We start from the raw sequence: 43,246 nt of genomic DNA on the forward strand, positions 1-43,246 counted from the left end.
TCAAATCCCTGCCCGGAGTGATGCCGGTGAACCCGTCGACGTTGCGGATCTTCACCCACTGGGGCATCACCCGATAACCGCTGGTGAGCACCACGGCCTCCACCGAGCCGTCGCGGTCCTTGATGTCGATGGTGCGGTACTGCTGGGTCTGGCTGCACGACGGCGGGCGTGTCGTATGACTGGCACCGTCGATGGTCAGGCGCGCGGCCTTGCGGGGCGTGGTTTGGGCCTGCCCGCATCCGGCCACGCCGACGCACGCGAGCACCACGAAAACGACCGCGAGTAACCGGTTTCGCACCGGTTCACCTCCTTCACTGCCGCGCCGGCATCACTCCGGGCAGGGATTTGACGATGCTGCGTCGCACGAACTCCGGGCTCAAACCCTTGAACAGATCGATCATGCGAATGCCCTTGGGCACGTACCAATGCAGCCGCTTCGGGTTCTGATAAGCCTGCCAGGCGACCTCGGCGACGCTGCTCGCGGGCATTAGCCGAAACAACCCCTTCTTGGGGGCGCTGGCCCGAACGTCGTCGGCGGTCCTCGGCGCAAGCCCATCGTCGGAGTGGTTGGTCGTCGTGGTGAGGATGCCGGTGTCGATCAGGCCGGGAAGCACGTCGGCGACGCGGACCCCATGCCGGTGCCACTCCACGCTGAGCGCCTCGGTCAGGCCTTTGACGGCATGCTTGGTCGACGAGTAGACGGCCAGGCGCGGCATGCCGTAGGTCCCCGCCGACGAGGACGTCGAAAACATCAGGCTGCCGGGGGCCCTCTTCAGATACGGCAGCGAGGCGTAGGCGCCGGTCAGCACCGCCTTGTAGTTGATGTCGACGACGCGCATCGCGGCCTCATAGGGCACGTCCTCGAACCATCCGGTTTCCCCGATGCCGGCGTTGTTCCACATCATGTCGAGCCCACCGCCGGGGTTCTCGGCGCAGAAGTCGGCCAGGGCGCCCTCCAGCGCGGCTTTGTCGGTCACGTCGACCTGGCGGGTCCACAGCCGCTCCGCGCCCAGTTCCGACTGCAGCGTCGTCAGGCCATCGGCGTTGCGGTCCACGGCACCGACCCGCCAGCCCTTGGCGTGGAAGAGCTTTGCCCCCTCCCGGCCCATGCCGCTGCCGGCGCCGGTGATGAAGATCGATTTCACGGCGCGTCAGCCGGCCTCGACCACATCTTTGATGCGGTTCAGGGTTTTGGTCATGTCGCGGACGTTGCGTCGCTTGCGCAGAAATCCACCGAACAGCCAGTAGACGCCGAGCCACGGCGCCGGGCTGAGCCGGAAGGACTCGGTCACGTCCGTGCCGCCGTCGCTGGGCGCCAGGCGGTAGTGCCAGTTGTTGGCCGCCCGGTCGCCGAGCATCACCGCGAATCCGAACTCGCGACCCGGCTCGCACGCGGTGACCTCACACGTCGTCCAATACACCGGCCCGATCTCGTTGCGCCGCACATGGCCGCGGAATTTCGCGCCGAGGGCCGGGCCACTCGCGTCGCCCAGCCACTCGGCCTCAAACACTTCGGGGGAAAACCGTCCGATGTTGCCGACGTTTGCGATCAGGTCCCAGACCTTGTCCGCGGACGCCGCCATATGAACAGTCGCCGAACCTTCCATGGCCTGATCCAAACACAGCTTTCGGCTCGGTCATAGCCTTGATCGTCAGTGCGGCGCCGCCGCCTGGATCAACCCGTTGATGATCTCCTTGATGCCCTGGGCGGGGTGCGAGTACCACCCGATCGGCAGGCCCGATTGGGCGCCGCACTTCGGCCACGCCTCCACGCCCTGGTCGGCGAAAACCCGGTTGGCTACGGCGATTTGCTGCTCGCGGGACGCGGCGGCGGGGTTGCCGACGCCGCCGTATTGGGCCCAGGTGGCCGGTTTGAATTGGAGTCCACCGTATTCGCCGTTCCCGGTGTTGGCGTGCCAGTTGCCACCGGACTCGCACTGGGCGACCGCGTCCCAGTTGGGGGTGGGGGCGGCGCTCACCTCGCCGGCGGAGAAGGCTATCGACGCTGCAACGAACCCGCCGACCGCCAGGGACTTGACGAGAGGCTTGCAGAGATTTTTCATGCCCTGGATTTCGGCCGCTGTGGCCAAAGCGTTACCCATTCGAAAATGACGCGAGATATGCCTTTGATCTGCGCAAACGGCGTTTTCTGGCGGCGAGAATAAAGTGTTAGAAATTGTTGAGGAAAAAATAAATTATTGCTGGCAATATGACCGCGTTGCTAACGCCAGCGCCCGTTGATAGAGACCGTCGAGCCCCCGCGCGCCGACGACGCCGCGCGTGGCCAGGTCGAGCTGCGCGGGGCAGGCCGGTGAATGCAGCAGGTCCCAGTGGGCGACGAGCTGGCTCAGCATCGTCTGGTTGAGGCCGTCGATCGCCGACCGCGACACCGACAGGTCGGGCGACGCGCTCGGGGCGGCCGCGGGATCCAGCTTCCAGTCCGCGAACCGGCTGTATTCGATGCCCTCGGTGGCGCGGATCTGGTCGCCGAAAACCGAAGTGACGTAATCGGGGTCGACGCGTCGATCGGAGGCCTGGCCGGCCAATTTCGCGAGTTCCTGCTGGACCCGCTCCCGGTCTTCGATGGCCCCGTGGGTGTTCCACTTGAACGCGGCCACCGGTTCGGCGATCTGCAACCGCTGCGCGGCGGCGTCGACCAGCTCGGCCAGTGCGCTCGTGTCGTCGGCCGGCGCCGGCGGCGCGAACAGGATCGCCAGCCCGCCGAGCAGTCCGCCGCAGCGGGCCATCAGCGTGACGCGGCCGCCGGTCATGACCATGATTGTGCGGCAGCCGGGCCCTTCGGAGTTAGCCTGAAGTGCTGATGTCGCCGACCATGAACAGTCGCGGTGCGCGCCGCGGTGGCGAAACGCCGCAGAAGTCGTTGCGCTCGAAGAAGATTCGTGCGCTGATCGTCGTTGCGCTGGCCATTCCCTTGCTGCTGGGGGCGGGGTTCATTCTGCTGGAGCGCCTGCACTCGACGGCCGCCGACGCCCTGGACCATCCCGCCAATCCGGTCGGTGACGACCAGTCGAGGGCTCAGGTCGTCCAGTCGACCCAGAGCATCGTCGCCACGGCGGGCCTGCGGGCGTCGTCGGCCGGCTACTCGCTGATGTCCTGCAAAAACCGTGACGACCCGCCGTATCAGGGCGCGATCTACCTGACGTTCTGGCTGCCCGACGCCGCATCGACCGACAACTACTTCGCCGCAATCGCCGCGTCGCTGACCGGGCACGGCTGGGCCGAGGGTTTACCGCCCAACAATCATCCGCTCGCCAAGACGTTCACCAAGGACGCCGTCACCGCGATCGTCTACCGGCACGACGACGACTTGCACCTGGGCGTCGTACGCGTCTACGGCGAGTGCCGGAACATGAACGACCACCGCAGGGACGTGACGGCCTGGACCGACATCACCGAGCAGTTCGCCAAAACGGGTTGATCGCCACCCGGCCGATAACGCACTACTGCGCCCGACGGCGTCGTCGTCGGGCGCAGTAGCGACCTCGGGGCAGGTGAGGGTCTAGCCGCCGCCGCCGGGGGTAGCGCCCAGGCTGCTCTGCAGGTCGCCCTTCATGGCATTGAGCTGCGCTCCCCAGTACTCCCAGCTGTGGGTTCCATACGGCGGGAAGTTGAATACGGCGTTGTGGCCGCCGGCCGCGTTGTAGGCGTCTTGGAACTTCTTGTTGACGCCGATCATGAAGTTGCTCTCCAGGAACGTGGCCGGCAGGTTGGCGCCGCCCAGTTCGTTCGGAGTCCCGTTGCCGCAGTACACCCAGAGCCGGGTGTTGTGTTCGACGAGCAGGTTGACGTTGACCAAGGGGTCGTTGCGCTGCCACGCGGGGTCGTTGTCAGGCCCCCACATGTCTTCCTTCTTATAGCCACCGGCGTCACCCATCGCCAGACCTATCCAGCCCTGCCCGGTGGACGGGCTGAGGTAGCCGGACAGCGAGCCGGCGTAGATGAACTGACCGGGGTGGTAGTTCGCCAGGTTCATCGCGGAGGCGCCCGCCATCGAGATGCCGACCGCGGCGCTGCCGTTCGGCTTGACGCTCCGCTCGGACGACAGGTACCCGGGCAGTTCGCTGGTCAGGAACGTTTCCCACTTGTAGGTCGAGCAGCCGGCCTTCCCGCACGCGGGGCGGTACCAGTCGGTGTAGAAGCTGGACTGCCCGCCGACCGGCATGACGACCGAGAGACCCGACTTGTAGTACCACTCGAACGCGGGCGTGTTGATGTCCCAGCCGTTGTAGTCGTCCTGGGCGCGCAACCCGTCGAGGAGGTACACCGCCGGGGAGCCGCTTCCGCCGCTCTGGAACTGGACCTTGATGTTGCGGCCCATCGAGGCGGACGGGACCTGCAGGTATTCGACGGGCAGACCCGGCCGCGAAAACGCGCTCGCGGTCGGCGCACCGCCGGCAAGATTGATCAGGCCCGGCAGGGCCACTGCCGCTGCCGCACCGACTAATAGCCGGCGCCCCCAGGCCCGGACCTTCTCGCTCAGTTCTGTCATACCTGCCCCTTGTCGTGTGTGACCGTGGTCTCAGGCTGGAATTTACCGTGAAAAAGCCCCGAATGTCGATCGGGACGCGGGGACATCTCGATTTGGTATCGCTTTTTTCCACCAATTTCGCGGTCCGGGATAACGGCGCACCGGTGCGCGTCCGTCCCGCCGAGGGTCCTCGCGGCGCGGAAACGCCTGGCAGCGAGCGGTCACATCGGTGCGCGCCGGGCAGGACAAAGCCGTTTCTCGGCCCCCCAGGGACGACGGCCGGGACCGTGACGCACCAAACGCCGCCAAAAAGGCCGATTCGTCGGGCAAGGCATTTATCGCCCGACAACACGGCGGCCGTTTCCCACCTGCACGTCCGGCGGATCCGGCCCGGGCGGCCGTCCGGCGATGTCGAACCGGCGCAGCCGGACTTGCGCCGACCGCGTAGGCTCTCTCGGAGCAAGCCGATGAAAGACCACGTTATCTCGGGTCCGTTCCGGCTCTCACCAACCGCCTCACCAGGGTTTTCCGGTGCGTCGTGCGGGTGAGGGCGCCGGAGCCCCGGGACCGATTGGGGCATAAGTTTTGGACACGGTACTTGGGCTATCAGTGACGCCGGCCGCCGTTGGGTGGGTTCTCGCTGAGGGACACGGCGCAGACGGCACCATCCTGGACCACCAGGAGCTGGAGCTGCCCGCCGGCCGCGGCCCGCACGCCGCCAGTACCGCGGAACAGGTGACGGACGAGATATTGCGGGTGGAGGCGCAGGCCGCCGCCAGCGACCACCGGTTGCGGGTCATCGGGGTGACCTGGACTGACGAGGCGTCCGCGCAGGCCGCGCTGCTACTGGAAGCGCTCACCGACGCCGGATTCGACAACGTCGTCCCCGTCCGGTCACTCGACGCCATCGAGACCCTGGCCCAGGCCATCGCACCGGTCATCGGCTACGAACAGACCGCCGTCTGCCTGCTCGAACGGGATTCGACGACCGTGGTCATGGTCGACACCCACCACGGGGAGACCCAGACGGCGACCAAGCAGGTGCGCGGCGGCTTCGACGGCCTGACCCGCTGGCTGACCGGCATGTTCGACCGCAACGGCTGGCAACCCGGCGGGGTTGTCGTCGTCGGCGCGCACAGCGACATCGACGGTTTCTCGTGGCAGCTGGAAAAGACGCTGCCCGTGCCAGTTTTCGTGCAAACGATGGCGCAGGTGACCGTCGCGCGGGGTGCGGCGCTAACCGCCGTCCGAAGCACCGAGTTCACCGACGACCAACTGATCGTGCCCCCGAGCCAACCCGTCGCAACGCCGCAGGCGCAGCGCAAGCTGCCCTACGCCGGGGCGGTGACCACCCTGGCCGCCGGTGTGGTCACCTTCGTCTGCTCGATATCGCTCGCGGTTGGCATTCAGCTGGCGCCCGCGAGCCAACCGGCGCAACGGCACACGGAGCACGCGCCGGCCCCACAGACCGCGGAGGCGGTGGCCCCGCCCCCGGTCGTCGCGCCGCTGACCCCGCAGGCGAAGGTTCCCACCGCGGAACCGGTCATCGAGCCCCCCGCCCCGGAGGCGCCGCCGCCGGACCCCGGCAACCGGCAGCCCTACCTGACCAGAGTGCTCGAGCACATACCGGGCGACGCCGGTGACCCGACGGGCGACTCGGCGCCGCAGGCGCCCGCCCAGCCGCAGCCCTGACAGCCGGTCGGTCAACCGTCCTTCGCGTGAATTGCGGTGCAGCACACCGAAACCTCGTCGGCGACCTGGACCGACCCCATCAGCAGCGAGTACGGCTTGACGCCGTAATCGGTTTGCCGAACCGTGGATTCGACCGACATTCGCCACCGCGCACCGAGATCCTCGGTGCGCACATCGACGACGTGCTCGCGGGACTTGCCGCGAATGTGCAGCCTCCCGCTCAGGCGGTAGCCGTCGTCGGTCTTGCCGACGGTGTCAGCGGCGAACCGGATCTCGGGATAACGCTTGGCGTCCAACGACTTCAACGCGTTCGACTTCACCAGGACCTTCTCCGGCCCGGACAATCCCTTGACCCCGCCCTCGCCCTGCAACACCTCGAACGAATCGACGTCCACGGTCAGCTCCGCGGAGACCGGTTCGGCGCCGGCCCACACGACCGTGGCCTCCCAGCGCGTCATCGCGATGGTGAGCCGATGTCCCATTCGCGCCGCCCGGCCCGCGACGCCGGTGCGGATCAGCAGCTCACCGTCGGCTGCGGTCAGCGTCCACTGGTCGGTCACAGCCCGACTGTAGTCACATCGTCAAAACGGTGCGGTAGTGCGCTCGCCCCTGCTCCAGCGCCGCATAGCCCTCGGCCGCCCGCTGAAGCGGCAGCTCCTCGATCCACGCCCGAACACCGGACAGGACCGCGAAATGCATAGTGTCCTCGACGTCTTTGGCCGTGCCGGAGGGATGGCCGACGATGCTGACCCCCGGTGTGATCAGCTGGATGGGACTGATCGGCAACGGTTCGGGCGTGACGCCGATGGTGACGAGCTCGCCCTGCGGCGATATCCCGCCGACGGTCGCGGCCATCGCCGGCGAGTTGCCCGCGGTCGCCAACACGACCGCCGCGCCGCCCAGCGCCTTCAGCGCTTCGGCGGGATCGGTGGCGGTGGAGTCGATGTAGTGGTGGGCGCCCAACTTTCGGGCGTCCTCCTCTTTGCCGCCGCCGCGCGCGATCGCGATGGTCTCAAAGCCCATCGCCCGGGCGAACTGCACCCCGAGGTGCCCCAGCCCGCCGACACCGAGGATGGCGACCCGGTCGCCGGGCACCGCCTTCGTGTGCCGCAAGGCGTTGTAGGTGGTGACGCCGGCGCAGCCCATCGGCGCGGCCTCCGCGTCGGAAAGCCCCGACGGTATGCGGGCGAGCGCACTCGCCGGGACGGTCACCGATTCCGCGTATCCGCCCGGGTATTGATAACTCGGGACCTTTCCGTTCTCGCAATGAATGAAGCGGCCTTTGCGGCACTCGTCGCAGTGGTAGCAGCACCCGCCGAACCACCCGACCGCGACGCGATCGCCGACGGCGAAACCCTGGACACCATCGCCTAGTTCGGCGATGGTTCCGGCGATTTCGTGCCCGGGCGTCAGCGGCCAAGTCATGCCGGGGAAGCCGCCCGAGACGAAGTGCGCGTCCGTGCCGCAAATGCCGCAGGCGGTGACCGTCAGGCGCGCCTCATCGCGACCCGGCGACCGGGTTTCGACATCGACCAGTTCTAGCGGTGCCCCGGCCGACTTGACGTGAACAGCTCGATGGGTTGCCATGGAAGTTGATGCTACTGTGCGGCACCAGCTTTCGCGCCGTTGGTGTGGTAGTCGACCTGCCAGTGCTTGATCCCGTTGAGCCAGCCCGACCGCAGCCGTTCGGGTTTGCCGATCGATTCCAGGTTCGGGATGCCGTCGGCGATCGCGTTGAACATCAGGTCGATGGTCATGCGGGCAAGGTTGGCGCCGATGCAATAGTGCGCGCCGGTGCCGCCGAATCCCACGTGTGGGTTGGGGTCGCGCAGGATGTTGAAGGTGAACGGGTCGTCGAACACATCCTCGTCGAAATTGGCCGAGCGGTAGACCATTACCACCCGCTGACCCTTCTTGATCTGCACGCCGGACAGTTCGTAGTCCTGCAGCGCGGTGCGCTGGAACGACGTGACGGGGGTGGCCCACCGGACGATCTCGTCGGCCGCGGTGGCCGGGCGCTCCCTTTTGAACAGCTCCCACTGGTCCGGGAAGTCGGTGAAGGCCATCATGCCCTGAGTGATGGAGTTGCGGGTGGTCTCGTTGCCCGCCACCGCCAACAGGATCACGAAGAAACCGAACTCGTCGTCGGAGAGCTTGTGGCCGTCGATGTCGGCCTGCACCAGCTTGGTCACGAGGTCTTCGCCCGGGTTCTTCGCCCGGTCGGCGGCCATCTGCATGCCGTACATGATGAGTTCGACCGAGGCGGTGATGGCGTCGTTGTTGGCGAATTCGGGGTCCTGGTCGCCGACCATTTCGTTGGACCAATGAAAAAGCTTCTTGCGCTCTTCCTGTGGCACACCCATCAATCCGGCGATGGCCTGCAACGGCAGCTCGCATGACACCTGCTCGACGAAGTCGCCGCGACCCTGTTCGGCCGCTTCCTCCACGATGCGCCGGGCGCGCTCGGCGAGGTCGCCGCGCAGGCGCTCGATGGCGCGAGGAGTGAAGGCGCGCGAGATGATCTTGCGCAGCCGGGTGTGCTGCGGCGCGTCCATGTTGAGCAGGACGTACTTGCCGCGTTCGATCTGCTCGCCGACCGTGCCGTCCTTGTAGCGCGGAAGCGCGGTCTTCTGCAGGCTGGAGAAGACGTCGCTGCGCAGCGAAATCTCTTTGACGTCTTTGTGCTTGGACACCACCCAGAAGCCGCCGTCGTCGAATCCGCCCGCCCCGATCGGCTGCTCGTTCCACCAGATCGGCGCGGTCCGCCGCAGCTCGGCCAGTTCCTCCACCGGTAGCCGCTCGGCGTGGATGTCCGGATCGGTGAAGTCGAATCCGGGCGGGAGATTGGGGACCGGCTTGGCGGTTGGCTCGACGGTTGGCATTGCCCGCTCCTCGATGACGAAGTGGTCTAGTCGTCTTTGTGCAAATAAACCATTGCCGCACCACCGTTGGGAAGCATTGGCGCAAGATCGCCGGGCGCGAATTGGAACGTGTTCCTCGTCCGCCGGCGGCCGCGCCGATACGGTCTTGTGGCAGGCGGCCCGATGGATATGCTTTGGTGCAGGTCACCGGCGACGACAAGCGGGGTGGAAGATGATTCGGGAATTGCTCAGCGCCGCTTCATTGGCGGGCATCGCGATCGGCGTGGCGCCGTGCGCCTCGGCCGGCTACGACGGCGACGTGCCGAACATGAACTATCAGGCCTCGTTGGGGGCGCCGTGCGACAACTATGAGCGGTTCATCTTCGGCCGCGGGCCCAGCGGCCAGGCCGAGGCGTGCCACTTCCCGCCGCCCAACCAGTTCCCGGCGGCCACCACCGGCTACTGGGTCATTTCCTATCCGCTGTACGGGGTGCAGCAGATCGGCGCGAAGTGCCCTGGGCCGCAAGCCGCGGCGCAGTCGGAGGCCGGCCTGCCGATGCTGTGCCTGGGCGAGCGGGGCTGGCAAGAGGGCTGGTTCACCGGGGCGGGATTCTTCCCGCCGGCTGGATGATCGGCTGAGCCATGAACGACGGGCAGCCCGGCGCACCCCCGGTGCCGCGCTGGCTGCGCTTCGTGCTGGCGTCGGACCGTGCCGGCTCGGCGTGGTACATCGGGACCGGATTCTTTTTCGCGCCGGTGCTGGCAGTGCTGTCGCCGTGGCCCGCGGTCACGGCCGTCCTGTGGGGAATCATCGCGCTGACCGGGCTGTGGCTGGGGCTGCTCGGCATCGCGATGGCCGTCGGTCTGGCCCGGATACTGCGCTCCGGCGCCGAGATCCCCGAGTCCTACTGGCGCACCTTGGTGAACTACTAGCGCCGCGCGCCCGGACTAGAGTCATAGCGACTGTCCGGTGACTAGAGGAGACGCGAGATGGGCTTCACCCCGAAAGATGCGGTCGACGCGGCCAAGGACATCGCGACCAACGCGGTCGAGAAGGCCTCCGACATCGTCGAACACGCCAGCGACATCATCCGCGGTGACATCGCCGGCGGTGCCAGCGGCATCGTTCAAAACTCGATCGAAATCGGCACCTACGCCGTGGACCGGGCCAAAGAAGTGTTCACCGGCCACGACGAAGGCGACGACGTAGACGACGTCTAGCGATCGTCAGACGGAGGCGGCCTCGTTGAGCTCGTCGAGCCGGTTGGTCGCCTCGAGGTACTCCTGCACCCAGCGCTCGATGACGGTCGCGGTCTTTTCCACCTTCTGGAACTGACCGACGACCTGTCCGACCGGGTTGAACGCGACATCGACGGACTCGTTGGGGTACCTGTTCGTGGCCCGCACCGCCATGCCGGAAACCATGTACTGCAGCGGCATGCCGAGCGGCTTCGGGTTGTCCGGCTGCTCCCAGGCCTCGGTCCAGTCGTTGCGCAGCATCCGGGCCGGCTTGCCGGTGAACGAGCGGCTGCGGACGGTGTCGCGGCTGCCCGCCTTGATGTAGGCCGCCTGCTGAACCGGGGTGTTGGACGACTCCTCGACCATCAGCCACTGGGAGCCCGTCCACGCGCCCTGGCAGCCCAGCGCCAGGGCCGCGGCGATCTGCTGGCCGCTGCCGATGCCGCCCGCGCCGAGCACGGGGACGGGGGCGACCTCCTTGACCACCTGCGGCCAGAGCACGATCGAGCCCACCTCGCCGCAGTGGCCGCCGGCCTCGCCGCCCTGGGCGATGATGATGTCGACGCCCGCGTCGGCGTGCTTGCGCGCCTGCGAGGGGGAGCCGCACAGCGCGGCCACCTTGAGCCCGGCGTCGTGGATGTGCTTGATCATGTCGGCCGGGGGAGTGCCGAGCGCGTTGGCGATCATCTTCACCTTCGGGTGCTTGAGCGCCACCTCGACCTGCGGTGTCGCGGTCGCCTCGGTCCAGCCGAGCAGCTGCAGGCTGTCGCCGTCGCTGTCCTCGATCGGCACGCCGTGGTCGGCGAGGATCTTCTTGCCGAAGTCGAGATGCTCCTGGGGCACCATCTTGCGCAGCGTCTCGGCCAGCTCTTCGGCCGACAGGTGCGAGTCCATGCCCTCGTACTTGTTCGGGATCACGATGTCGACGCCGTAGGGGTGGTCGCCGATGTTCTCGTCGATCCAATTGAGCTCGATCTCGAGCTGCTCGGGCGTGAAGCCGACCGCGCCGAGCACGCCGAACCCCCCGGCCTTGCTGACCGCGACGACGACATCTCGGCAGTGGGTGAACGCGAAGATCGGAAACTCGATACCAAGCTCATCGCAGATGGCGGTGTGCATGCCTACTCCTGTGGGGCGCGGACCGAAGCCAAAAAATTGGAACGTGTTCTAGTTTAGTACGAAGGGCATTGACGTGGCCAGCGGGTCCTGACCTGCGATTTGTCACTACGACCCGTCGCGTGGTCGCTCAGACCGCCGCGCTCCGCGCGATCCACAGCGCCAGGAACGCGAACATGCAGCCGGCGCACACGAGGTGATCCCGGCAGATGGACCGCGCCAGGCGGCTCTGCTCGTGCGGCCCGTCCCCGCGGCGCCCGAGTCGCACCGCGTCGGGCACCGTCTGCGTCAACGCCAGCAGCATCGGGATCCCCGCCAGGGCGGCCGACAGGACAAGGAGCCACGAGGGGTCGTGCCCGCGCGCGGACTGGTAGGTCAACGCGGCCAACAGGATCACCATGACGGCGGCGATCAGCCGGCTCATCGGGCGAGACGTGGTCGTCGCGCGGTGGTAGTAAGCCGCGATGGAAGCGAGCACCGCCTCGGGCAGATCGGTTGGCGCAGAACGGAACCGGAGGACTTGGACGTCGAAGATCAGGTCCATCCACAAAACCGCGAACAGGAACCCACCGCAGGCCGTGAGCAGCGAGGCCATGGCGCTCCTCCATCTCGCTCGTCGAGGTGACTCATTGTCCCAGCGATCGGGCTATTGATCCGCTCGCTGCGCAGCGGGTACCGTAGTGCTTCCAATTACGACACCCCGAGTAGCGTAATTTGACAGCCCCGTTCACCGAGAGGATCGGCTCGATGCGCAGCGCCTATGCCGGCGATCCCTTCACCACGTCGACGGCCGAGATCGAGGCCGCCCTGGCGGAGGTCAGCATCCCGACGCTGCTGCTTTCGCTCGTGCACATCACCGGCGACCCGCGCTTCATCCGCGACTTCAAGCAGATGGGCGTCTTCCTCAACGAGATTCAGGGATTCATGTCCGAGGAGGACAAGGCCCGGGCCCGCGCGGCGGCGTTGCCGGTGATCACCGACTATCGCGACCGTGGCTGCCCCGAGCCGAAGCCGCTGAGCCTCGAGATAGTTCGGGAGATGATCGACTGGGCGGCCTGCGAGCACGTCGGTGACGACTACCTGTCCCTGGTCCTCGAAGAGATGGACCTCGAGGCCGTCGACCCGCGCCGGCCGGCCGCCCTGCCGACCGAGAGCGCGGCCGACATTCCGGTCCTGGTCGTCGGGTGCGGCGAATCGGGCATCCTGGCCGGAATCCGGCTCAAGCAGGCCAACATCCCCTTCACCATCGTGGAGAAGAACGCCGGCCCGGGCGGAACGTGGTGGGAGAACAGCTATCCCGGCGCGCGCGTCGACGTGGCCAACCACTTCTATTGCTACAGCTTCGAACCCAACAACGACTGGACGCATTTCTTCGCCGAGCAGCACGAGCTGCAGGACTATTTCACCCGGGTCATCGACAAGCACGGCCTGGCCGAGCACGTGCTGTGGAACACGGAGGTGCTGGCCGCCGAGTGGATCGACGACGACGCGACCTGGAGCGTCCGGCTGCGCGGCGCCGAAGGTCAGACCAGCACGGTGCGCGCGCGGGCGCTGATCACCGCGGTCGGTCAGTTGAACCGGCCCCACATCCCCGAGTTCGACGGCGCCGAGAGCTTCGCGGGGCCGTCCTTCCACTCCGCCGCCTGGGACCACTCCGTCGACGTGAGCGGAAAGCGCGTCGCGCTCGTCGGCGCCGGCGCCAGCGGTTTTCAGATCGCCCCCGCCATCGCCCCGGATGTCGCGCACCTGACGGTGTTTCAGCGGACAGCGCAGTGGATGTTTCCCAATCCGATGTATCACGACGAGGTCGGCGAGGGCATGCGGTGGGCCATGCGCCACCTGCCGTTCTACGGACGGTGGTACCGCTTCCTGGTGCTGTGGCCCGGCTCCGACAAGGGCCTGGACGCCGCGGAAAGCGACCCCGACTACGCCGACCAGGAACACGCGGTCAGCGACATCAACGCCGCCGCCCAGATGATGTTCTCCCAATGGATCACCAGTCAGGTCGGGGAATCCTCAGAGCTGCTGAGCAAGGTGATGCCCGACTATCCCGCGTGCGGCAAACGGACCCTGCAGGACAACGGCAGCTGGTTGCAGACGTTGCAGCGCGACAACGTCGAGTTGGTGCGCACACCCATTCGACGGATCACCCCGCGCGGCATCGTCACCGAAGACGGCGTGGCGCATGACGTCGACGTGATCGTGTACGCCACGGGATTCCGGCACACCGACGTGCTCTGGCCGCTGAGGATCACCGGCCGCGGCGGAGTGGACCTGCGCGAGATGTGGGGGAGCCGGCCGTATGCCTACCTCGGCATCACGGTTCCGAATTTTCCGAACCTGTTCATCATCTACGGGCCCGGCACGCATCTCGCCCACGGGGGCAGCCTGATCTTTCAGTCCGAATTGCAGATGCGTTACATCGACCAGTGCCTGGCGCAGCTGGCCGAGGGGGATGTGCATTCGCTGGAGCCGAAGCCCGAAGCCGCCGCCGATTGGCATGAGCGGACCCAGAACCAGATCAAGAAGATGGTGTGGGCACACCCCGCGGTCAAGCACTCCTACTTCAAGAACGCCGACGGGGAGATCCACACCGTCAGCCCGTGGCGCCTCAACGAATACTGGGCCGCGGTGCGCGCGCCCGACTGGTCTAACTTTGTTGTGCGGCAAGGGAAGTGAGCACACCAGCATGCGTACGGTAGTCGTCGACGGCCCCCACAGCATCCGGGTCGACACCCGGCCCGACCCGGCGCTGCCCGGCCCCGACGGGGCGATCGTCGAGGTCACCGCCGCCGGCATCTGCGGATCCGACCTGCACTTCTACGAGGCGGATTTCCCGATGGCCGACCCGATCGCGCTCGGCCACGAGGCGATCGGCACCGTGGTCCAGACGGGACGCGATGCGCGCACCGTCAAGGTCGGGGACCAGGTGATGGTGTCGTCGGTGACCGGGTGCGGCAAGTGCGCCGGCTGCGCCACCCGCGATCCGGTCATGTGCCACAACGGCTTCCAGATCTTCGGCGGCGGCGTCCTGGGCGGGGCGCAGGCCGACCTGCTGGCGGTGCCGGCGGCGGACTTCCAGCTGCTCAAGATGCCGGAAGGCATCAGCGTCGAACAGGCGCTGCTGCTCACCGACAACCTCGCCACGGGGTGGGCGGCGGCGCAACGCGCCGATATCCCGCCCGGTGGCACCGTGGCGGTCATCGGCCTGGGCGCCGTCGGCCTGTGTTCGCTGCGCAGCGCGCTGTTCCAGGGCGCCGCAACGGTTTACGCGGTCGACCAGGTCGACGGGCGGCTGGACCGCGCGGCGCGGTGGGGGGCGACGCCCCTCAAGGCGCCGGCGGTCGAGGCCATCCTCGCGGCCACCGGGGGGCGCGGCGCCGACGCGGTGATCGACGCCGTCGCCACCGACGCGTCGTTGACCGACGCGCTCAACGCGGTGCGGCCGGGGGGGACCGTGTCGGTCGTCGGTGTGCACGACATGAACCCGTTCCCGCTCAACGCCCTGGGCTGCCTGATCCGCAGCATCACCCTGCGGATGACCACGGCGCCGGTGCAGCGCACATGGCCGGAGTTGATCCCGCTGCTGCAATCCGGGCGCCTGGACACCGACGGCATCTTCACCACCACGCTGCCGCTGGACGAAGCGGCCAAGGGCTATGCGACCGCCGCGTCGCGGTCGGGCGATGACGTGAAAATCCTGTTGACGCCCTAGGTGGGCACCGCGCCTTAACGTGTCGCCGTGATGTATTGCGACCGCATGAAGCTGTCGATCTTGACGTCGACGTCCGGTGGGGTCATCCCGTAGCCGGCCTGCAGGTCGAGCGTGTTGCGCACGGGCTGGACCGTCCACCCGTGCGCGGCCAGCCGTTCCGCCGGATCGGTCTGGGGTTCGTACGTCAGCGCGGAGAAATCGACGTCACCGGACATGTTGACGCCGGGATGCGCCGTCTCCAACGCCTCGAGCTGGTCGTGATCCAGCCGAGAACCCAACGCGCCGATGGCGATCCGGCTGCCGGGCGCGCTGAGGCCGCTGATCCGGGTGAAGAGCGTGTTCTGGGCCTCGTCGGTCAGGTAGGGCAGCACCCCCTCCACCGACCAGGCGCTGGGCCCCTCGGAGTCAAAGCCGGCGGCCTCCAGCGCCCTGGACCAGTCGGTGCGCAGGTCGGCGGCCACCTCGACCCTGCGGGCCTTGGGCGCCGCGCCCTCCTCGCCGAGCACGCGCGCCTTGAATTCCAGCACCTTTGGCAGATCGATCTCGAAAACGGTTGTGCCCGGCACCCATTCGAGCCGATACGCCCGGGAGTCCAGCCCTGCGGCGACGATCACCGCCTGGCGTATGCCGGTGGCGCCGGCCTCCTCGAAGAAGTCGTCGAAAAATCGGGTCTGCACGCCGTAGAGGCGGGGGAAGGCCATCTCGTCTTCCGACGTGCCCGGATTGGCAACCGCGGCCGCCAGATACGGGTCTTGCGAGGCGGCGATGAAGACCTTGGCGTAATCGTCCCGGACCAGCGGCTGCGGGCTCAAGGCGTGCACCGCGCGCCAGCCGGCGACCAGCAAGGCGGTGTAGCCCACGCTGCTGACGATGTCCCAGTTGTCATCGTCGGAACGGAGCTTGCCGAACTCGGGCGTCGTGCTCATGTCCGCTCCTTTCCTTCAGGGCCGAGGTCCAACGTACTCAGAGCTCCAACAACACCGTGACCGGGCCGTCGTTGACCAACTCGACCCGCATGTGCGCACCGAAAACGCCGGTCCGCACCTCGGCGCCCAACCGCTGCAGCGCCTCGGCGAAAGCCGCGACCAGCGGCTCGGCCACCGGGCCGGGAGCGGCGGCGTTCCACGACGGCCGCCGCCCCTTGGCGGTGTCGGCGTAGAGGGTGAACTGGCTGACCACCAGGATGGGCGCGTTGACGTCCGCCGCCGACCGTTCCTCATCGAGAATCCGCAAATACCAAAGTTTTTCGGCGAGCCGCCGCGCCTTGTCGAGGTCGTCGCTGTGGGTGACGCCGACGAAGGCCAGCAGGCCCTGGCCGTCCGGCCGGATGGCGCCCACCGCCTCGCCGTCGACCGACACCGTCGCCGACGCGACCCGCTGCACCAGAATCCGCATGGGCTCGATGCTGCCAGCCCGGGCCCGCGGGAGAATCGGTAGGCTCGTCGTGTGTCAGTGCTCGTCGCGTTCTCGGTCACCCCGATGGGTGTGGGCGAGGGCGTCGGCGAGATCGTCGCGGAAGCGGTTCGGGTGGTGCGTGATTCCGGGCTGCCGAACCGGACCGATTCGATGTTCACCGTGATCGAGGGCGAAACCTGGGAAGAGGTGATGGCGGTGGTGCAGCGCGCGGTCGAGGCGGTGGCCGCTCGCGCGCCCCGGGTCAGCACGGTGATCAAGGCGGACTGGCGGGCCGGGGTCAGCGACGCGATGACGCAGAAGGTCGCCACCGTCGAGCGCTACCTGTCCAACCCCTGAACGGCGTCGGTGAACGCGCGCTCGGCCGCGTCACCGTGGACCGCGAACACCACCTTTTCCAGCGCACCCGCGGAATGTCGCCGGACCGCGTCCACCATCAGTCGCGCCGCCTCGTCCAGCGGGAAGCCGCCGACGCCGGTGCCGAACGCGACCAGTCCAAGCGTGCGGCAGCCGAGCTCGTCGGCCCTTCGCAGCGTGGCGGCGGTGGCCCGCGTGATGATCGTCGCCGAGGTCGGGCCGCCGAGTTCCATGGTGGCGGCGTGGATGACGTAGCGCGCGGGCATGGCGCCGGCCGTGGTCTCGACGGCTTCCCCGAGGCCGATGGGCGCCTTGCGCGTGGACTCCCGCTGCACGTCCGGACCGCCGGCGCGGGCAATGGCCGCCGCGACTCCGCCGCCGTGGCGCAGTTGCGTGTTGGCCGCGTTGGCGATCGCGTCGAGTTCGAGTTTGGTGACGTCCGCCTGCACGACCTCCAGCTCGATCATCGGCTCATTGTCTCCCAGCGCTGCCAGTAGGCTCATGGCGGTGAGCGCACGCGCAGGCATCGTTGTCACCGGAACCGAGGTCCTCACCGGGCGCGTCCAGGATGCCAACGGGCCGTGGATCGCCGACCGCCTGCTGGAGCTGGGCGTCGAGCTGGCGCACATCACGATCTGCGGCGACCGGCCCGCCGACATCGAGGCGCAGCTGCGCTTCATGGCCGAACAGGGCATGGACCTGATCGTCACCAGCGGCGGCCTGGGACCCACGGCCGACGACATGACGGTCGAGGTGGTGGCCCGGTTCTGCGGCCGCGAGTTGGTGTTGGACGACGAGACCGAAGCCAAGATCGCGAACATCCTCAAGAAGCTGATGGCCCGCTTCGAGGGTGTCGATTTCGAGGCGGTGCGCGCCGCCAACCGCAAGCAGGCGATGATCCCCCTCGGCGCGCAGGTGCTCGACCCGGTCGGCACCGCGCCCGGTGTGGTGGTCCCCGGGACGCCGACGGTCATCGTGCTTCCCGGCCCGCCGCGCGAGCTGCAGCCGATGTGGCGCCGCGCCATCGAGACGCCCGCCGCGCAGCAGGCGATCGCGGGCCGGACGGCCTATCGGCAGGAGACCGTGCGAATGTTCGGGCTGCCCGAGTCGGGTCTGGCCGAGACGTTGCGCGACGCCGAGGCGTCGGTACCCGGCTTCGAGTCGCTCGAGATCACCACCTGCCTGCGGCGGGGCGAGGTCGAAATGGTCACCCGCTACGAGCCGGACAACTCCGACAGCTACGCCAAGCTGATGCAACTGGTGCGCGACCGGCACGGCGAACAGCTCTTCTCCGAAGACGGTTCCACGGTGGACGATTTGGTCGCCGGGGCGCTGGCCGGCCGCCGGATCGCGACGGCCGAATCCTGCACCGCGGGGCTGCTGGCGGCGCGGCTGACCGACCGGCCCGGATCATCGGACTACGTGGCCGGCGGGGTGGTCGCCTACTCGAACGACGCGAAAGCCGAGCTGCTTAGCGTCGACCCGGGGCTGATCGAGGCCCACGGCGCGGTGTCCGAGCCGGTGGCCGAGGCGATGGCGGCCGGCGCGCTGAGCCGTTTCGGCGCCGACACCGCCGTCGCGATCACCGGAATCGCCGGGCCGGGCGGAGGGACGCCCGAAAAGCCGGTGGGCACAGTCTGTTTCACCGTGGCGCTGAGTGACGGCCCAAAGCACACCCGCACGTTGCGGCTGCCCGGCAATCGCTCGGACATCCGGGAGCGCTCGACGACGGTGGCCATGCACCTGCTGCGGCGCCTGCTGGGCGCTGTCAGCTAGGCCCGACTTCGAGATTGCCGCCATGGTCGCGATTGGCGCCCAAACCACAACCGCAGCGGCAATCTCGACGTAGAAACCTGAGTCACTTCGCTTCGCTTGGCAGGAAAGCGGTTTCGGCCGTGCCGAAGCGAATCCCCGTGGCGTCCTTACCGATCAGCGTGAGGAACGCGACGGCGATGAGTACGGGCACGATCGTCGCCGCCAACGCGAACGGATAGCCGTGCGACTCGGCGAGGCGTTCCTGGATCGGTAGGTTGAACGCGGCCAACAGGTTTCCGAGCTGGTAGGTCACGCCGGGGTAGAGGCCGCGGATGGCATCCGGCGACATCTCGGTCAGGTGGGCGGGGATCACACCCCACGCGCCCTGCACGCACAGCTGCATCAGAAAAGAGCCGAGGCACAGCATCGCGGCCGTGCGCGAGTAGGCGAACAGCGGAACGATCGGCAGCCCCAGCAGGGCGCAGAAGATGATGGTGTAGCGGCGGCTGAACCGTTGCGACAGCGTGCCGAACACCAGCCCGCCGATGATCGCGCCGATGTTGTACACGATGACGATCCACTTGACGGTGGCGCTGGACAGGGCGGCGCCGTGGTTGGCGGTCGACGTCAGGAAGGTTGGGTAGACGTCCTGGGTGCCGTGGCTCATCCAGTTGAAGGCCGTCATCAGCAGCACCAGGTAGAAGAACCGGCGGATGATCGCCCCGTCGCGCAGCACGTCCCGAATCCTGGTGCTGGTCAACTTCATTTGATCCTGGGCGGCCTCCCAGACCTCGGACTCCTCGACCCGGTACCGGATGATCAGGCTGACCAGCGCGGGGATGATGCTCAGCGCGAAGAGCCACCGCCACGACAACCCGAGCCAGTTCATCACCACCAGCGAGGCGACGCTGGCCAGCAGGTAGCCGAATGCGTAGCCCTCCTGCAGCAGCCCGGAGAAGAACCCGCGCCGCTCGACCGGAACCTTCTCCATGGCCAGCGCGGCCCCCAACCCCCACTCACCGCCCATGCCGATCCCGTACAGCAGCCGCAGGATCACCAATACCGTGAAGTTGGGCGCGAACGCGCACAGGAAGCCGACGACGGAGTAGAACATCACGTCGACCATCAGCGGCAGCCGCCGTCCGACGCGGTCGGCCCACAGCCCGAACAGCAGGGCGCCCACCGGACGCATGATCAGGGTGGCCGTGGTGACGAACGCGACCTCGGCCTTGCTGTGGTGGAAAGTCTTGGCGATGTCGGCGTAGACGAGCACGACGATGAAGTAATCGAACGCGTCCATCGTCCAGCCCAACAACGCGGCGACGAAAGAGTTTCGCTGGTCGGCGGTCAACCGTTGTGTGCTCACGTCAGCATCGTTGCCTACGCGGCGCGGGATGGCGAGCCTTTCTGTCCGCGCGGCGTTGCGGCACTCACCCCACCAGCCTTTGCAGGCCGCGCTGATAGGCCTTGAGGCTGTGCCGCCACCCGGGTCCGATCCCGCCGCTGTCGACGTAGATCGCGCTGCCGGCGTGTTCGTAGGGGCACGGCGGTAGCGGCGGGATGATGTCGCAATAGTTCACCACTCGTGAGCAGGAGGCGATGATCTCGTTGAACGCCGTGACGAAATCGCCGAACCCGGCCTTCGGACCGGCGAAGGTGATGAGGCGAGGCGCGAAATTCGGCGGGATGTTGACGAAGATGTCGGGCGCCCCGATGACGGCAAGCGCCCCGCCCAGGCTGTGCCCGATTATCAAGAGGTTGTTGCACCCCACGCAGGCGGCGGGGAGGTTGGCCACGATGCTGGCGCGGACCATGCGGTAGACGGCGTGAAAGCCACTGTGCACGTATCCGAATTTGGGAACGAATCCATACGGCGTGGGAATGATGTCCAGGTCCGTGAGGACGTCGTCGAGGTCGGCGGTGCCGCGAAACGCCAGGAACGCCGTCTGGGTGGACGGGTTATTGCCGATAATGCCGAAGATGTTGTCGCGCAGCACCATTTTCGCCGCCACGGGATGTTGATTGGCCAGTGCCGCCGCGAGCACACGGTCGCCCTGGATCAGCGCGGTCGCTTGATATCCCGGCGGGAGATTCAACGGGAGGCCCGACATCGCGTTGTATGCGGAAAAAGCCAACGGAATGCCCACATTGAGCGCGAAAGCGGGATCGAATCCCGGCGGCGAAGGCTGGGTAACCACGCCCACCGGGGCCGCGTTCGCTTCCACCGGGAAGAGCCATGGCGCGAGAATTACGGATCCACCCAGTAAAGCCGTCTTAGTCACGAAGTCTCGCCGCGCCATTTCCCGCGAAGGAGAATCGCTCATCGATTTCCTTTCTAGGTATGACATGAATACGGTAAGGGGACAAACCGTCGTCGACCTGAACCGTTGTACTTCTGTCACTCTTTTGAAATCGGCGCGAGCGCGAGCGAGCCGAAAGCAGATCGCCGATAAGCATTTCGGGTCACGGGTTCATCACGGACGGGCAAGGAGCGCGGGCCCCGACGCGTCCGCCCAAGCCATTTCAACTTCCAATCCGCGAGAGTAAGTTGCGGATACATGCGCATCATCGACGCCGACGGACACGTCGCCGAGAACTCCTCGCTGGCAATCGAAGCCATCAAGCGGTGGCCGGAGCACGTCAAGCCCAGCGCCGACGGGCGAATGCGGTTGACGTTCGAAGGCCGCAACTATCCGGAGGATCAGGGCCCGGGTGCCGGGTGTCCGCCCGAGCATGGCATCAGCAAGGCGCCCGACATCAATTGCCGGTCGACCGAGGGCGTGCTCGGCGACGCCGACCGCGACCACATCGACACGATGGTGCTGTACCCCAGCCTGGGCCTGTGCGCCCCCAGCCTCGAGGATCCCGAGTTCGCGGCGGGATTCGCCCGGCTCTACAACCAGTGGATCGCGGATTACTGCGCCCCGTCGGGCGGCCGACTGAAGGGCGTCGCCGTAACTCCGATCGAGCACGGCCAGGCGGCGATCGACGTCATGACCGAGGCGAAAGACCTTGGGCTGGTGGCAACCCTGGTCCCGCCGGCGCTCAAGACCCGCAACCTCGACCACCCCGACCTCGACCCCTTCTACGCCGCCGCGGTCGACCTGGAGATGCCCCTGGGCATTCACGGCGCCCCGGGCATCCACCTGCCGAAGATCGGCGTCGACCGCTTCACCAACTACATTCAGGTGCACTGCATCAGCTTCCCGTTCGACCAGATGACCGCCATGACGGCGCTGGTGTCCGGCGGCGTCTTCGAACGGCACCCGCGGTTGCGGGTCGCGTTCCTCGAGGCGGGCGCCGGTTGGGTCCCGTTCTTCATGGATCGCCTGCACGAGCATTACGAGAAGCGGGGCGACTGGGTCGAGCGCGGCTGGCGGCGCGATCCGCACGAGTACTTGGCGGCGGGCAACATCTGGGTCACGTGCGAGCCCGAGGAGCCGATCCTGCCCGGAGTCATCGATGTGCTCGGCGCCGACTTCATCATGTTCGCCAGCGACTACCCGCATTGGGACGGCGAATGGCCGGAAAGCACCAAGCACCTGCGGACCCGCGCGGATATCAGCGAAGAGGCCCGCGAAAAGATCGGCGGGTTGAACGCGCAGCGCTTCTACAACCTCAACTGATCAGTCCGGATCGGCTTAAGCCGTTGGGTTGCATTCGATTCAGCGGATTCTCAGGCCACCGAAGCTGCGGTAATGTGCAGTGCGCAGCTGGTTTGCCAGGGTCGCAATTTGACACTCGGCATCGAGCGGCGGGCGCTGTCGGAGGCCCGTCGCGAGAGGGAACCCGGTGGGAATCCGGGACTGTCCCGCAGCGGTATGCAGGAACGACCGCCGTCAATGGCACTGGTCCTTTCGGGGACCGGGAAGCGACGGCTACTAGGAGCACCGTTCTCGGTGCGTGCCTGCGAGTCCGAAGACCTGCCAGCCGTGCCGGGCGCGCCGCGTCCGGCGTGCGCGTCGCCTCGTGGATTGGGCCGATGGCCGCAGCAGGAACTGGCGTGCCGATTCGTCGGTGCGCCGGTCGGCTCTGCGGCTGAACGCCCTGTGGGCGACGAGCATCCCGTCGCACAAAGGACGTTCGATGACACTACCGCTGTTCAACACGAATCACGTTGCCGTATTTGGCTTTAGCCGCACCGTGCTCGCCGGGGCCGAGCGGATGGGCCGGTGGTCATGAGCGCATCGCTGGATTTCGGCTTGTTACCGCCCGAGATCAACTCCGGGCGCATGTATTCCGGAGCGGGCAGCGCCCCGATGCTGGCCGCCGCGGCGGCCTGGTCGGGGCTGGCGACCGAGCTGCGGTTGACAGCGCTGGCCCACGGCTCGGTGATCGCGGCGCTCGGTGATCAATGGCGCGGCCCGGCAGCGATCTCGATGGCCGCCGCCGCCGCACCATATGCGGCGTGGTTAACCGCGACCGCCGCTCAGGCTGAGCAGGCCGCCGCGCAGGCCGTGGCCGCAGCGACGGCGTATGAGACCGCCTTCGCCGCGACCGTGCCGCCGCCGGTGGTCGCGGCCAATCGGGTCCTGCTGACGAAACTGATCGCCACCAACTTTCTGGGACTGAACGCCGGCGCCATCGCGGCCACGGAAGCTCACTACGGCGAGATGTGGGCGCAGGACGCCGCCGCCATGTATTACTACGCTGCCGATTCGGCGGCCGCGTCGGCGGTGACCCCGTTCGACCCGCCACCGCGGACCGCCGATCCGGCGGGGCCCGCCGCGCAGGCCGACGCGGTCACCCAGGCCGCCGGCACGTCGGCCGCGGCGAACGCGCAGACGGCGCTGTCGCAACTGCAGTCCGCGGTGCCGGCCACGCTGCAGAGCCTCGCCGCGCCATCCGTCCCGGATTCGTCGGGGTTGATGGATTGGCTGGGAATGGGCGGGGCGGACTTCTTCAGCCCGAAGGGAATTCTCGGTTTCCTGGCCGGCACGGACGGCTCCCCGCTGGGGGCCCTCCTCAACAGCAACTTGTTGAACACCCTGTCGTCCGGGTTCTACATGCCGGGCAACTACCTGGGCACGATGACCGATTTCGCGGGCATGGCGAGCGCCGGGGGAGCCGCGGACGCGGGTGAGGCCGCGGCGGCCGGATCGCTCGAAGCCGGGCCCGCGTCCACGGTCGCCCCGCTGGGGTCAACGGGTCTGGGCGGCGCGGTGACGGCAAGTCTGAACCAGGCGTCCTCGGTGGGCGCCCTGTCGGTGCCGTACGGATGGACCGCCGCCGCGCCGGAGATCACACTTGCCGCCCAGGCGCTGCCCGGCCTTGGCACCGTCCCCACCGTCGCGGCAAGCGCCGAGGGAAGCCTGCTCGGCGAGACGGCCCTCGCGTGCATGGCGGGCCGCGCGATGAGTGGCGCGAGCGTCGGGGGACGCCCGGCGGGCGGCGCGGCCGCCCAGCACCGCCCCCTGCCCGTCGTGATCGTGAAACCACCCCCGACGTCGACCGGGTGAACCGACTCGTGGGCGGCTGGGTCGCCGAGCACGGCGCCTACCCGCGAGGGCGGCGGGGTGGCAGGATCTCCCGCATGGGCCCCTTTCTGATTCGCGCCGCACTGACCGGGTTTGCGCTTTGGCTGGTCACGAAGTTCGTCCACGGGATCACGTTCGTCGGCGGGGACACGAGGCTGCAGCGGGTCGGCATCATCTTCGTCGTCGCCGTCATCTTCGGTCTGGTCAACGCGTTCATCAAGCCGATCGTCCAGTTCCTGTCGATCCCGCTGTACATCCTGACCCTCGGCCTGTTCCATGTCGTCGTCAACGCGCTGATGCTGTGGATCACCGCGCGGATCACCGAGCACACCACGCACTGGGGCCTGCAGATCGACCATTTCTGGTGGACGGCGATCTGGGCCGCGATCGTGTTGTCGATCGTGAGCTGGCTGCTGTCGCTGGTGCTTCGCGACGTCGGCCGCCGCACGCGCGCCTGACGTTCAGCGGCCCCGCCATCGCGGCGGTCGCTTCTCGGCGAAGGCCCGCGGCCCCTCCTTGGCGTCCTCGGTCTCGAAAATGCGGTCGCTGTGCCGGGTTTCGTTGTCGTAGGCCGACGCCAGGTCGAGCGCCAGGCCCTCGACGGCGGATTGTTTCGTCGCGGAGACCGCGAGCGGCGCATTCGCCGTGATGCGCTCGGCGTAGTCGTACACCGTCTCCATCAGCCGCTCCGGCGGGACCACGCGATTGATCAGCCCCATCGCCAGGGCCCGGTCCGCGTCTACCATGTCGGCGGTCAGCAGCAACTCCATCGCCAGGGGGTAGGGCATCTGCCGTGGCAGCCGAACGGTGCTACCGCCGCCCGCGAACAGGCCCCGCTTGGGCTCCATCACGGCGAATCGTGCGGCGGGCACCGCCACCCGAATGTCGGCGGAGCTCAACATCTCGAAGCCCCCCGCGACGCAGGTGCCGTTGATCGCGGCGATGATCGGCTTGTAGACCGGGAAGCGATGCAGGACGGCGTGAATGGCGTCGTCCTTGTTCCACCCCTCGGGCTGCGGCAGGTCGCCGGTGAGTTCGGGGATGAACTTCTTCAGGTCGGCGCCGGTGCAAAAGTCCTGTCCCACACCGGTGATCACCGCGACCCAGGCGCCGGCGTCGTCGCGGAAGGCCGCCCACGCGTGGGCCAGGTCGCGGAAATGCTCCATGTCCAGCGAGTTGCGCGTCTCCGGCCGGTTGATCGTGATGGTGGCGACGTGCGCGGCGAGCGTGTAGTCGATGCTCACGGCGTCCCCCGCGCACCGGCCAAGCGGACCACGTCCCGCGCGCAGCCCCAGGACAACGTCACACCGTTGCCGCCGTGTCCGTAGTTGTGGATGCAGCGGGCCCGGCCCAGCGGCTCGGCCTCGACCCGCACCGAGGTGCGGCCGGGACGCAGCGCGGTGATGACCTCTATCACCTCGGCTTCGGCGAGTCGCGGCTCAATCTTGCGGCAGCGGTGCAGGATTCGCTCCGTCACGTCGGGATCCGCGGCGGTGTCCCAGCGGTCGGCAACGCTCACGCCGCCGCACACCACGCGCCGTGGGTGGGGGAAATAACAGGTCCACTCCGGGCCGCCGTCGATCTCGACAAACAGTTGGCGCAGACCGGGATTGGTGAGCACGACGTGCTGGCCGAACAACGGGCGCACGGTGTCGTCGCCGGTCAAGGATCCCGCGGCCAGACCGGTGCAGTTGACCACGATCGGCGCGGCGTCGGCCGCCTCGGCCAGCGACCGCACCGGGCGCTCCTCGATTTCGCAGCCGGCCGCGGCCAGCCGCCGGGTGAGGTAGTCGAGGTAGGACGGCATGTCGATCATCGGCAGGGTGGCGCGAAAGCCGTTGCCGAAACCGTCCGGGAGGTCGGCGGGGTCGGCCGGGTGCAGGTCGGGGATCAACGCCGCGGCCGCCGACATCGACTCGGTGGCAGTCAATTCGCCGACGGCCAGCGCCGGCGCCAGCTGGACGCCGGAGCCGGGATCGTTGGCGAGTTCGCGGAACACCCCCAGCGAGTGTCGGGTCCAATCCAGCGTGTCGCCGGCACGTTCCGCGGGCCGCGGCGGCAGCCATACCGCGCCGGCCACCTTCGACGTCGTGCGCTGGGGTGTGGCGGCCGTCCAGACCCGTACCGGCCAGCCGGCCTCGGCCAGGCACACGGCCGACGTCAGGCCGCTGACCCCGGCACCGACGACGACGATCTGTTGCGCACTGGCCACGGCGCCACCGTAGCGAATATGGACCGGCCGCGGAGCCGGTCAGGACCCGTCAGGAATGCGGAGGGGGCTGCTGTCCGCCCTGGCCACCGAGCAGCCCGTTGAGGATGCCGAGCGTGCCCTGCACGCCGGCGGGCGGCGTCGTGGGCGGGAGCGCGGCGTCCGGGGTCAGCTGCCAGGGCTGGCAGCCCGACGTCTTGAACGCCTTGTCGGTCGGGTCGATCTGCACGACCTGAGGCTTCTTGCTCATCGCATTGTCGATGATGTTGCCGTCGGGATTGCCGGTCCGCTTCCAGTAGCAGGTCCCGTTGTCCAGGGGTCCGCCCGAGCTGTAGATGCCCGGCGCGATGTCGGTACCGACGTTGTAGATGCCGTCTTTGTCCATGGTCGTCTTCGGCGCCGGTGCGGCGGCCGGAGTGGCTCCCGGCGACGGCGCCGGTGAGGCCGACGACGGCGGCGGCCCGGGCGGGGGCCCCTGCGACGCGGCCGGCGAAGGCGACGGTGCCGGCGTCTGGTCCGGATCGGCCCAGGCGACGCCCGCCGACGCGGTCCAGCCCGCGATCATCAGCCCCGCGACGGCCAACCGGGCCGCGGTAGGTGCACCAGCCTCAATCCCCATAGCACGCAAGCGTACCGGGGTGAGCAGCTTAAATCACATAATGCGTCGTACGCGGGTGGGCTCGGGGGCCGCTAATCGAGCCGCCGCACGCGGCCGGCATAGCCCAGCGCGTGCTCGTAAACCTTGAGGTTGTCGCGGGAAATCCGCGCGTGCACCGGCCGTTCGAGCAGGAAGCGCAGGACCGGGTTATAGGCGTGGTAGGTCTCGTGGAACGTCAGCACGGTGGTCCCGTCCGGCTGCTCCTCGAGGCGGTGATATCCCTCGGCGCGCGACCACAGCGGCGCGCCGACGGCCACGTAGCGCGAGAGCCGGTTGGTTTCGGCCTCCGTGACCGTTTCCCAGGACCGCGCCCTGCCCCCGGAAAGCAGGTACTTGGGCACCTCGAAGACGCAGGTGCGGACCAGCCCCTCGCCGGCTTCGTTGCCCTCGTTGAGGATCTCCATGCTGCCGTTCGGCCAGGTGAGCACCCGCGGTCGCGGCGCGTCGGGCGGCGGGGGCGGATGCAGCACCCGCCACACCTTCGCCGGGGGCGCGTCGACGTGGAATCGCACGGTGTAGGACTGCATCAGCCGTCTCCCCAGCTGTCCCAGAACGTGACCGTCTCCGCGGGCGGCCGCGCGGCCGGCCGGAAGTCGGTGCCGACGGTGTAGGCGACCGGGAACAGCGCGGCCTGCGTGACCGTGTCCGGAATGCCAAGCAGCTCGGCCACTTCCCGCTCCTTGGCCAGGTGCATCGTCGTCCACACCGATCCCAGGCCACGGGACCGCAGGGCCAGCAGGAAGCTCCAGCCGGCCGGGATGATCGACGCCCAGGCCGACGCGGCGATCAACAGGTTGGAGTTGTCGATGCGGTTCGCCAGGCACGGGATGACGTGGACGGGAACCTTGCCCAGCGTGTCGGTGAGGCTCAGGGCACTCGCGTACACCCGCTGCGTTTGCGGGTCGGACGCCTCCTTGGCGGCGTAGGCCAGGTACTCGGCGCCGACGCTGCGGTAGATCTCGGCGATGGCGGCGCGCTTGTCGGCGTCGGTGATCACCAACCAGCGCCAGTCCTGGGTGTTGCTGGCGGTGGGCGCCTGCATCGCGAGCCGGATGCATTCGAGGATCACGTCGCGGCCGACCGGCCGGTCCAAGTCGAGGCGCTTGCGCACCGAGCGGGTGGTGCTCAGCAGTTCGTCGACCGTGGCTAGGTCCATCCGGCGTTCCTCACTAGAGATCGATTGCGCACGACTGATCGACACCCAGGACGCTCAACGAGCGCCCCAGGCCCAAAAACACCGCCACGCACAGCGTGAGGTCGAGGATCTCGGGGTCGGAGAACGACTCGCGGAGCCGCCCGAAGAAGGCGTCGTCCAGCGACGCATGGTCGGTCGCGAACCGCTCGGCGAATTCGATCGCGAGCCGCTGACGCGGCGTGTAGCCGGGGTAGGTGGCGTACGCGGCGACGTTGTCGTACAGCTCCGGCGCGACGCCGGCGTCCAGCACGGACTGGGCCCGGAACCCGGAGCACGCCGCGCAGTCGTTGATCTGCGCGATGCGCATCCTCGCGAGCTCGCGCTCGTCGGCCGGCAGAACGCTCTGCTGGTATGCGCCGCGGATCATCCGCTCCACCATGTCGCCGAGTTGCGGCCGCAGCGTCCAGATCATGGCGGCTTCGCCGCCCGGGCCATCCGGCACGTTCAGACGGGCCATCGGCGACTCCTGCCCGGTGAGGTAATTACTGAGTCGAGCAAACCATTTCGCCACCCGGCTGTCCAGGGCGCAGTACCACCGCCGTAGACCCGGCCACGCGTTCGGAGTTACCGTCTCGACGTGCTGTTCATGCACGAGGTGCACAAGGTGCGCGGCCGCTGCGAAGACGACTTCGAGTCCGCGTTCCGGCGGGGCTGGCTGCCCATGCTCGCCGCCGGTGACGACGCGCGGCTGCTCTGGTATGCCGACCATGCCCAGGGCAGCGGTCCGTCCTACACGGTCGTGACCGTCACCGCCGTCCGGGACGGAACGGCGTGGGAACGCCTGGCGCTCCGGGTGCAACGCGGCGACCTGCAGTCGTGGATGCGTGAGCTGGACGAGCTGCGCTACGACGTCGAGGCGAAGCTGCTCGCACCGCTGCCGTGGTCGCCGCTGCAGGACATGCCGTGGGCGGACGTGCCGGTCGACGGGCGGGAGCACGAACTCAGCCTGTACATGGAAGACACCATGTGGCCGTACCCGGACAAGTTCGAGGAGTACATCGAACGCAGCGGCGACGTGTACGCCCAAAGCCTGCAGCGGCCGTCGTCAATGCTGTTGATCCAGGCGGCTTTTCAGCCCGCGCTCGGCAGCCACCTGCACCGCGAGGTCGTCCTGATGCAGCGCATTCAGCGGCCCGAGCAATTGCTCGAACTGCTGAAGACCCCGATTCCGCCTGAATACCGCGCCCCGGGCACCTGGATGCACGACGCGCTGCACCTGCGGGACCAGTGGACCAGCCGGCTGCTGCGCACCTCCGCGTGGTCACCCCTGTACTGAGCCGGCGATGAATATTTCAACGATGCTCGAGGCGGCCGCGACGGGCGATCCCGCCCGCGTCGCGCTCATCGTCGACGGGCGGTCGATCGGTTACGGCGAGCTGGCGGCGACCGTGCGCCGGTGCGCCGCCGGCCTGGCCGACCGCGGCGTGACGCCCGGCCAGCGCGTCGCGGTGGTCGACGGCGGGAGCGTGCTCTCGATCGCGACGGTGCTGGGGGCGGCCCGCATCGGCGCGGCGGCCGCGCTGATGAACCCGGCGCTGACACCGATTGAGTTGCACGGGCTTTTGACGGGTGCGGGGTGTGGCGAGGTGGCCGTCGCGGGGGAGCCGTACGCCGACCGGGTCCGCGACGCCGGGGCGCCGACGGTGGTGACGGGCGCCGAGCTGCTGGGCGGCGTCGGCCCCTCGGCGCCGCCCGCGCTCGACGTCGAGGGCGATGCCCTGGTCCTGTTCACCAGCGGCACAACGGGATTGCCGAAGGCCGTCGCGATCAGCGACCGGCAGCTGGCCAGGCGGATCGAGGGGATGGCGGCGCCGTTCCGGGCCGACGCCAAACCCTCGGTGGGCATGATGTGCGTTCCGTTCTTCCATGTCGGCGGCTCGCTGGGAATATTGGGCAGCCTCTACTCGGGCAACACGTCGGTGATACAGCAGCGATTTGACGCCGGCGACTGGTTGCGCCTGGTGTCAGAACATCGGGTGACCACCACGTTCCTGGTCCCCACGATGTTGCAGCGCATCCTCGACCATCCCGGCTTCGCCGACGCCGATTTGTCCTCACTGATCGCCGTCGCGTACGGGGCGGCGGCCGCGCCGGTCGAGCTGGTGCGCCGGGCGATGGCCGCCCTCCCGCACGTGGCTTTCGCGAACGTGTTCGGCCAGACCGAGACCCTCGGCGCGTACACGACGCTGCTACCGGCCGATCACCGCGATCCCGCCCGGGCCGGATCCGTGGGCAGGCCCCTGCCCGGGGTCGACGTGCGCGTCGTGGACCCGGAGACCGGGGAAGACGTCGACACCGGAGCGGTCGGCGAGTTGTGGGTGAATACCACCCAGAACGTCACCGAGGGCTGGCTGCGCACCGGTGACCTCGCCCGCCGGGATTCCGACGGCTACATCTTCCCCAGCGGGCGGCTCAGCGACACCATCAATCGTGGGGGCGAGAAGTTCGGGCCGATCGAAGTCGAGGAAGCGCTTCGTTCACACCCGTCGGTACGTGACGCCGCGGTCGCCGGAATCGCCGACGACGAACTCGGGCAGCGGGTGGGGGCGGCGGTGGTCACCAGCGGCCCGGTGACCCTCGAACAGCTGCGAACGCACTGTCGTGAGTCGATCGCCTACTTCAAGCTGCCCGAGCGGCTGGCGATCGTCGACGACATCCCCTACAGCTCGACCGGCAAGGTCAACCGTCGCCGGCTGGCCGCGCTGATCGCCGAACAGGCTTGACCGCAAGGAGTTTCGATGCTTTTCCTTCACGAGACGCACAAGGTGGTCGGCGCCCGGCAGGACGAATTCGAGGCCGCCTACCGCGAGGGCTGGATGCCGACGCTGGCCGAGGGGGACGACGCCCGACTGCTCTGGTACACCAATCACGCCCACGGGTCCGGGCTGTCCTACAACGTGGTCACCATCACCGGCATCGTGGACGGCGCGGCCTGGGAAAGGCTCGCGCGCCGGACACAAGGCGGCGACCTGCGGCCCTGGATGCGTGAGCTGGACAACCTGCGCCACGAGGTGACGGGCAAGCTCCTGCTTCCCGTCGACTGGTCACCGCTGCAAACGGTGGACCTGGCCACGGTGCCCACCGACGGTGCGACCCACCAGCTGAGCCTGTTCATGGAAGACACCGGCTGGCCCGACGCCGCGCTCGATGACTACATCCGGATGTGGGACGAGATCTATTACCGGCTGCTGTCCAAAGCCCCGAAAGAGCGGCGGATCCTCGATATCCAGGCGTGCTTTCAGGTCGCGCACGGCAGTCACCGCCGACGAGAAGCGATGCTGTGGCAGAAGATCGAGGACTTCGACAACTACGCCGCGCTGGTCCACCTGCTGACCACCGAGACGGCGCCCGAGCACCGGCGGCCCGGCAGCTACATGGTCGAGGCGCTGAAATACCGCGATCAGTGGGAAAGCCGCCTGCTGCGAACGTCGGACTGGTCACCGCTGTACTGAGGCCGGTCGGTTGAGGATCCGGGCGGCCTGCTCGACCATGTCGGCCATGATGTCGGCCGCCGGCCGGACCTGCCGCAGCAGCCCCACCCCTTCGCCGACGAGAATGGCGGCGGTATCGAAATCCTCTGCGGCGACCGCCTTTTCGTAGGCGGCCACCGCTTCGGGCAGCGCGGAAGAAAGCCGGTCCTCGTTGCCGTGCCAGGTGCCGAGGAAGGTGTTGCCCAGCGCCCGCGCGTTGTAGCCGGCGGGCCAATCGAGCCGCCGGACCAGGTCAAAGGCGCGGGTGCGGAAGGTGTCGTCGCCGCTGGCCGCCAGCGCCCGCTCGTGGGCGCGGGGCGACACCAACGCCTCCGGGGAGGCCCAGAACCTGGTGCCCACCAGGGCGCCGTCGGCGCCGAGCGCCAGCGCGGCCGCCAGACCCCGGCCGTCGGTGACGCCGCCCGCCGCCAGCACGAGCGTGTCCGGTGAGCGTGCGGCGACGAGGTCGGCGACGTCGGGCACCAGCGTGAAGGTGGAGCGCGCGGTCATGCCGTGCCCACCGGCCTCGCCGCCCTGGGCCACGATGACGTCGGCTCCGGCGTCCAGGGCCTGGCGCGCATGGTCGAGCGTCTGCGCCTGCGCGATGAGGGGGGTGCCGTCGGCGCGAATGCGGTCGGCGAACGGCTGCAGCTCGCCGAATGACAGCATGATCGCGGCGGGCCGCCGTTGCAGAGCCGCCTCGAGCAGCTCGGGTTGGCGGGCCAGGCTCCAGGTGATGAACCCGCATCCGACCGCCGCCCCCGCGGCCCGGTCGAATTCGCGTCCCAACCAATCGGAATCGCCGTAACCGCCGCCGATGAGGCCCAGGCCGCCGGCCGACGTCACCGCCGCCGCCAGGCGCCCTCCGGAGATGCCCGCCATCGGGGCGAGCACCACCGGGTACCGGACACCGAAAAATTTGGTCAGCCGAGTGTCCAGGGTCATGTCAGCTCCCCGGTGAGGAACTGCGCCCGGCCGTGGCCGAAAGACCAATCCTCGTCGCTGTTTTCGGTGATCGAGACGATGAGATCGGCCGGGTCGAGCTGGCACCGTTCCGCCAGATTGGTCGCCAGCAGCTCGAAGAACTTCTCCTTCATCACCCGTGTGCGGCGCCGGCTTACCATGTGCACGATCACCTGGCGCGCCGAACGGGTGATGCCCAATCCGGTGTCCAGCGCGACGATTTCGTGGGCGGGGTGGGTGCGCACCACCTGGTAGCGGTCGCGCGGCGGCACGCCGAACGCGTCGACGACGGACTCGTGAACGGCGTCGAGCAACGCCCGCACCTCCGACGGCGTGCGGCCCTCGACGAGGTCGATGTACAGCAGTGGCATCTTGTCTCCTCTGATCTATCTCCTGGCTTCGACGGTAGGTCCGCCCAGGTCGGCTGTGAAATGCCCGCTGTCATCGATCTATGCTTCTCGGGCATGGGCGCGTTGGACGGTGGCCGAGTCGAGCTGCGCCACCTTCGGGCGTTCGAGGCGGTGGCGCGGCTCAAGTCGTTCACCCAGGCCGCCGACGAACTCCGCATCACCCAACCGGCGCTCAGCCGCACCATCCGCCAACTGGAGGACGCGCTCGGCGCGACGCTCGTGGATCGCAGTTCGCGGCACGTCGAGACCACCCGGGCCGGCCGGGCGTTCCTCCATGACATCGAGCGGATCCTCGCGGAGCTGGAACTTGCGGTCGGCGCCGTGCGCCGGCAGGCGAGCATCGGCCTCGGATTCAGCTGGTTGCTGCCCGACCCGTGGGCGCAGGACACCGTCGCCCGTTTCGAACGAACCACCGGGGCGCGGGTCAGGTTGGTCCGCACCGACGATGCGCTGAGCGCCGTGCAACAGGGCAAGGTCGACGTCGCCGTCGTCCGCGGGCACGTGACGTCGACCGCCGTGCGGGTGGTGCACCTCTTCGACGAGTCCCGAGTGGCCGTGTGCTCGGTGCACTCACCGCTGGCCGGCCGATCGGAGTTGGACTGGGCCGAGGTCCCGCGCTGGCCGCTGGTCGTCAACACCGCCAGCGGCACCACCGGGCCCTGGTCGTGGCCCCCCGGCGAGGGGCCGGAAACCATCGTGGAGACAACCAATTTCGACGAGTGGCTCGAATCCGTCGCGGCGGACCGCGGCATCGGTGTGATCCCCGACGTCGCCGTTCGCCGCAACATTCACCCCGGCGTCCGGTTCGTCGCTTTGCGCGGAGCGCCCGTGAGCCCGGTGGCCCTGGCGTTTCTGCCGCGCGCTCACAACGCCGTGCTGCGCCGCTTCGTCGAAGCGGCCGTCGCGAGCGCGCAGAACGCTTGACTGTGTGCCCACGGCTTCGAGCGTGCGCCAGCGGCGGCACTTGCCGGCGCGTCGCCACCGTCAGCGCACACTCGACGGGTCAGGCGAGCGGCGCCAAACCCGAGCGCAGCACCTGCAGGCTGGATGCCACGAGTTCGCCGAGGTCGCCGGCGCAGCCGTTGCGGCCCCAATTCTCCACCGCCACAACGAGGGCGGCCGCCAGGGCCGAGCCCGCGACTTCGGCGAGCAGGTCGACGTTCGCCACGTCCGGGTTGCGGGCCCGGACGAAGTCGGTCAGCACTCGGGCGAACGACGCCTGCACCACCCGCAGATGGCCCTCGATCCGGTCGGCACTGATCAACTCCGCACGGGCCTTCGCCGCCTGGCGGACCACTTCGAGGTCGTGCGGGAAGGCCGCCACGCTCGCCAGCACTGCGTCGAAGAGTGACTCGGAGGCGGGGCGGCCGGCGAGCGCCTCGGCCAGCCATTCCAGCTGCGTCTCGTAGTCCTGGAACAGCACCGCTTCCTTGGTGGGGAAGTGGCGGAAGAAGGTCCGCTCGGTGACGCCGGCCTCCCGGGCCAGCTCGGTCACGGTGACATTGGTAAAGCCCTTGCGCGCAAAGCTTTTCAATGCCGCCCGGCGCAGCGCCTCGTGCGTCGATCGGCGGCGTAGCTCATGGCGGTTCGTCGGCGCGGTCATCCCACCGGAATGGTATCCCAGGCCAACAGTCAGGACCGACATCTTCCAATTATGTCAGTACTGACATATTCTTGTCACGCGCCGACCCGAGGGAGGAAGCCATGCCGGACTATGACGCGATCGTCGTGGGAGCGGGCCACAACGGATTGACCGCCGCCGCGATCCTGCAGCGCGCGGGCCTGCGGACCCTGTGCCTGGAAGCCAACACCTATGCGGGCGGCATGGCTGCGACCGTCGAGCTCATCGACGGCTTCCGCTACGAAATCGCCGGCTCCGTCCAGTTCCCGACCGCCAGCCAGATCACCAAGGATCTGGGGCTGGACACCCTGCCCACGGTTGAGCCGGAGGTGATGTCCACCAACATCGGCGACCACGGCGAGGAGCCGATGATCTTCTACCGCGACCCGATGCAGCTGATGACGCACCTGGGCTCCAAGCACGGCATGGAAGCCGTCACCGGCATGGCCGAATTGATCGGGTGGAGCCAGGGGCCCGCAAAGGCGTTGGGCCGCTTCGATGTCCGCACGCCGCCCAAGACCATCGACGAGATGTATGCCTGCGCGGCCAACGACGCCGAGCGGCGGGCCATTCACGAAATGCTGTTCGGATCGGCGATGGACGTCATCGACCGCTACCTGCCCGACAAGGACAAGCACGCGGTGATGCGCGGAATGCTCGCGTTCCTGGCCATCAACTCGACCTACCGGGGGCCCTACACGCCGGGCAGCGCCACCTGCCTGGCCTTCGCCCTGGCCGTGCCCGACGACAGCACGGCCATGATGACCAAGCTCAAAGGCGGCATCGGCGCGCTCACCGAGCACCTGCGCGAGCTGTTCGTCTCCCACGGCGGTGAGATCCGCTACCGCGCGAAGGTGGAGCAGATCCTCGTCGACCACGGCGCGGTGACCGGCGTGCGGCTACGCGACGGATCGAGCATCACCGCCCCGATCGTGATCTCCAACCTCGCGCCCGATCTGACGCTGACCGAACTGATCGCGTCGGAACATGTTCCGGCGGAGCTGGTCTCGCGGCTATCCGGACGCGACCACCGGGCTTCCTTCGTCCAGATCCACTTCGCCCTTGACGGGCTGCCCGAATTCGCCCCGCCGTATGAGTTCTTGAACGAGGAAGGCATGCAGCAGTCGGTCGGCATCTTCGGCGATCCGGAAGAGCAACAGCTGCACTGGGAGAATTGCCGCCGGGGCATCGTGCCGGACAACCCGTCGATGGGCATGCAGATCCCGTCCGTGCACGACCCGGGCATGGCTCCGCCCGGCAAGCACGCGGCCAGCGCGTACGCCTACGCCTTCCCGGTCGAAGTCGACCGCCAGGAGCACGGCCGGCTCAAGAACGAGATGGCGGGGCGCGTTATCGACAAGATCACCCGGCTGGCCCCGAACTTCAAGGACATCGTCATCCGGCACATCACGTTTGCGCCCTACCACATGAACACGATGTTCGGCGCGCCCGCCGGCGACTTCTGCCACGGCCTGCTGCATCCGGACCTGATGGGCCCGAACAGGCCGGGGCCCAAGGGATTTCTCGACTTCCCGATTCCCATCGAGGGCCTCTACCTCGGCGGCGCGGGATGTCATGGCGGTCCGGGTATCACGTTTACCCCCGGCTACAACGCCGGCTATCAGGCGCTCGAGGACATGGCCTAGAACCTTCAGCCTCCAAAGGTTCCGGTGAGTCGCGCCTGCGCGGTCGCCGCGCCCGCGATCGTCTGCTCCGCCTGCACGCCGGCCAGGCCGTCGGGCAACTGGTAGTCGTTGGGAAGCTGGTAGAGGGTGAACCGGTAGTGGTGCGTGCCGGTTCCCGCCGGCGGGCAGGGCCCCTTGTAGGCGGGCTGGCCGGCCGTGTTCGGCAGCGTGGTGGTCCCGGCCGGCGTCTGACCCTCGGCGGTGCTGCCCGCACCGGGAGCGATCCCGGTCACCACCCAGTGCACGTACAACCCGTTGACGGCATCCGGGTCGTCGACCACGAGCGCCGCCCCCAACGGCGCCGACCATGTCAGCGGCGGCGCCGTGTTCGCCCCTTTGCACGTGTACTGCACGGGAATCGGTGCGCCGTCGGCGAATGCCGGACTGCTGATGGTCAGCGGGCCGCCGGCGGGCGCGGCCGGGACGGTCCGCCCAAGGGTCGTCACCTTCGGCGTCGAGGGCGCCGTCACCCGGCTGTCACCGTGGCCGCCGCAGGCGGCCACCGCGCCGAGCACCACCAGCCCGCCGACCGCCGACGCGACTTGTTGAAACCTGTTCATACCGAACAGTGTGGCCCGCGCGGCGGCGGTCGGGAAGCGCCGCCGCTAACTGCCGCGCTTCTTGACTTCGAGCACCCTTTTGCGCAGCCCGTCGGTCGCCGTGTCCATCAGCCCCTTGGACCCTCGCTTGACGAGGAACCCGGGCACCGGCACGGTGAGATCCACGGTCAGCTCGAAGTGGACCCGGGTTGTGTCGCCATCGGGCTTCAGCGTGTAGCGACCCTCTTGTGCGCGTTGCTGTTTGGAGCTCACCAGCGTCCAGCCCACGCCGTCGTCCTCGACGGAGTAGTCGAGCACCTGCTCGTCGCTGACCCCGACGATCTTGACGACCTGCCGCGATTTGCTGGGATGCCCCTGATCGTCCCGCTCGAGGATTTCGACCTTCTTGTGAAAGGACGACCACTCGGGCAGCGACTCGATGTCGAAGAGCACGTCCATGATCTCGTCGGGCGTCGCCTCGATGACGACGTCGCGGGAGTCGGTGATAGCCATGGGGGAAAGATAACCGCTACGGGGCCGATGAAAACTCGCGCGAAGTCACGGCACCAGGACCACCTTGCCGACGTTCTCCCGCGCGGCCAGGATGCGATGCGCCTCCGGCGCCTCGTCGAACGGCACCGCCGCATGCACGACGGGCGCGATGGTCCCGTCGTCGAGCGCCTCGGTCAGCGGCGTGATCCAGGGCTCGAGCGTGCCGCGGTCGTCCCACAGCCGCAGCATGTTGAGGCCGATGACGGCCTTGGAGTCCGAGAGTTGGTCGATCAGGTTGAACCCGCGCAGCATCGCCAGCGCGTGCGGCGCGGCCGCCCGCAGGGAGCGCCTTTCGCCATGCTGCAGGTTGGACACCCCGTACCCCACCAGCCTTCCGCCGGGGCGCAGCAGATCGTAGGACCGCCGCAGCGACGTGCCGCCCAGCGCGTCGAGCACCAGGTCATAGGGCTCGAGGCCCCGCCACCAACCGTCGCGGCGGTAGTCGATCGCGCGGTCCACCCCGAGCTCGGCGAGCTTGCGATGCTTGGCGGGCGACGCGGTGCCGTGCACCTCGGCGCCGGCGGCCTTCGCGAACTGGACGGCCGCGATGCCCACGCCGCCGGCGGCGGCATGCACCAGCACGCGCTCACCCGCGCGCAGCGACCCGTAACCGTGCAGGGCCGCCCACGCGGTCGCGTAGTTGACCGGCACGGCGGCGCCCTGTTCGAAGCTCATCGCCGTGGGCAGCGGCACCGAGTCGCTCGCGGCCACGTTGACAACCTCGGCGTAACCGCCGAATCGGGTGCCCGCCAGCACCCGCTCGCCGACGCGGCCGGCATCCACACCGTCGCCGACGGCCTCCACCGTCCCGGCTACCTCATAGCCGACCACGGCCGGCAGCTTCGGCGCGTCGGGGTACATCCCGACGCGGGCGAGGTGATCGGCGAAGTTCACCCCCGCGGCGCGCACCGCGACCCGCAGCTGTCCCGGGCCCGGCGGCGGGGGATCCGGCCGCTGCCGGACTTGCAGCACCGACGGATCACCGCGCTTGGTGATGACGACTGCGCGCACCGCCAGCTCCTCTCGCCGCTCAGACCATCCTGGTGTCGTCCACTATGTCGGCCATTCGGGGCGTGTCAACCGTTCCGCCCGGCGTCACCGCCGAGCGGCTAGGTTTCACGATGTGCATATCGCCTGGGAGCGGTTGACGGCCACCGTGCATCGGTGCCGGCTGCGGTTCTGCGATGTCACCGTCGGCCTGGTGTGGGGGCGCACCGGGGTGATGCTGATCGACAGCGGCACCACCCTCGCCGAGGCCGCCGCGATCGACGCCGACGTGCGGCGGCTCACCGGCCGCCCGGTCAGCCATATCGTCCTGACGCACAAGCACTTTGACCACGTGCTGGGCTCCGCGCTGTTCACCGACGCCGACGTCTATTGCGCGCCCGAGGTGGTCGAATACCTAACGTCGGGTACCGACCGGATGCGCGAGCACGCGTTGCAATACGGCGCCGACGCCGCGGCACTCGACCGCACGATCGCGGCCTTGCGGCCCCCACGCCACGGGGTTTATGACGCGGCGATCGACCTCGGCGACCGCACCGTGACGGTCGCCCACCCTGGCCGCGGCCACACCACCTCGGACCTGGTGGTGATCGCTCCGGGCGGGGACGCCGACCCGGACGTGGTGTTCACCGGCGACTTGATCGAGGAGTCCGCCGACCCCTTCATCGACGCGGACTCGGATCTGACGGCCTGGCCGGCCACCCTCGATCGGCTGCTCGCGATCGGCGGACCCGATGCCCGCTACGTGCCGGGGCACGGCAACGTCGTCGACGCGGGATTCGTCCGGCGCCAGCGGGATTGGCTGGCCCACCGGGCGGCCGCCGAACCGGGCTAAGTGCGGGTCCCCGTGCAGGCGGCAATCAGCGCGTCCGGGTCGGTGACACTGACGCACAACGCGCGCAGCGACACCGTTCGGCCCACGGCCTTCGCCTCCACCGGAGGCTCAATCGTCAGGGTCACCAAGCCTTTACCGGACCCGTTGACCAGCCAGCGGCCCTTCGCGTAGTGCACGCCCATGGTCAGCACTTTGTCCTGCGCCGGCGCGGCGCTGGTGATAGACGCCAGGGGAATGTGGGCGTCGAAGGCCCAGCCCATTTTCACGTGCAGGGTTCCCGCCTCCACCCGTAGCTCGCTGCGCTTCGGGCCCAGCCCGACGGGAACCGACAGGGGAAGGTACCACCGCTCATACCGCAATTCTGTGGGCACGGCGATACCCTACACCGAGTTTGCTGGGCGCGCTGGGTTTTCCTTGCATTCCCGCGACGACCGACCCGGAGCGACGACCGCGTTGGTTTCGAAAACCTCTGGGCGCCAAGCACATCGACGCCAAAACCCGGGCCATCGGCCCCCACGCTCGGCCTGGCCGCGCCCGGAGGGTTATGTGTGCCGCAGCGGGCCGGGGCCCCGGCGATCACGGTTTCGGCACGGGTCTTTCGACCCCTGATTGAACGGTCATCCCCGGGGATAGACTCTCGGTCAGGGAAATCGTGCCGAACAGGAGCGTAGGGCCATGGCCATCATTGACACGGACACCGAAGTCCGGACATCGTTCGAAGACGAGCTCGCCGCCACGCAGCGGTACATCGACGGCCCGCGCTTCGCCGGCATCACCCGCCTGTACACGGCCCGCCAGGTAGTGGAGCAGCGCGGCACGATCCCCACCGACTACGCCGTTGCGCGCAACGCGGCGGTGGCCTTCTACGACCGGCTGCGCGAGCTGTTCGCCGCCAAGAAGAGCATCACCACCTTCGGCCCCTATTCGCCGGGCCAGGCGGTCGCGATGAAACGGATGGGCATCGAGGGCATCTATCTGGGCGGCTGGGCGACGTCGGCCAAGGGCTCCACCACCGAGGACCCCGGCCCCGACCTCGCCAGCTACCCGTTGAGCCAGGTGCCCGACGACGCCGCGGTCCTGGTGCGCGCCCTGCTGACCGCCGACCGCAATCAGCAGTACCTGCGGCTGCAGATGAACGACCGTCAGCGCGCGACCACCCCCCAGTACGACTACCGGCCGTTCATCATCGCCGACGCGGACACCGGCCACGGCGGTGACCCGCACGTGCGCAACCTGATTCGCCGCTTCGTCGAGGTCGGCGTCGCCGGCTACCACATCGAGGACCAGCGTCCCGGCACCAAGAAGTGCGGCCACCAGGGCGGCAAGGTGCTGGTGCCTTCCGACGAACAGATCAAGCGCCTCAACGCGGCCCGATTCCAGCTCGACGTGATGAAGGTTCCCGGCATCATCGTCGCGCGCACCGACGCCGAGGCGGCCAACCTCATCGACAGCCGCGCCGACGAGCGCGACCAACCGTTCCTGTTGGGCGCCACGAACCTGAACATCCCGTCCTACAAGGGCTGCTTCCTGGCCCTGGTGCGGCGGTTCTACGAGTTGGGCGTCAAGGAACTGAACGGCCACCTGCTCTACGCCCTGGCCGAAAGCGAGTACAGCCTGGCCAACGCGTGGCTCGAGCGCCAGGGCATCATGGCCCTGGTCACCGAGGCCGTCACCCAGTGGCGCGACGACGGCCAGAACTCCATCGACGATCTTTTCGACCAGGTGGAGTCGCGGTTCGTCGCGGCCTGGGAGGACGACGCGGGCCTGATGACCTACGGCGAGGCCGTGGCCGAGGTGCTCTCGTTCGACGACCGGGACGACGAGCCGCCGAGCATGACTCCCGACGAGTGGACGCAGTTCGCGGCGCGCGCGTCGCTGTACGCCGCGCGGGAGAAGGCCAAGGAGCTGGGCGTCGACCCGCCGTGGGACCCGGAGCTGTCCAAGACCCCGGAGGGCTACTACCAGATCCGCGGCGGGATTCCTTACGCGATCGCCAAATCGCTTGCGGTCGCGCCGTTCGCCGACATCCTCTGGATGGAGACGAAGACCGCCGACCTCGCCGACGCGCGCCAGTTCGCCGAGGCGATCCACGCCGAATTCCCCGACCAGATGCTCGCCTACAACCTTTCGCCGTCGTTCAACTGGGACACCACCGGGATGACGGACGAGGAGATGAAGCGCTTCCCCGAGGAGCTCGGCAAGATGGGCTTCGTCTTCAACTTCATCACCTATGGCGGTCACCAGATCGACGGCGTCGCCGCCGAGGAGTTCGCCACGTCGCTGCAGCAGGACGGCATGCTGGCGCTGGCTCGGCTGCAGCGCAAGATGCGCCTGGTCGAGTCGCCGTACCGGACCCCGCAGACCCTGGTCGGCGGGCCGCGCAGCGACGCCGCGCTGGCCGCGTCGTCGGGCCGCACCGCGACCACCAAGGCGATGGGCAAGGGCTCGACCCAGCACCAGCACCTCGCGCAGACCGAGGTGCCCAAGAAGCTGCTGGAGGAGTGGCTGGCGCTGTGGAGCGACAACTACCACCTGGGCGAGAAGCTGCGCGTGACCCTGCGGCCCCGCCGCGCCGGTTCGGACGTTCTCGAGCTCGGGATCTATGGCAACGGCGACGAGCAGCTGGCCAACGTGGTGGTCGATCCGATCAAGGACCGCCACGGCCGCAGCATCCTGCAGGTGCGTGACCAGAACACCTTCGCCGAGAAGCTACGCCAGAAGCGGCTGATGACGCTCATCCACCTCTGGCTGGTGCACCGATTCAAGGCCGACGCGGTCTACTACGTGACGCCCACCGAGGACAACCTGTATCAGACCGAGAAGATGAAGTCGCACGGCATCTTCAGCGAGGTCTACCAGGAGGTCGGCGAGATCATCGTCGCCGAGGTGAACAAGCCCCGCATCGCCGAGCTGCTGACACCGGACAGGGTGGCGCTGCGGAAGTTGATCACCAAGGAGGCCTAGGGCGCGGCCGCCCGTTCGCTTTCGGGATAAGAGCTGGACGCGGGCGGGCGTCCCGGCGCGGCGTCGCGGTGCGCTGTCCAATTTACGAATAAGAAAATTTCTTACCAGGAGATTTCGGCGGAATCCCGCATAGCAACAGTTGTCCGAGGATACGATTTGGCTCGCCGATGGTCCATTAGCCCGAGATGGGCCATCGGCCCTCAACGCGCCGCGGTCCGCCGCGCTTTCTCCTACCCCCGGATGACCATCCGCGCCGCTCGACCGGGGTCGGAAAACTCTTGCTCGTAGCAATAGTTGCACAGGTGTAGCATTGTGTTACACGCGCGCCACTTCGTCCGACGCGCTCGAGGAAAAGGAGCGGCTGATGAAAACTCGAATCACTACGGCGGTTGCCGCGCTCGGCGGGATGGCAGCGGTGACCTTGGCGCTCGGCTTCGGCGGGGTGCCGGTTGGCCCGACGGGCGGCGCGGCGGCACCGGCGACGCACTCGTCGTCCGGCACCGCGCCGGCGCACGCCGCGGCCGGCGTCCACCAGGCCACCCTTGCCGGCTGCGTGTCCGGGCTCGACTGCTAGTCGAATCGCTTTCCGATGGCCCATCCCGGTGATGGGCCATCGGCGTTTGTATCGGCGGAATTCCCACTCCGCAATCCCCGTTTGCCCGGGCGTGCGCCCGGGTAAGGAGAAGTGAACCACTTGCACAGGCGCAAGCGGGGATTGGGGATTGCGATGAGATCGGCAGCCAGGACCTCGTTCGCGCTGTTCGGCGGCGCGGCCATGCTCGTGTTCGCCGTCGGTTGCGGCGGCGGCAACAAGGGACCCAACAGCAGCACGACCACCACCCCGACGACCACGCCCACGTCGAGCGTGGCTCCGTCCACACCCGGTGGTGGCGGCGGCACCCCCGGCGGCCCCACGGGTGGCGGCGGGCCCGGCGGTGGCGGCGGCGATGTCCCGGGCGCCCGACCGCGGTGGCGCGACTGGCGGTGGGGCTGATCACCGCCGCCCTGATCGCGGCGCTGTGGTGG

At 68.4% G+C, this 43,246-nt stretch carries 50 protein-coding genes and 1 riboswitch; of the genes, 21 read left to right on the forward strand and 29 right to left on the reverse strand.

Annotation, left to right across the window (positions count from 1 at the left end):
* The 5 genes from A5680_RS10770 to A5680_RS10790 form a co-directional block, all read right to left on the reverse strand.
* Positions 1–298, reverse strand: a 298-nt coding sequence (locus A5680_RS10770) for a lipoprotein LpqH (RefSeq protein ID WP_197499771.1), incomplete at its 3' end; no start/stop codon positions are given.
* A 13-nt stretch (positions 299–311) separates the two neighbouring features.
* Positions 312–1,145, reverse strand: coding sequence for an SDR family oxidoreductase (locus tag A5680_RS10775; protein ID WP_067819064.1), 834 nt, complete (start codon positions 1,143–1,145; stop codon positions 312–314).
* 6 nt (positions 1,146–1,151) lie between these two features.
* Positions 1,152–1,625, reverse strand: coding sequence for an SRPBCC family protein (locus A5680_RS10780; protein ID WP_369808537.1), 474 nt, complete (start codon positions 1,623–1,625; stop codon positions 1,152–1,154).
* A gap of 27 nt (positions 1,626–1,652) precedes the next feature.
* Positions 1,653–2,102 carry a resuscitation-promoting factor RpfC gene (rpfC, locus tag A5680_RS10785; protein ID WP_231633829.1) on the reverse strand — a complete coding sequence of 150 codons (450 nt, stop codon included), beginning with the start codon at positions 2,100–2,102 and terminating at the stop codon, positions 1,653–1,655.
* Between the two features lie 93 nt (positions 2,103–2,195).
* Positions 2,196–2,777: a chorismate mutase gene (locus tag A5680_RS10790; RefSeq protein WP_055403434.1), complete on the reverse strand. Its 582-nt coding sequence runs from the start codon at positions 2,775–2,777 to the stop codon at positions 2,196–2,198.
* A 44-nt stretch (positions 2,778–2,821) separates the two neighbouring features.
* On the opposite strand from A5680_RS10790, the gene A5680_RS10795 reads away from it, so the two are divergent.
* Entirely contained in the window at positions 2,822–3,439 is a 618-nt protein-coding gene (locus A5680_RS10795) for a hypothetical protein (RefSeq protein ID WP_197499772.1), read from the forward strand.
* 81 nt (positions 3,440–3,520) lie between these two features.
* On the opposite strand, the gene A5680_RS10800 is transcribed toward A5680_RS10795, so the two are convergent.
* Positions 3,521–4,510 (reverse strand): esterase family protein, encoded by a 990-nt coding sequence (locus tag A5680_RS10800; RefSeq protein ID WP_067819066.1) that lies wholly within the window; start codon positions 4,508–4,510, stop codon positions 3,521–3,523.
* Positions 4,511–5,074: 564 nt separating this feature from the next.
* On the opposite strand from A5680_RS10800, the gene A5680_RS10805 reads away from it, so the two are divergent.
* Positions 5,075–6,181 carry a hypothetical protein gene (locus A5680_RS10805; protein ID WP_067819069.1) on the forward strand — a complete coding sequence of 369 codons (1,107 nt, stop codon included), beginning with the start codon at positions 5,075–5,077 and terminating at the stop codon, positions 6,179–6,181.
* 11 nt (positions 6,182–6,192) lie between these two features.
* Here A5680_RS10805 and A5680_RS10810 read toward each other — a convergent pair whose 3' ends face one another.
* From A5680_RS10810 to A5680_RS10820, 3 genes are read right to left on the reverse strand one after another with little or no spacing between them, the layout of a single operon-like run.
* Complete coding sequence (locus tag A5680_RS10810) at positions 6,193–6,741, reverse strand: YceI family protein (RefSeq protein WP_067819072.1); 549 nt, start codon at positions 6,739–6,741, stop codon at positions 6,193–6,195.
* Positions 6,742–6,754: 13 nt separating this feature from the next.
* Positions 6,755–7,768 carry an alcohol dehydrogenase catalytic domain-containing protein gene (locus A5680_RS10815; RefSeq protein WP_055403438.1) on the reverse strand — a complete coding sequence of 338 codons (1,014 nt, stop codon included), beginning with the start codon at positions 7,766–7,768 and terminating at the stop codon, positions 6,755–6,757.
* A gap of 11 nt (positions 7,769–7,779) precedes the next feature.
* The gene (locus A5680_RS10820) at positions 7,780–9,063 is read right to left on the reverse strand and encodes a cytochrome P450 (RefSeq protein WP_055403439.1); all 1,284 of its coding nucleotides are present in this window, start codon (positions 9,061–9,063) and stop codon (positions 7,780–7,782) included.
* A gap of 211 nt (positions 9,064–9,274) precedes the next feature.
* Between A5680_RS10820 and A5680_RS10825 the strand changes: the two genes are divergently transcribed.
* The 3 genes from A5680_RS10825 to A5680_RS10835 are packed head-to-tail and all read left to right on the forward strand — an operon-like array spanning position 9,275 to position 10,263.
* Positions 9,275–9,673, forward strand: a complete 399-nt coding sequence (locus A5680_RS10825) for a hypothetical protein (RefSeq protein WP_055403440.1) — start codon at positions 9,275–9,277, stop codon at positions 9,671–9,673.
* Positions 9,674–9,684: 11 nt separating this feature from the next.
* Positions 9,685–9,975 carry a hypothetical protein gene (locus A5680_RS10830; RefSeq protein WP_055403441.1) on the forward strand — a complete coding sequence of 97 codons (291 nt, stop codon included), beginning with the start codon at positions 9,685–9,687 and terminating at the stop codon, positions 9,973–9,975.
* A 57-nt stretch (positions 9,976–10,032) separates the two neighbouring features.
* On the forward strand, positions 10,033–10,263 hold the full coding sequence (locus A5680_RS10835) for a hypothetical protein (RefSeq protein ID WP_055403442.1): 231 nt from the start codon (positions 10,033–10,035) through the stop codon (positions 10,261–10,263).
* 6 nt (positions 10,264–10,269) lie between these two features.
* Here the strand turns inward: A5680_RS10835 and A5680_RS10840 are convergent, their stop codons facing one another.
* Positions 10,270–11,400 carry a nitronate monooxygenase gene (locus A5680_RS10840; protein WP_055403443.1) on the reverse strand — a complete coding sequence of 377 codons (1,131 nt, stop codon included), beginning with the start codon at positions 11,398–11,400 and terminating at the stop codon, positions 10,270–10,272.
* Positions 11,401–11,527: 127 nt separating this feature from the next.
* Positions 11,528–11,992: a hypothetical protein gene (locus A5680_RS10845; protein WP_055403444.1), complete on the reverse strand. Its 465-nt coding sequence runs from the start codon at positions 11,990–11,992 to the stop codon at positions 11,528–11,530.
* 152 nt (positions 11,993–12,144) lie between these two features.
* Between A5680_RS10845 and A5680_RS10850 the strand changes: the two genes are divergently transcribed.
* Together A5680_RS10850 and A5680_RS10855 are read left to right on the forward strand one after the other, a co-directional pair.
* Complete coding sequence (locus A5680_RS10850; protein ID WP_067819076.1) at positions 12,145–14,076, forward strand: NAD(P)/FAD-dependent oxidoreductase; 1,932 nt, start codon at positions 12,145–12,147, stop codon at positions 14,074–14,076.
* A gap of 10 nt (positions 14,077–14,086) precedes the next feature.
* The gene (locus A5680_RS10855) at positions 14,087–15,112 is read left to right on the forward strand and encodes an alcohol dehydrogenase catalytic domain-containing protein (protein ID WP_067819079.1); all 1,026 of its coding nucleotides are present in this window, start codon (positions 14,087–14,089) and stop codon (positions 15,110–15,112) included.
* A gap of 14 nt (positions 15,113–15,126) precedes the next feature.
* Here the strand turns inward: A5680_RS10855 and A5680_RS10860 are convergent, their stop codons facing one another.
* Together A5680_RS10860 and dtd are read right to left on the reverse strand one after the other, a co-directional pair.
* On the reverse strand, positions 15,127–16,038 hold the full coding sequence (locus tag A5680_RS10860; RefSeq protein WP_067819082.1) for a class I SAM-dependent methyltransferase: 912 nt from the start codon (positions 16,036–16,038) through the stop codon (positions 15,127–15,129).
* Positions 16,039–16,075: 37 nt separating this feature from the next.
* Positions 16,076–16,507 (reverse strand): D-aminoacyl-tRNA deacylase, encoded by a 432-nt coding sequence (gene dtd / locus A5680_RS10865; protein ID WP_067819085.1) that lies wholly within the window; start codon positions 16,505–16,507, stop codon positions 16,076–16,078.
* Between the two features lie 51 nt (positions 16,508–16,558).
* Between dtd and A5680_RS10870 the strand changes: the two genes are divergently transcribed.
* Positions 16,559–16,864: an MTH1187 family thiamine-binding protein gene (locus A5680_RS10870; protein WP_067819090.1), complete on the forward strand. Its 306-nt coding sequence runs from the start codon at positions 16,559–16,561 to the stop codon at positions 16,862–16,864.
* Here A5680_RS10870 and A5680_RS10875 read toward each other — a convergent pair.
* Positions 16,846–17,349 (reverse strand): macro domain-containing protein, encoded by a 504-nt coding sequence (locus A5680_RS10875; RefSeq protein ID WP_082970333.1) that lies wholly within the window; start codon positions 17,347–17,349, stop codon positions 16,846–16,848. The genes A5680_RS10870 and A5680_RS10875 overlap by 19 nt on opposite strands.
* A 34-nt stretch (positions 17,350–17,383) precedes the next feature.
* On the opposite strand from A5680_RS10875, the gene A5680_RS10880 reads away from it, so the two are divergent.
* Positions 17,384–18,658 (forward strand): competence/damage-inducible protein A, encoded by a 1,275-nt coding sequence (locus A5680_RS10880; protein WP_067819096.1) that lies wholly within the window; start codon positions 17,384–17,386, stop codon positions 18,656–18,658.
* Positions 18,659–18,740: 82 nt separating this feature from the next.
* Here the strand turns inward: A5680_RS10880 and A5680_RS10885 are convergent, their stop codons facing one another.
* Positions 18,741–20,003: a sialate:H+ symport family MFS transporter gene (locus tag A5680_RS10885; protein WP_197499773.1), complete on the reverse strand. Its 1,263-nt coding sequence runs from the start codon at positions 20,001–20,003 to the stop codon at positions 18,741–18,743.
* A 64-nt stretch (positions 20,004–20,067) separates the two neighbouring features.
* Positions 20,068–20,862, reverse strand: a complete 795-nt coding sequence (locus tag A5680_RS10890) for a lipase family protein (protein ID WP_231977608.1) — start codon at positions 20,860–20,862, stop codon at positions 20,068–20,070.
* Between the two features lie 333 nt (positions 20,863–21,195).
* Between A5680_RS10890 and A5680_RS10895 the strand changes: the two genes are divergently transcribed.
* The 3 genes from A5680_RS10895 (at position 21,196) to A5680_RS10905 (ending at position 24,572) form a co-directional block, all read left to right on the forward strand.
* Positions 21,196–22,263 (forward strand): amidohydrolase family protein, encoded by a 1,068-nt coding sequence (locus A5680_RS10895; protein WP_067819102.1) that lies wholly within the window; start codon positions 21,196–21,198, stop codon positions 22,261–22,263.
* Positions 22,264–22,376: 113 nt separating this feature from the next.
* Positions 22,377–22,583: riboswitch (cobalamin riboswitch) on the forward strand.
* A gap of 232 nt (positions 22,584–22,815) precedes the next feature.
* A complete protein-coding gene (locus tag A5680_RS10900; RefSeq protein ID WP_067819105.1) occupies positions 22,816–24,096 on the forward strand; it encodes a PPE family protein in 1,281 nt (426 codons plus the stop codon).
* Positions 24,097–24,170: 74 nt separating this feature from the next.
* The gene (locus A5680_RS10905; protein WP_055403461.1) at positions 24,171–24,572 is read left to right on the forward strand and encodes a phage holin family protein; all 402 of its coding nucleotides are present in this window, start codon (positions 24,171–24,173) and stop codon (positions 24,570–24,572) included.
* A gap of 3 nt (positions 24,573–24,575) precedes the next feature.
* Here the strand turns inward: A5680_RS10905 and A5680_RS10910 are convergent, their stop codons facing one another.
* The 6 genes from A5680_RS10910 to A5680_RS10935 all read right to left on the reverse strand — a co-directional run bounded on the left by A5680_RS10910 (position 24,576) and on the right by A5680_RS10935 (position 28,633).
* Positions 24,576–25,358 carry an enoyl-CoA hydratase/isomerase family protein gene (locus A5680_RS10910; RefSeq protein WP_067819108.1) on the reverse strand — a complete coding sequence of 261 codons (783 nt, stop codon included), beginning with the start codon at positions 25,356–25,358 and terminating at the stop codon, positions 24,576–24,578.
* The gene (locus tag A5680_RS10915) at positions 25,355–26,326 is read right to left on the reverse strand and encodes an FAD-dependent oxidoreductase (RefSeq protein WP_067819111.1); all 972 of its coding nucleotides are present in this window, start codon (positions 26,324–26,326) and stop codon (positions 25,355–25,357) included. The genes A5680_RS10910 and A5680_RS10915 overlap by 4 nt, the downstream gene beginning before the upstream one ends.
* Positions 26,327–26,375: 49 nt before the next feature.
* A complete protein-coding gene (locus tag A5680_RS10920) occupies positions 26,376–26,942 on the reverse strand; it encodes a hypothetical protein (RefSeq protein ID WP_067819114.1) in 567 nt (188 codons plus the stop codon).
* A 71-nt stretch (positions 26,943–27,013) separates the two neighbouring features.
* On the reverse strand, positions 27,014–27,508 hold the full coding sequence (locus tag A5680_RS10925) for an SRPBCC family protein (RefSeq protein WP_055402329.1): 495 nt from the start codon (positions 27,506–27,508) through the stop codon (positions 27,014–27,016).
* Positions 27,508–28,137 (reverse strand): nitroreductase family protein, encoded by a 630-nt coding sequence (locus tag A5680_RS10930; RefSeq protein ID WP_055402327.1) that lies wholly within the window; start codon positions 28,135–28,137, stop codon positions 27,508–27,510. The genes A5680_RS10925 and A5680_RS10930 overlap by 1 nt, the downstream gene beginning before the upstream one ends.
* Before the next feature lie 13 nt (positions 28,138–28,150).
* On the reverse strand, positions 28,151–28,633 hold the full coding sequence (locus tag A5680_RS10935; protein WP_055402325.1) for a carboxymuconolactone decarboxylase family protein: 483 nt from the start codon (positions 28,631–28,633) through the stop codon (positions 28,151–28,153).
* Positions 28,634–28,762: 129 nt separating this feature from the next.
* On the opposite strand from A5680_RS10935, the gene A5680_RS10940 reads away from it, so the two are divergent.
* Genes A5680_RS10940 through A5680_RS10950 form a run of 3 tightly spaced genes read left to right on the forward strand, consistent with a single transcriptional unit; the run spans position 28,763 to position 31,628 of the window.
* Positions 28,763–29,452, forward strand: a complete 690-nt coding sequence (locus tag A5680_RS10940; protein ID WP_231633789.1) for a hypothetical protein — start codon at positions 28,763–28,765, stop codon at positions 29,450–29,452.
* 7 nt (positions 29,453–29,459) lie between these two features.
* A complete protein-coding gene (locus A5680_RS10945) occupies positions 29,460–30,899 on the forward strand; it encodes a class I adenylate-forming enzyme family protein (RefSeq protein ID WP_067819117.1) in 1,440 nt (479 codons plus the stop codon).
* A 15-nt stretch (positions 30,900–30,914) separates the two neighbouring features.
* On the forward strand, positions 30,915–31,628 hold the full coding sequence (locus tag A5680_RS10950) for a hypothetical protein (protein ID WP_067819120.1): 714 nt from the start codon (positions 30,915–30,917) through the stop codon (positions 31,626–31,628).
* On the opposite strand, the gene A5680_RS10955 is transcribed toward A5680_RS10950, so the two are convergent.
* On the reverse strand, positions 31,614–32,591 hold the full coding sequence (locus tag A5680_RS10955; protein WP_067819123.1) for a nitronate monooxygenase family protein: 978 nt from the start codon (positions 32,589–32,591) through the stop codon (positions 31,614–31,616). The genes A5680_RS10950 and A5680_RS10955 overlap by 15 nt on opposite strands.
* Positions 32,588–32,980 carry a tautomerase family protein gene (locus A5680_RS10960; protein ID WP_067819126.1) on the reverse strand — a complete coding sequence of 131 codons (393 nt, stop codon included), beginning with the start codon at positions 32,978–32,980 and terminating at the stop codon, positions 32,588–32,590. Before A5680_RS10960 ends, A5680_RS10955 begins: the two co-directional genes overlap by 4 nt.
* Before the next feature lie 93 nt (positions 32,981–33,073).
* On the opposite strand from A5680_RS10960, the gene A5680_RS10965 reads away from it, so the two are divergent.
* Complete coding sequence (locus A5680_RS10965) at positions 33,074–33,943, forward strand: LysR family transcriptional regulator (RefSeq protein ID WP_067819129.1); 870 nt, start codon at positions 33,074–33,076, stop codon at positions 33,941–33,943.
* 79 nt (positions 33,944–34,022) lie between these two features.
* On the opposite strand, the gene A5680_RS10970 is transcribed toward A5680_RS10965, so the two are convergent.
* The gene (locus A5680_RS10970) at positions 34,023–34,622 is read right to left on the reverse strand and encodes a TetR/AcrR family transcriptional regulator (protein ID WP_067819131.1); all 600 of its coding nucleotides are present in this window, start codon (positions 34,620–34,622) and stop codon (positions 34,023–34,025) included.
* A gap of 101 nt (positions 34,623–34,723) precedes the next feature.
* Between A5680_RS10970 and A5680_RS10975 the strand changes: the two genes are divergently transcribed.
* On the forward strand, positions 34,724–36,286 hold the full coding sequence (locus A5680_RS10975; RefSeq protein ID WP_055402308.1) for an NAD(P)/FAD-dependent oxidoreductase: 1,563 nt from the start codon (positions 34,724–34,726) through the stop codon (positions 36,284–36,286).
* A 5-nt stretch (positions 36,287–36,291) separates the two neighbouring features.
* On the opposite strand, the gene A5680_RS10980 is transcribed toward A5680_RS10975, so the two are convergent.
* The 3 genes from A5680_RS10980 to A5680_RS10990 are packed head-to-tail and all read right to left on the reverse strand — an operon-like array spanning position 36,292 to position 38,427.
* On the reverse strand, positions 36,292–36,885 hold the full coding sequence (locus A5680_RS10980) for a YbhB/YbcL family Raf kinase inhibitor-like protein (protein ID WP_055402307.1): 594 nt from the start codon (positions 36,883–36,885) through the stop codon (positions 36,292–36,294).
* A 45-nt stretch (positions 36,886–36,930) separates the two neighbouring features.
* On the reverse strand, positions 36,931–37,377 hold the full coding sequence (locus A5680_RS10985; RefSeq protein ID WP_055402305.1) for an SRPBCC family protein: 447 nt from the start codon (positions 37,375–37,377) through the stop codon (positions 36,931–36,933).
* Between the two features lie 45 nt (positions 37,378–37,422).
* The gene (locus A5680_RS10990; RefSeq protein WP_067819134.1) at positions 37,423–38,427 is read right to left on the reverse strand and encodes a medium chain dehydrogenase/reductase family protein; all 1,005 of its coding nucleotides are present in this window, start codon (positions 38,425–38,427) and stop codon (positions 37,423–37,425) included.
* Positions 38,428–38,539: 112 nt separating this feature from the next.
* Here A5680_RS10990 and A5680_RS10995 point away from each other — a divergent pair, with 112 nt between their 5' ends.
* A complete protein-coding gene (locus A5680_RS10995; protein ID WP_055402301.1) occupies positions 38,540–39,256 on the forward strand; it encodes an MBL fold metallo-hydrolase in 717 nt (238 codons plus the stop codon).
* Here A5680_RS10995 and A5680_RS11000 read toward each other — a convergent pair.
* Positions 39,253–39,627 (reverse strand): hypothetical protein, encoded by a 375-nt coding sequence (locus A5680_RS11000; protein ID WP_067819138.1) that lies wholly within the window; start codon positions 39,625–39,627, stop codon positions 39,253–39,255. The two genes, A5680_RS10995 and A5680_RS11000, sit on opposite strands and share 4 nt — an antisense overlap.
* A 304-nt stretch (positions 39,628–39,931) precedes the next feature.
* Between A5680_RS11000 and aceA the strand changes: the two genes are divergently transcribed.
* The 3 genes from aceA (at position 39,932) to A5680_RS25685 (ending at position 43,214) form a co-directional block, all read left to right on the forward strand.
* Positions 39,932–42,220, forward strand: a complete 2,289-nt coding sequence (gene aceA, locus A5680_RS11005) for an isocitrate lyase ICL2 (protein WP_067819140.1) — start codon at positions 39,932–39,934, stop codon at positions 42,218–42,220.
* A gap of 364 nt (positions 42,221–42,584) precedes the next feature.
* The gene (locus A5680_RS25680) at positions 42,585–42,794 is read left to right on the forward strand and encodes a hypothetical protein (protein WP_156669597.1); all 210 of its coding nucleotides are present in this window, start codon (positions 42,585–42,587) and stop codon (positions 42,792–42,794) included.
* Between the two features lie 153 nt (positions 42,795–42,947).
* Positions 42,948–43,214, forward strand: a complete 267-nt coding sequence (locus tag A5680_RS25685) for a hypothetical protein (RefSeq protein WP_369827647.1) — start codon at positions 42,948–42,950, stop codon at positions 43,212–43,214.
* Positions 43,215–43,246 lie beyond the last annotated feature (32 nt).

This window comes from Mycobacterium sp. E2989 (assembly GCF_001667595.1).
Classification (GTDB): Bacteria; Actinomycetota; Actinomycetes; order Mycobacteriales; family Mycobacteriaceae; genus Mycobacterium.

Coding starts and splice junctions, on each gene's coding strand:
- A5680_RS10955 (WP_067819123.1), bottom strand. CDS start 32,591: ATGACCCTGGACACTCGGCTGACCAAATTTTTCGGTGTCCGGTACCCG.
- A5680_RS10875 (WP_082970333.1), bottom strand. CDS start 17,349: ATGATCGAGCTGGAGGTCGTGCAGGCGGACGTCACCAAACTCGAACTC.
- A5680_RS10795 (WP_197499772.1), top strand. CDS start 2,822: ATGTCGCCGACCATGAACAGTCGCGGTGCGCGCCGCGGTGGCGAAACG.
- A5680_RS10920 (WP_067819114.1), bottom strand. CDS start 26,942: ATGGGGATTGAGGCTGGTGCACCTACCGCGGCCCGGTTGGCCGTCGCG.
- A5680_RS10860 (WP_067819082.1), bottom strand. CDS start 16,038: ATGAGCACGACGCCCGAGTTCGGCAAGCTCCGTTCCGACGATGACAAC.
- A5680_RS10935 (WP_055402325.1), bottom strand. CDS start 28,633: ATGGCCCGTCTGAACGTGCCGGATGGCCCGGGCGGCGAAGCCGCCATG.
- A5680_RS10975 (WP_055402308.1), top strand. CDS start 34,724: ATGCCGGACTATGACGCGATCGTCGTGGGAGCGGGCCACAACGGATTG.
- A5680_RS25685 (WP_369827647.1), top strand. CDS start 42,948: ATGAGATCGGCAGCCAGGACCTCGTTCGCGCTGTTCGGCGGCGCGGCC.
- A5680_RS10945 (WP_067819117.1), top strand. CDS start 29,460: ATGAATATTTCAACGATGCTCGAGGCGGCCGCGACGGGCGATCCCGCC.
- A5680_RS10900 (WP_067819105.1), top strand. CDS start 22,816: ATGAGCGCATCGCTGGATTTCGGCTTGTTACCGCCCGAGATCAACTCC.
- A5680_RS10930 (WP_055402327.1), bottom strand. CDS start 28,137: ATGGACCTAGCCACGGTCGACGAACTGCTGAGCACCACCCGCTCGGTG.
- A5680_RS10905 (WP_055403461.1), top strand. CDS start 24,171: ATGGGCCCCTTTCTGATTCGCGCCGCACTGACCGGGTTTGCGCTTTGG.
- A5680_RS10970 (WP_067819131.1), bottom strand. CDS start 34,622: ATGACCGCGCCGACGAACCGCCATGAGCTACGCCGCCGATCGACGCAC.
- A5680_RS10965 (WP_067819129.1), top strand. CDS start 33,074: ATGGGCGCGTTGGACGGTGGCCGAGTCGAGCTGCGCCACCTTCGGGCG.
- A5680_RS10880 (WP_067819096.1), top strand. CDS start 17,384: ATGGCGGTGAGCGCACGCGCAGGCATCGTTGTCACCGGAACCGAGGTC.
- A5680_RS10815 (WP_055403438.1), bottom strand. CDS start 7,768: ATGGCAACCCATCGAGCTGTTCACGTCAAGTCGGCCGGGGCACCGCTA.
- A5680_RS10835 (WP_055403442.1), top strand. CDS start 10,033: ATGGGCTTCACCCCGAAAGATGCGGTCGACGCGGCCAAGGACATCGCG.
- A5680_RS10820 (WP_055403439.1), bottom strand. CDS start 9,063: ATGCCAACCGTCGAGCCAACCGCCAAGCCGGTCCCCAATCTCCCGCCC.
- A5680_RS10925 (WP_055402329.1), bottom strand. CDS start 27,508: ATGCAGTCCTACACCGTGCGATTCCACGTCGACGCGCCCCCGGCGAAG.
- A5680_RS10940 (WP_231633789.1), top strand. CDS start 28,763: ATGCACGAGGTGCACAAGGTGCGCGGCCGCTGCGAAGACGACTTCGAG.
- dtd (WP_067819085.1), bottom strand. CDS start 16,507: ATGCGGATTCTGGTGCAGCGGGTCGCGTCGGCGACGGTGTCGGTCGAC.
- rpfC (WP_231633829.1), bottom strand. CDS start 2,102: ATGGGTAACGCTTTGGCCACAGCGGCCGAAATCCAGGGCATGAAAAAT.
- A5680_RS10960 (WP_067819126.1), bottom strand. CDS start 32,980: ATGCCACTGCTGTACATCGACCTCGTCGAGGGCCGCACGCCGTCGGAG.
- A5680_RS10850 (WP_067819076.1), top strand. CDS start 12,145: ATGCGCAGCGCCTATGCCGGCGATCCCTTCACCACGTCGACGGCCGAG.
- A5680_RS10845 (WP_055403444.1), bottom strand. CDS start 11,992: ATGGCCTCGCTGCTCACGGCCTGCGGTGGGTTCCTGTTCGCGGTTTTG.
- A5680_RS10825 (WP_055403440.1), top strand. CDS start 9,275: ATGATTCGGGAATTGCTCAGCGCCGCTTCATTGGCGGGCATCGCGATC.
- A5680_RS10980 (WP_055402307.1), bottom strand. CDS start 36,885: ATGAACAGGTTTCAACAAGTCGCGTCGGCGGTCGGCGGGCTGGTGGTG.
- aceA (WP_067819140.1), top strand. CDS start 39,932: ATGGCCATCATTGACACGGACACCGAAGTCCGGACATCGTTCGAAGAC.
- A5680_RS10855 (WP_067819079.1), top strand. CDS start 14,087: ATGCGTACGGTAGTCGTCGACGGCCCCCACAGCATCCGGGTCGACACC.
- A5680_RS10950 (WP_067819120.1), top strand. CDS start 30,915: ATGCTTTTCCTTCACGAGACGCACAAGGTGGTCGGCGCCCGGCAGGAC.
- A5680_RS10985 (WP_055402305.1), bottom strand. CDS start 37,377: ATGGCTATCACCGACTCCCGCGACGTCGTCATCGAGGCGACGCCCGAC.
- A5680_RS10800 (WP_067819066.1), bottom strand. CDS start 4,510: ATGACAGAACTGAGCGAGAAGGTCCGGGCCTGGGGGCGCCGGCTATTA.
- A5680_RS10895 (WP_067819102.1), top strand. CDS start 21,196: ATGCGCATCATCGACGCCGACGGACACGTCGCCGAGAACTCCTCGCTG.
- A5680_RS10830 (WP_055403441.1), top strand. CDS start 9,685: ATGAACGACGGGCAGCCCGGCGCACCCCCGGTGCCGCGCTGGCTGCGC.
- A5680_RS10840 (WP_055403443.1), bottom strand. CDS start 11,400: ATGCACACCGCCATCTGCGATGAGCTTGGTATCGAGTTTCCGATCTTC.
- A5680_RS25680 (WP_156669597.1), top strand. CDS start 42,585: ATGAAAACTCGAATCACTACGGCGGTTGCCGCGCTCGGCGGGATGGCA.
- A5680_RS10790 (WP_055403434.1), bottom strand. CDS start 2,777: ATGGTCATGACCGGCGGCCGCGTCACGCTGATGGCCCGCTGCGGCGGA.